Annotated in this window: 52 protein-coding genes and 2 tRNA genes (1 of these 54 running past the window's edge); 20 read left to right on the top strand and 34 right to left on the bottom strand. The window is 37.1% G+C overall.

The genetic code is table 11. From position 1 onward, the window contains the following. Positions 1-1084 carry the 3' portion of a succinate CoA transferase gene (locus D0T53_RS10710; RefSeq protein ID WP_163267721.1) on the top strand. The gene continues 398 nt to the left of window position 1, outside the view, so only the last 1084 of its 1482 coding nucleotides appear in the window; its start codon lies off the left edge, out of view; its stop codon occupies positions 1082-1084. A gap of 181 nt (positions 1085-1265) precedes the next feature. On the opposite strand, the gene D0T53_RS10705 is transcribed toward D0T53_RS10710, so the two are convergent. From D0T53_RS10705 to D0T53_RS10615, 19 genes are all read right to left on the bottom strand, one after another. After that, a complete protein-coding gene (locus tag D0T53_RS10705) occupies positions 1266-2585 on the bottom strand; it encodes a glycoside hydrolase family 57 protein (protein WP_163267719.1) in 1320 nt (439 codons plus the stop codon). A 35-nt stretch (positions 2586-2620) separates the two neighbouring features. Then, positions 2621-3877, bottom strand: coding sequence for a glycosyltransferase family 4 protein (locus tag D0T53_RS10700; RefSeq protein WP_163267717.1), 1257 nt, complete (start codon positions 3875-3877; stop codon positions 2621-2623). A gap of 12 nt (positions 3878-3889) precedes the next feature. Beyond that, entirely contained in the window at positions 3890-5836 is a 1947-nt protein-coding gene (locus tag D0T53_RS10695) for a glycogen debranching enzyme N-terminal domain-containing protein (protein ID WP_163267715.1), read from the bottom strand. A gap of 224 nt (positions 5837-6060) precedes the next feature. Beyond that, the gene (locus tag D0T53_RS10690; protein ID WP_163267713.1) at positions 6061-6561 is read right to left on the bottom strand and encodes a GNAT family N-acetyltransferase; all 501 of its coding nucleotides are present in this window, start codon (positions 6559-6561) and stop codon (positions 6061-6063) included. 325 nt (positions 6562-6886) lie between these two features. Further along, the gene (locus D0T53_RS10685) at positions 6887-7777 is read right to left on the bottom strand and encodes a F0F1 ATP synthase subunit gamma (RefSeq protein WP_163267711.1); all 891 of its coding nucleotides are present in this window, start codon (positions 7775-7777) and stop codon (positions 6887-6889) included. Between the two features lie 10 nt (positions 7778-7787). Next, complete coding sequence (atpA, locus tag D0T53_RS10680) at positions 7788-9374, bottom strand: F0F1 ATP synthase subunit alpha (RefSeq protein WP_163267709.1); 1587 nt, start codon at positions 9372-9374, stop codon at positions 7788-7790. A 73-nt stretch (positions 9375-9447) separates the two neighbouring features. Beyond that, positions 9448-10002 (bottom strand): F0F1 ATP synthase subunit delta, encoded by a 555-nt coding sequence (locus tag D0T53_RS10675; protein WP_163267707.1) that lies wholly within the window; start codon positions 10000-10002, stop codon positions 9448-9450. 5 nt (positions 10003-10007) lie between these two features. After that, positions 10008-10508 carry a F0F1 ATP synthase subunit B gene (gene atpF, locus D0T53_RS10670; RefSeq protein ID WP_163267705.1) on the bottom strand — a complete coding sequence of 167 codons (501 nt, stop codon included), beginning with the start codon at positions 10506-10508 and terminating at the stop codon, positions 10008-10010. Positions 10509-10528: 20 nt separating this feature from the next. Further along, positions 10529-10771 carry an ATP synthase F0 subunit C gene (gene atpE / locus D0T53_RS10665; RefSeq protein WP_163267703.1) on the bottom strand — a complete coding sequence of 81 codons (243 nt, stop codon included), beginning with the start codon at positions 10769-10771 and terminating at the stop codon, positions 10529-10531. 47 nt (positions 10772-10818) lie between these two features. Further along, entirely contained in the window at positions 10819-11910 is a 1092-nt protein-coding gene (gene atpB, locus D0T53_RS10660; RefSeq protein WP_163267701.1) for a F0F1 ATP synthase subunit A, read from the bottom strand. Further along, complete coding sequence (locus D0T53_RS10655; RefSeq protein WP_163267699.1) at positions 11907-12317, bottom strand: hypothetical protein; 411 nt, start codon at positions 12315-12317, stop codon at positions 11907-11909. Before D0T53_RS10655 ends, atpB begins: the two co-directional genes overlap by 4 nt. Before the next feature lie 3 nt (positions 12318-12320). Further along, positions 12321-12569, bottom strand: a complete 249-nt coding sequence (gene atpC / locus D0T53_RS10650; protein ID WP_163267697.1) for an ATP synthase F1 subunit epsilon — start codon at positions 12567-12569, stop codon at positions 12321-12323. Between the two features lie 10 nt (positions 12570-12579). Further along, complete coding sequence (gene atpD / locus D0T53_RS10645; RefSeq protein ID WP_163267695.1) at positions 12580-14094, bottom strand: F0F1 ATP synthase subunit beta; 1515 nt, start codon at positions 14092-14094, stop codon at positions 12580-12582. 329 nt (positions 14095-14423) lie between these two features. Then, positions 14424-15278 carry an ATP phosphoribosyltransferase gene (gene hisG, locus D0T53_RS10640; protein ID WP_163267693.1) on the bottom strand — a complete coding sequence of 285 codons (855 nt, stop codon included), beginning with the start codon at positions 15276-15278 and terminating at the stop codon, positions 14424-14426. Between the two features lie 242 nt (positions 15279-15520). After that, positions 15521-15991, bottom strand: a complete 471-nt coding sequence (locus D0T53_RS10635) for a hypothetical protein (RefSeq protein ID WP_163267691.1) — start codon at positions 15989-15991, stop codon at positions 15521-15523. A 31-nt stretch (positions 15992-16022) separates the two neighbouring features. After that, positions 16023-16382 (bottom strand): hypothetical protein, encoded by a 360-nt coding sequence (locus tag D0T53_RS10630; protein ID WP_163267689.1) that lies wholly within the window; start codon positions 16380-16382, stop codon positions 16023-16025. 58 nt (positions 16383-16440) lie between these two features. Next, complete coding sequence (locus tag D0T53_RS10625; protein ID WP_163267687.1) at positions 16441-16998, bottom strand: RNA polymerase sigma factor; 558 nt, start codon at positions 16996-16998, stop codon at positions 16441-16443. A gap of 7 nt (positions 16999-17005) precedes the next feature. Next, the gene (locus tag D0T53_RS10620; protein WP_163267685.1) at positions 17006-18046 is read right to left on the bottom strand and encodes a tetratricopeptide repeat protein; all 1041 of its coding nucleotides are present in this window, start codon (positions 18044-18046) and stop codon (positions 17006-17008) included. A gap of 184 nt (positions 18047-18230) precedes the next feature. Beyond that, positions 18231-19733: a chitobiase/beta-hexosaminidase C-terminal domain-containing protein gene (locus D0T53_RS10615; RefSeq protein ID WP_255489434.1), complete on the bottom strand. Its 1503-nt coding sequence runs from the start codon at positions 19731-19733 to the stop codon at positions 18231-18233. Between the two features lie 287 nt (positions 19734-20020). On the opposite strand from D0T53_RS10615, the gene kdsA reads away from it, so the two are divergent. The 4 genes from kdsA to D0T53_RS10595 all read left to right on the top strand — a co-directional run bounded on the left by kdsA (position 20021) and on the right by D0T53_RS10595 (position 23306). Further along, complete coding sequence (gene kdsA / locus D0T53_RS10610) at positions 20021-20818, top strand: 3-deoxy-8-phosphooctulonate synthase (RefSeq protein ID WP_163267681.1); 798 nt, start codon at positions 20021-20023, stop codon at positions 20816-20818. Beyond that, on the top strand, positions 20815-21387 hold the full coding sequence (locus D0T53_RS10605; protein ID WP_163267679.1) for a Maf-like protein: 573 nt from the start codon (positions 20815-20817) through the stop codon (positions 21385-21387). The genes kdsA and D0T53_RS10605 overlap by 4 nt, the downstream gene beginning before the upstream one ends. Positions 21388-21416: 29 nt before the next feature. Further along, entirely contained in the window at positions 21417-22652 is a 1236-nt protein-coding gene (locus D0T53_RS10600; protein ID WP_163267677.1) for a CinA family nicotinamide mononucleotide deamidase-related protein, read from the top strand. Between the two features lie 93 nt (positions 22653-22745). Beyond that, positions 22746-23306 carry a hypothetical protein gene (locus D0T53_RS10595; RefSeq protein WP_163267675.1) on the top strand — a complete coding sequence of 187 codons (561 nt, stop codon included), beginning with the start codon at positions 22746-22748 and terminating at the stop codon, positions 23304-23306. 64 nt (positions 23307-23370) lie between these two features. Here D0T53_RS10595 and D0T53_RS10590 read toward each other — a convergent pair whose 3' ends face one another. After that, a complete protein-coding gene (locus D0T53_RS10590) occupies positions 23371-25632 on the bottom strand; it encodes a TonB-dependent receptor (protein ID WP_163267673.1) in 2262 nt (753 codons plus the stop codon). Between the two features lie 171 nt (positions 25633-25803). Further along, the gene (locus tag D0T53_RS10585; RefSeq protein ID WP_221411531.1) at positions 25804-26346 is read right to left on the bottom strand and encodes an O-acetyl-ADP-ribose deacetylase; all 543 of its coding nucleotides are present in this window, start codon (positions 26344-26346) and stop codon (positions 25804-25806) included. Positions 26347-26538: 192 nt separating this feature from the next. Between D0T53_RS10585 and D0T53_RS10580 the strand changes: the two genes are divergently transcribed. Then, positions 26539-27027, top strand: a complete 489-nt coding sequence (locus tag D0T53_RS10580; protein WP_163267671.1) for a GAF domain-containing protein — start codon at positions 26539-26541, stop codon at positions 27025-27027. Between the two features lie 6 nt (positions 27028-27033). Beyond that, entirely contained in the window at positions 27034-27831 is a 798-nt protein-coding gene (gene zupT / locus D0T53_RS10575; protein ID WP_163267669.1) for a zinc transporter ZupT, read from the top strand. Between the two features lie 6 nt (positions 27832-27837). Here zupT and D0T53_RS10570 read toward each other — a convergent pair whose 3' ends face one another. Then, positions 27838-28731: a hypothetical protein gene (locus tag D0T53_RS10570; protein WP_221411530.1), complete on the bottom strand. Its 894-nt coding sequence runs from the start codon at positions 28729-28731 to the stop codon at positions 27838-27840. A 2-nt stretch (positions 28732-28733) separates the two neighbouring features. Further along, positions 28734-30776, bottom strand: a complete 2043-nt coding sequence (gene ppk1, locus D0T53_RS10565; RefSeq protein WP_163267667.1) for a polyphosphate kinase 1 — start codon at positions 30774-30776, stop codon at positions 28734-28736. 576 nt (positions 30777-31352) lie between these two features. Between ppk1 and D0T53_RS10560 the strand changes: the two genes are divergently transcribed. Beyond that, positions 31353-31940 (top strand): TetR/AcrR family transcriptional regulator, encoded by a 588-nt coding sequence (locus D0T53_RS10560; protein ID WP_163267665.1) that lies wholly within the window; start codon positions 31353-31355, stop codon positions 31938-31940. 45 nt (positions 31941-31985) lie between these two features. After that, positions 31986-32732 (top strand): 3-oxoacyl-[acyl-carrier-protein] reductase, encoded by a 747-nt coding sequence (fabG, locus tag D0T53_RS10555; RefSeq protein WP_163267663.1) that lies wholly within the window; start codon positions 31986-31988, stop codon positions 32730-32732. A gap of 85 nt (positions 32733-32817) precedes the next feature. On the opposite strand, the gene D0T53_RS10550 is transcribed toward fabG, so the two are convergent. The 5 genes from D0T53_RS10550 to aspS all read right to left on the bottom strand — a co-directional run bounded on the left by D0T53_RS10550 (position 32818) and on the right by aspS (position 38715). Further along, a complete protein-coding gene (locus D0T53_RS10550; protein ID WP_163267661.1) occupies positions 32818-34263 on the bottom strand; it encodes a DUF5723 family protein in 1446 nt (481 codons plus the stop codon). A gap of 24 nt (positions 34264-34287) precedes the next feature. Continuing rightward, a complete protein-coding gene (locus tag D0T53_RS10545; RefSeq protein WP_163267659.1) occupies positions 34288-34896 on the bottom strand; it encodes a hypothetical protein in 609 nt (202 codons plus the stop codon). A gap of 347 nt (positions 34897-35243) precedes the next feature. Beyond that, positions 35244-35317, bottom strand: a tRNA-Arg gene (locus tag D0T53_RS10540). Positions 35318-35381: 64 nt separating this feature from the next. Continuing rightward, complete coding sequence (locus D0T53_RS10535; RefSeq protein ID WP_163267657.1) at positions 35382-36857, bottom strand: ATP-binding cassette domain-containing protein; 1476 nt, start codon at positions 36855-36857, stop codon at positions 35382-35384. A gap of 100 nt (positions 36858-36957) precedes the next feature. Continuing rightward, the gene (gene aspS / locus D0T53_RS10530) at positions 36958-38715 is read right to left on the bottom strand and encodes an aspartate--tRNA ligase (protein ID WP_163267768.1); all 1758 of its coding nucleotides are present in this window, start codon (positions 38713-38715) and stop codon (positions 36958-36960) included. A 165-nt stretch (positions 38716-38880) separates the two neighbouring features. Here aspS and D0T53_RS10525 point away from each other — a divergent pair. From D0T53_RS10525 to D0T53_RS10505, 5 genes are all read left to right on the top strand, one after another. Beyond that, a tRNA-Pro gene (locus D0T53_RS10525) sits at positions 38881-38955 on the top strand. Positions 38956-39169: 214 nt separating this feature from the next. Continuing rightward, positions 39170-39484: a metal-sulfur cluster assembly factor gene (locus tag D0T53_RS10520; protein WP_221411529.1), complete on the top strand. Its 315-nt coding sequence runs from the start codon at positions 39170-39172 to the stop codon at positions 39482-39484. Positions 39485-39488: 4 nt separating this feature from the next. Beyond that, complete coding sequence (locus tag D0T53_RS10515) at positions 39489-40304, top strand: UDP-2,3-diacylglucosamine diphosphatase (protein ID WP_163267766.1); 816 nt, start codon at positions 39489-39491, stop codon at positions 40302-40304. Positions 40305-40337: 33 nt separating this feature from the next. Next, on the top strand, positions 40338-40676 hold the full coding sequence (locus tag D0T53_RS10510; protein WP_185152996.1) for a CidA/LrgA family protein: 339 nt from the start codon (positions 40338-40340) through the stop codon (positions 40674-40676). Beyond that, positions 40673-41365: an LrgB family protein gene (locus tag D0T53_RS10505; RefSeq protein WP_163267653.1), complete on the top strand. Its 693-nt coding sequence runs from the start codon at positions 40673-40675 to the stop codon at positions 41363-41365. Before D0T53_RS10510 ends, D0T53_RS10505 begins: the two co-directional genes overlap by 4 nt. On the opposite strand, the gene D0T53_RS10500 is transcribed toward D0T53_RS10505, so the two are convergent. From D0T53_RS10500 to D0T53_RS10475, 6 genes are all read right to left on the bottom strand, one after another. Then, positions 41347-42519, bottom strand: a complete 1173-nt coding sequence (locus D0T53_RS10500; protein WP_163267651.1) for a glycosyltransferase — start codon at positions 42517-42519, stop codon at positions 41347-41349. The two genes, D0T53_RS10505 and D0T53_RS10500, sit on opposite strands and share 19 nt — an antisense overlap. 81 nt (positions 42520-42600) lie before the next feature. Then, positions 42601-43770: a diaminopimelate decarboxylase gene (gene lysA, locus D0T53_RS10495; protein ID WP_163267649.1), complete on the bottom strand. Its 1170-nt coding sequence runs from the start codon at positions 43768-43770 to the stop codon at positions 42601-42603. A 33-nt stretch (positions 43771-43803) separates the two neighbouring features. Continuing rightward, the gene (locus tag D0T53_RS10490; RefSeq protein ID WP_163267647.1) at positions 43804-45111 is read right to left on the bottom strand and encodes an aspartate kinase; all 1308 of its coding nucleotides are present in this window, start codon (positions 45109-45111) and stop codon (positions 43804-43806) included. A gap of 95 nt (positions 45112-45206) precedes the next feature. Next, the gene (locus D0T53_RS10485) at positions 45207-46589 is read right to left on the bottom strand and encodes an efflux transporter outer membrane subunit (RefSeq protein ID WP_163267645.1); all 1383 of its coding nucleotides are present in this window, start codon (positions 46587-46589) and stop codon (positions 45207-45209) included. Next, positions 46586-49723: an efflux RND transporter permease subunit gene (locus tag D0T53_RS10480; protein ID WP_163267643.1), complete on the bottom strand. Its 3138-nt coding sequence runs from the start codon at positions 49721-49723 to the stop codon at positions 46586-46588. Before D0T53_RS10480 ends, D0T53_RS10485 begins: the two co-directional genes overlap by 4 nt. Next, positions 49720-50889 carry an efflux RND transporter periplasmic adaptor subunit gene (locus tag D0T53_RS10475; RefSeq protein WP_163267641.1) on the bottom strand — a complete coding sequence of 390 codons (1170 nt, stop codon included), beginning with the start codon at positions 50887-50889 and terminating at the stop codon, positions 49720-49722. The genes D0T53_RS10480 and D0T53_RS10475 overlap by 4 nt, the downstream gene beginning before the upstream one ends. A 212-nt stretch (positions 50890-51101) precedes the next feature. Between D0T53_RS10475 and D0T53_RS10470 the strand changes: the two genes are divergently transcribed. From D0T53_RS10470 to D0T53_RS10445, 6 genes are all read left to right on the top strand, one after another. Then, a complete protein-coding gene (locus tag D0T53_RS10470; RefSeq protein WP_185152995.1) occupies positions 51102-53381 on the top strand; it encodes a TonB-dependent receptor in 2280 nt (759 codons plus the stop codon). Positions 53382-53623: 242 nt separating this feature from the next. Beyond that, positions 53624-54589, top strand: coding sequence for a polyprenyl synthetase family protein (locus D0T53_RS10465; protein WP_370457820.1), 966 nt, complete (start codon positions 53624-53626; stop codon positions 54587-54589). Between the two features lie 6 nt (positions 54590-54595). After that, positions 54596-55372: a TatD family hydrolase gene (locus D0T53_RS10460; protein ID WP_163267637.1), complete on the top strand. Its 777-nt coding sequence runs from the start codon at positions 54596-54598 to the stop codon at positions 55370-55372. A 24-nt stretch (positions 55373-55396) separates the two neighbouring features. After that, positions 55397-56689, top strand: coding sequence for an O-acetylhomoserine aminocarboxypropyltransferase/cysteine synthase family protein (locus D0T53_RS10455; RefSeq protein ID WP_163267635.1), 1293 nt, complete (start codon positions 55397-55399; stop codon positions 56687-56689). Between the two features lie 135 nt (positions 56690-56824). Further along, on the top strand, positions 56825-57001 hold the full coding sequence (locus D0T53_RS10450; protein WP_163267633.1) for a histone H1: 177 nt from the start codon (positions 56825-56827) through the stop codon (positions 56999-57001). A gap of 81 nt (positions 57002-57082) precedes the next feature. Beyond that, a complete protein-coding gene (locus tag D0T53_RS10445) occupies positions 57083-57523 on the top strand; it encodes a GNAT family N-acetyltransferase (RefSeq protein ID WP_163267631.1) in 441 nt (146 codons plus the stop codon). The last annotated feature ends 148 nt before the right edge of the window (positions 57524-57671 follow it).

Below are 57671 nucleotides of genomic sequence, written 5' to 3'. Positions count from 1 at the left end.
CGGAAAAATAGTACCCACCTGTGGTGTAGGAATTACCCCTACTATTATAAAGATGGCTAAACTTGTTATTGTGGAACTAAACAGATGGCACCCTAAAGAATTAAGGGGAATACACGACTTATTGGATATGCAAGATCCACCGCATCGAACCGAAATTGCTATTACTACCGTAAAATCACGTATCGGAAAAGAATATGTAGAAGTAGACCCTTCTAAAATTGTGGTAGTAGAAACAAATATACCAAATGACGGGAGTTGTTTTGCTCCTGTTGATGAAACAACAGCAAGAATTGGAGAAAACGCAGCAAATTTTCTTGTCAATGAAATGATTAAAGGAACTATACCAAAGTCTTTTCTTCCAATTCAATCCGGAGTAGGAAACATTGCCAATGCTGTTTTAGCTGCAATTGGCAAAAACAAAAACATACCAGACTTTGAGGTTTACACAGAAGTTATTCAGGACGCAATTATCGATTTAATGGAAGAAGGGCGTATTACTTTTGCCAGTGGAGGTACGCTTACTGTAAGCAATGCGTGCATCGAACGTATTTACAAAAACCTACCCTTCTTTAAAGAAAGAATGGTATTGCGAACATCTGAAATATCAAATAATCCCGAAGTAATACGCCGTCTGGGAATTATTTCGATGAATACTGCTATAGAGGCTGATATTTTCGGGAACATAAATTCAACCCATATTACAGGTAATAAAATAATGAACGGATTAGGCGGTTCCGGCGACTTTACCCGTAATGCATACATATCGATATTCTTAACTCCGTCAACAGCAAAAGGAGGAAATATAAGTGCATTTGTGCCAATGGTTTCGCATGTCGATCACAACGAACACTCTGTTAAGGTTATTGTTTCGGAATATGGAGTAGCCGACCTGAGAGGAAAATCGCCAAAAGAACGAGCCATTGCTATAATAGAAAATTGTACTCACCCCAATTATCGCCCTCTATTATATAAATACCTCGAAAAAGGGTTTATGGGTCAAACTCCTGTTAATTTATACAATGCATTCGCTTTTCATAAAGCATTTATAGAAACCGGAAATATGCAAAATGCAATTATCGACTAACAATTATTTTTCTTTTGCCGGAATTCTAGCAGACCGAAATTTTCCGTACCCGTTAAGATGCAAAGTGTAAGACGACACACTTGTTATTTACTGTAATTAGATTAGTGATCTGATGTAGACAAAAAAACACCCTAAAAATCATATAAAACTTTCAGGGTGTTTATCTATAAAATGAAGAGTATTAATTTAAATTGGCTTTGCCTGTAGCTTTAGCCCGTACTGTAAGCGCTTTCTTTTTCTGTTTATCTAATTCACTTTCAAGTTTCTCTATTTCGTCAGCCTGATTGTGTATAGTTTGCAACAAAGAGTTAAGCTCCTCATTATCAATAGAACTTGGGTACTCAGAGTTAACTCGTTCTATAAAATCGCTTAACACATTCATATAGTTGCTAAATGCCTCGTACGGAGACGGATATGGACTATATGGCAGTTGCATTTTAGTGCTCATATAATAAAAATGGTCGCTAGCCTGTAAGTACATCCAGTCTTGTTTCAAGCGGCGTACATCGCTAAATCTTATACGTTCTTTCAGTTCATATAACTTGTTGAATGCTTCTTGTTGCAAAATATTACCCAACCATGGCGAAACATCTTTCTCTTCACCTGCCCACGAGATTGCATGAGTTGACGATAAACTATCTACAGGTTTTAGTGTGCTTAACACTTCCGATGGCGTAGAAAAGTTTATTTGCCTTTCTGCTGCATATTTAGGTAACACTTTGGTAAAATCGAAAATACCCGATCCCCGAGGGTTGTTAAGCCCTAACGATTCGTATGGCATAAACATGTTGATAATCTGCTCTTCGGGTGGAGTTTGTGCAATCCAATTCATAAATTTTTCAGCAGTTAACGGATATTCGTTCCATGTGTAATCAGAGAAACGATAAGCCATATCTGTACTAAATTTCGGATTTCTCAACAGAAGTTTCAATTTGGGTTGTATCGCCGATTGATACACATAATTTGGACTTTTCCAACCAAGGGTGCGCTTAGCACCTTCAATAATCATCCCTCTATAACCCATATCATAAACATCCATAGCTATATCGTCCGAAAATATCAATTCAGAATTGCGTAGAACTTTCGGTCTCTTATCAAATAATTCTTCAATCCTATCAGAATGGGCAATAACCTGTTGCTTAAAGCCTTCCGGATCGATTAAAGAAGCTAACGAATGAGCAAAGGGTTCTGCCAAAAACTCAACACATCCAGTCTTTGCCAATTCGCGTAATCCGTCTACCACTTCCGGAACATATATAATAAGTTGTTCCAGAGCCAATCCCGATATAGAAAATGTAACTTTAAACTTCCCTCCCGATTCATTTATCATATCCAGCAATAGCCTGTTAGCCGGAATATAAGATGTCTCGGCAATGCGCTGTATTATATCTTCGTTAGCGAAATCGTCATAGTAATAATGGTCGCCACCAATATTAAAGAATCTGTAACGCTTCAACCTGAAAGGCTGATGTATTTGAAAATATAGACAAATTGTTTTCATTCTTATAATATTTTTATTATTTACAAATCAAGACCTTAACCTATTAGTCGGTCATATATATCCCGGACTTTTTGTCCTGCATATTCCCACTTTATCTCATCAACTTCTTTTTTGCCTTCATCTTTCAAAAAGTCGGCGAGAATCTGATGGGCACATATAGAATAGATTGAATCGGCCATACTTTCGATATCCCAATAGTCTACCTTTATGGCTTTATCCAAAATCTCGGCACACCCCGATTGTTTTGATATTATAGTCGGGATTCCACACTGCATTGCTTCGAGAGGAGAAATACCAAATGGTTCGGACACAGATGGCATTACGTAAACATCGCTTCGTTTCAACATTTCATACACCTGCTTCCCTTTCAAAAAACCGGTAAAATGAAATCTGTCCGAAATACCATGTCCGGCAGCTAAATATATCATTTTCTCCATCATATCGCCGCTTCCCGCCATTACAAATCTTACGTCTTTTGTTTTTTGCAGCACGCGCGCAGCAGCTTCAACAAAATACTCAGGTCCTTTCTGCATTGTTATACGTCCTAAAAACGTTACAATTTTATCTTTCGGTTTCGACGGTTTTATGGCTTGTATCTCTGGGCTCAGTGGCTCTACTGCATTATGAACAGTTGTTACTTTACGTGGATCCTGATGATATTTCTCAATAACAATGCGGCGTGTTAGGTTACTCACACAAATTATGTGATCGGCATAATCCATACCATTTTTTTCAATAGCATACACCTGAGGATTAACACTTCCCCTGCTCCGGTCAAAATCGGTAGCATGAACATGTATTACCAGTGGTTTTCCCGAAACGTTTTTTGCGTGTATTCCCGCTGGATAGGTTAACCAATCGTGCGAATGAATTATATCATAATCCAATGTGCGGGCAATAACTCCTGCTGCTATAGAATAGTTATTAATCTCTTCCAACAAATTATCAGGATAACGCCCCGAAAACTCAAGACAACCCAAATCGTTTGTATTCATATAACTAAAATCGGCATATATATGGCTCCTCAAGTCGAAATATAAATTAGGATCCATATACTTAGACAATTTAGAATTCACGTAATCCCATTGAACATCACGCCACACAACAGGTGTATTTCCTACTCCTATAATCTTAAGGAAACTCTGATCTTCATCTCCCCAAGGTTTTGGGATAACAAACGTTATATCCATATCGTGCTGTTGAGACATGCCACGTGTTAAACCATAACTGGCAGTACCTAATCCTCCTAATATATGAGGAGGAAATTCCCAACCAAACATCAGCGCTTTCATATATGCAAATATTTAATATTCATTTTCCAGAGATCTTAAAAGATCAAGAACAAACAATACACCCGAAACATTGAGCGAATATGATGGAGCTCCATTACCATCGTAAGGCGGATTACCATCGTATACCTGCGAGAATGTACCAATACAATTATTCGCCATTTCTTCCTCCAGACCTACAAGCAACCTATCTATCGCAAATATTCCACTTTTCTGAAATATTTTATAGTATGCATCGGCATACGAAGCTAGTAATCCGGGCCATGCAGCACCATTAAATGCTGCATAATCTTTTTCGAATTGCGTACCCTGATAGTATGGACTATATCCCTCACTTTTAGGGCTTAATGTACGAAGACCTTTAGGCGTTAATAACTCTTTTGTTGCAATATCGAGCATCGAACGGCTTATTTTTTTATCCAACGGAGTATAATCTACCGATATAGCAGTCAACATATTGGGCCTTACACTCCAATTCACATAGTTCCCATCCACATAGTCGAACAAATAACCCGCATCATTTACAAAAGTCTCATTGAAAGCATCCTTTACCTTTACAGTCAAAGCCGATAACCTATCCTCCAATTCAACATCACCAATCTCTTTAGCTACATCCAAAGTAAACATCAAAGCATTATACCACAGTGCATTTGTATCAACAATACATCCTGTACGCATAACAATCGGGTGCCCATCACTCATGCCATTCATCCATGTTGCAGCTTGTTGTTTCCCATCAGTATACAACAGACCATTCTCTAATACTTTATTCTTGGGATGGGAATTTTTCAGCAAGTATCTTATTATATCAACAGTTAAAGAGGCATACTTGTTGAGATAAATATCCTTATGTTTACTGTTAAACTTACATAACGACCATATTACCCATAACAAAACATCGGGTGCTTCTATATTGTGAAGATGTCCTGAAACCTGCTCTCCATTCATAAATTTTCGTAAATATGGAATGGCGGTATCCATAACCTCTTCGAACGATTCATCTTTGCCAATTAACATTGTAAGCCCCGGAAGAGTCATAAACTGAATTCGGGCATCAACCTTAAACCAAGGATAACCTTCGAGCAAAAACAACTCGTTTTTATTTGGACGGAAATAAAACTGATGTGCCGAATTTACTAAACAGTTAAGCAACGAAGAACGAGGCGTTCTGACTTTTATTCCATCTTCAAACAACTTTAATAATGTCTGAGGTTTTATTTCTTTATCTCCTGCGCAAAAAACAATGGTTTCGCCTTTTTTAATTGGGAGTTCAAAATATCCGGGAACATATAAGTCTTCTTTATAAGGAAAGCCCTGCTCCATATCGGTTTTATATTCAATCCCTTTATACCATGTCGGATCAAAAATAAATTTAACCTTCTTGCTAAATTGCATATGTAAATTCGGATAATCGATGTACATACAAGTCGATATTCCATTGGTAACTTCCTTATACCCTTTGTTTACCCTATCATTCTCCGATGTTAAACTATTTATCTCCCTAAACGCCAAAAAGGGTTTAAAACGAAGTATTGTTGGCGAATGGGCATCAAGCAATGTATAACGAATGTATATACTATTATCGATTAACGAAAACATCTTTTCTTTCGAGAGAACAACCCCTCCTACCCTGTATATTGTTCGGGGTAACGATTCGCAGTCAAATTCCCTGATATACTTATGCCCCATCGGGCTATAATTATCTCCATCGTATTTATGAACACCAAGATTAAACTCGGCACCATGTTGTATTACTGTTTCATCAAACGAAGAAAGAATCACATGATTAGAGTCGTCTATTGCCGGAACCGGCATTACAAGCAAACCATGCTGTTTCCGCGTATTACATTCAACCAAAGTCGTTAAATGATATGCTCCACGCCTATTTGTCCTTAATATGGCTCTATTAAGAGAATATTCAAGATTAACCATTCGATTTTTATCGAATTTTAAATAACTCATAGATAAATCATCTTTTTAATTTAACAAAAAGCAAGCATCCAAAGCAGTTCTTTTTGCTCTTACAACAATCTACAAACTCAACAAATTTACAGATGGTAATTTATTGTAGAACAATGTGTGCAAAACAAGTGACGCTACCGATTTAAAGATAAGAAAAATATGATTGTCTTATGTATTTTTCATAGCTGTTTTATAACAAGTATTTTTCTTAAATTTAACAAACGTCAGATATCTAAGTTTTTTTCCAGAACATAATCGTCCATTACATATCCATTACCAATATCATTAACTTCTTCTTTTACAATATCAAATCCCATTTTCCGATAAAAATGGACTGCATTGTTTTGTTTATTCATGTTTAAAACTAGAGTACGATTATTATTATCCTTAGCTATACGCTCAACCCTATCTATCAATATACGGCCTGCTCCTTTCTTTTGCATATTAGGCAGTATATATATTTTATGGATCTTAGTTTTGGATTCGTTTTTATAATTTACTTCGTACGAAATAAAGCCTATAAACAGACTCTCATCTTTTAACAATAAATATTTATGTCCCTGATTTTGTGTTTGATCCTTAATAGAGTCAACGCTATACATCCATTCTAGCATATACTCGATCTGATCAACTGACAATAAGTTAGCATATACATTGTACCAAGACTCTCTTGCTATCTTACCTATTTCGAAGAATTGATTACCTTGTGCTTCTATTATTTCCATTATCTTTTTTTTGAATATCACAAATATATATCAAAAAACAAACAGAAAACATAATTTCCCCACCAAAATAATCATTTAGCAAGAAATCTCTTTTATCTCACTATCATATAGAAATAAGCTATAACAAAGTAGCTGTTTTTCTTTTAATAAAACAATTTAAACATCTTCTTTATTCGAAACTACACTCCCCAAAAAACTCTTTATTCAGCATCCTTATCCGGTTATTTTCATTTTTTGATACAATTAAAAGCTTTATTCTATAAAACGAACAAAGCATCCGGAAACATGCCCGAATGCTTTATTTCTGTATTTAAATAATGCGAATTTATTCTAAAGCCGAAGCACCGCCAATAATATCCAACAACTCATTAGTAATTGCATATTGACGTGTTTTATTATACTGAATTGTTAATTCCTGAATCAGGTCATTAGCATTATCCGTAGCCGTTTGCATAGCTATTGTTCGGGCGGCATGTTCCGAAGCCACAGAATCGAGCAAAGCCGCAAATAATCTGGATGCTAAAACCTTAGGAATCAAACTTGTCAATATTTCATCATGAGAAGGCTCATAGATATAATCAAATTGCAAACCTTTGCTGTGCCCCTCGGCCTCTTGCTGCACAACCGATATGTCAAATGGCAAATATGTTTTATTCTCTATAACTTGCGATGATGTAGATTTAAAATGGTGATAAATAAGAATAATCCTATCAAAATCGCCAATAATAAATTTGTTAATCAAGCTTTTTGCTAAATCCGATATAGGCTGATAAGCCGGCACATTTAACATTTCCTGATAATCGCCATCATCTGTATTCCATTTGTTTTTTTGAGCAGCATCCGCTATTTTCTTCCCAATAGGGTATAGCAATACATTTCCGGCGCCAAATTCCGTAACTAATTTATCATAGGTTAATGAAGTCTCTTTTATTACATTAGCATTAAAAGCTCCACATAAGCTGGAATTTGAAGAGAATGAAACTATTGCAACTTTCGTCACTTCTCTTTTCTGCGAAAAAGGAGAATCGTATCCCAAATCAGAAGACAACAAATTGAGTAATATAGAATCAAGTTTCTGTGAATAGGGTAAAAAATTAGTTATGGCAGCTTGTGCCTTATGCAATTTAGACGAAGCGATCATCTTCATTGCCGAAGTAATTTTTCTCGTACTATTTACCGAACTTATTCTATCTTTAACCTCTCTTAATGATGCCATAATTCAAAAATTAAATTTTATACTGAGATGCAGTATCTTCAGCAACCTTTCTTATTATATTGGTTACTTCATCATTAATGACTCCTTTTTTAAGAACATCCAAAACATCAGACTGATGTTTCATCTGTAATATACTGAGAAATTCCTTTTCGAAGTCATGTACTTTATCCAATGGTATATTACGCAACAATCCATTTGTTCCACAATACAATATAGCAACCTGTTGTTCTGTCGACATTGGCGTATATTGTGGCTGAATCAGCAACTCCGAATTTTTACGGCCTTTATCAATTGTCAGTGCCGTCACAGGATCTAAATCGCCACCAAACTTGGTAAAAGCTTCTAGTTCGCGATACTGAGCCTGATCTATTTTCAGAGTTCCGGCAACTTTTTTCATCGCTTTAGTTTGAGCGCTACCTCCTACACGCGAAACCGAAATACCAACATCAACAGCCGGACGATTACCTGAGTTAAACAAGTTCACATCTAAGAATATCTGTCCGTCGGTAATCGAAATCACATTAGTCGGAATATATGCCGATACGTCTCCTGCCTGAGTTTCGATAATAGGCAATGCGGTTAACGACCCGCCTCCTTTTATTTTATTTTTCAGGGCATCGGGCAAATCGTTCATTTTTTCAGCAACTTCCTGTTGTTCTATTATTTTTGCAGCACGTTCTAACAAACGGGAGTGCAAATAGAATATATCTCCCGGATAAGCCTCACGCCCCGGAGGACGACGAAGAATAAGCGATACCTCGCGATAAGCTACAGCTTGTTTCGATAAGTCATCATAAACAACCAAGGCATGACGACCTGTATCGCGAAAGTATTCACCGATAGCAGCCCCTGCGAATGCCGCAAAATATTGTACAGCCGCGGGCTCTGCCGCAGTAGCAGAAACAACTATAGTATAATCCAAAGCGCCTTTTGTTTTCAATGTTTCGACAATATTTGCTACTGTCGATGCTTTTTGACCAATGGCAACATAGATACAATAAACAGGATCTCCCGCCTCATAACTACTTCTTTGGTTTATTATAGTATCAATAGCTATCGCAGTTTTTCCGGTCTGACGGTCACCAATTATCAATTCGCGTTGTCCTCGTCCAATCGGAATCATTGCATCAATAGCTTTCAATCCGGTTTGTAAAGGTTGAGTTACAGGCTGGCGAAACACAACTCCCGGAGCTTTTCGCTCTAATGGCATTTCGTAAAGCTCTCCCTTAATATCGCCCCTCCCGTCTATTGGTTCCCCTAACGGTGTTATTACACGTCCCAAAAGGCCTTCACCTACATTTATCGAGGCTATTCGTCCTGTACGTTTTACAGTAAAACCTTCTTTTATCTGATTGCTTGGCCCTAACAATACAGCTCCAACATTATCTTCTTCCAAATTCATAACAACGGCTTTTATTCCATTATCGAATTCCAAAAGTTCATTTGCTTCTGCATTTCTAAGCCCATATATACGGACAACCCCGTCTCCTACTGTAAGAACAGTTCCTACTTCATCAAACTGGATGCGGTTTTCAATACCTTCCAGCTGCATTTTCAAAACCTCAGATATCTCACTGGCTTTTATATTTTCAGACATATATTTTCTTTAGTATATTTTACTTAATCAGTCCCTTACCGAAGACTTATTTCATCTTATATTCTCTCCCCTATCACACACCTTTATTATTCTTGTTTATCAGTTGCCTTTTTATATTTCGCAACTGAGTAGCAACACTTGCATCTAAGCGGAAAGTATCTATGTATAAAATAAATCCTCCATCAATATCAGGATCAATAACAGATTCAAATTCCAATATATCCGATTTACCCGTACTTAAAAAATTCTTCATTTTACTAATAACCTCATCGTTGACAGGATATGCCGTAACAAGTTTACCTAATCGGATATTTTTATGTTTACGATATAAATCAAGATAAATAAGACTTATCGTTTGCAGATGATTTTCTCTTCTTTGGTGCAGTAGCAGTTGTATAAAACGAATATATACATCGCTTGGATTATTACCCGCTATCGATTTCATTAAATCGAATTTGGTTTTGAAATCCAACACAGGATTATCTAAAGCAACCCGTAATTTTTTCGTTTTTGAAAAAGCCAGAGATACGCTCTTCATTTCATTAAAGACCACATCCTCTGATTTTTTATCCAACGCAAACTCAAAAAGAGCCCGGGCGTAGCGCATTGATATTATTCCTGAATTCATAATTGTTAAGATTTAGAAACCAATGTTTCGTCAAGCATACGATCAATCATATCCATTTGTTCTTTCGAATTATCAAGCTTGTTGCGTAAAACTTTCTCGGCAATATCAACCGAAAGAATTGCAACCTGACGACGAATGTCTTTTATTGCCTCATCTTTCTCTGCCTGTATTTGTTTTCTTATTTCTTCAAGCTCTTTTCTACCTTCAACTCTGGCTTGTTCGCGTGCTTCATTTATTATACGATCGCGTGTACTTGCTGCTTCTGCTAAGATTTTCACCTGCTCCCTTTGGGCCTCGGCCAGTATGGCCTCGCTTTTTGTTTTTATTTCAGCCAATTGTTTATTAGCCTCTTTTGCCGCATCCAACGATTGCTCTATGTAGTTTTTCCTTTCTTCAACCATTTTGGTGATAACAGGAAAACCCCATTTAGCCAGTATAAAAAATACTATACCAAAGGATAACAACATCCAAAACAATAACCCAAAATCAGGTGTCAACAAATTCATAGCTTAATTTTTTGTTTTTATTACAGGATGAATCCGCAAACAACAACAGCGAATAAAGCAACCCCTTCAACCAAAGCTGCAGCAATAATCATAGACATACGGATATCTCCGGCAGCTTCGGGCTGACGAGCAATACCTTCCATTGCCGAACCACCAATCTTACCGATACCGATACCGGCACCAATAGCTGCTAAACCTGCTCCTAATGCAGCGCCTAAACCTGTTAGACTTCCTGCTGCTTGTAATAAAACTTCTAGTAACATAATCTTCTATTTTTTAATTGTTAATTTATAATTTAATCTTGTTTATATTAATGTTCCTTCGAATGATGTGGTTCGACCCTTGCCAAACCGATAAATACTGCCGATAGCATTGTGAACACGTAAGCCTGAATATAGGCTACCAACAACTCAACCAAGTTGATAAATATAGACAACAACACCGACACAAACGACATTGAATAATTAATAGCCGTACCCAATCCCACGGTTACAAATATCAAGCATGTTAACCCTAAAACAATGGAGTGTCCTGCTAAAATATTGGCAAAAAGACGAATCATTAATGCAAATGGTTTTGTAAAAACCCCTACCAACTCAATAACAGGCATTATAGGTAGTGGTACTTTCAACCAAGTAGGAACTTCGGGCCAAAATATTTCTTTCCAATATTCCTTAGTCCCCGAAACATTTACAATAATAAATGTAAACAATGCCAAAACAAATGTTACGGCAATATTTCCCGTCAGATTTGCCCCTCCCGGAAACAGAGGTATCAATCCTAATAAATTATTCAGAAAAATAAAGAAAAAGGCTGTTAATAAATATGGGGCAAACCGTTTGTAATCTTTTCCCACACAAGGCTTTATAATATCGTCATTCACGTTCATTATAAACATTTCCATGAAACCTACAAAGCCTTTAGGAGCCTCCATTTCGCCTTTTGCTGCCCGTTTCTTATACCATCGGGCAACACTTAATACAATAATAACCAATAGCACAGATGCCATAAGAAGCGATGCTACATTTTTTGTTATCGATATATCCCAAGGACGAACCTCTTCGCCTGCACTATTTTTCTCTACAATTTTTCCCTTATATTTTTCTTCCTGCGATATGTAAAACCCTTTGTGCGCTTCAGTTCCATGATGAAAATGAGAGGATAGGAATATATTCCAACCACTGTTTTCTCCTTTTACAATCACAGGCAAGGGCACCGATATATGCTTTCCATTCAATGTTGTGATATGCCATTCATAAGCATCCCCAATATGTTCAAGAATTAGTTCCTTTACATCTAGCTCGCTTTCCCCACTTGCAGCATTACCGCCTGCCATTACTTGCGGTACAGAGCAAAATACAAGCAGACACATGCAAACAATTATATTTTTTATATAATTCATAATAATTGGTTATTACTTTCTTTGAGCCTTTTCTCGATTTTCGAAAATAAGAATGTTTCCATTACTATACTTAACACATAAAAAATGATGAATGTAAGTACAAAATTTTTAATATTTTCTTTTACCACCAAAACATATATAGTAATAAATATAAGCGATAATAACATTTTAACAACCTTAGTCAGCATATACATATTAACCATCTTTCTCGAAGTTGTTTTTCGGCTAACTGATTCGATAAAACTAATTAAAGCAGTCTCCAATATTAAAAAGAAGAATACTATTTCGAAATACCAGCCCGGATAAAATTGCGGGAATACATAGAAAAGCAAAGCACCTAAAATAGCAGCACATACAAACGTAAAGGCTACCAACAAGGTTATTAATTTAGCTTTAAACATATCCATAAATTATTCTACACAAACTGTTACAACATTCTGTTTCACTTCCACAAAGCCTCCTTTTATTTCAACCTCTTTAACCGAACCTTCGGTTTCGTAACTAACAATTCCCGAGTTTAGAGTAGAAACTAAAGGCGCATGCTCTGGCAATACACTAAACTTACCTCCAACACCGGGAAGCGTTACTATCGAAACTCTTCCACTGAATATTGACTTTTCGGCCGATATTATATTTAGTTGCAATACTGTATTGTCCATTATATGATTTTTATTTAGAATCGGCTTGTTTCAATAATTTATTACCTTTTTCTATCGCATCTTCAATTGTACCCACATTTAAGAATGCTTGCTCAGGCAAGTTGTCCACTTCTCCATCCAAAATCATCTTAAATCCTTTAATAGTATCTTCTATTGGCACAATTACACCCGGAACTCCGGTAAACTGAACGGCAACATTAAACGGCTGAGATAAGAAACGCTGTACACGGCGCGCCCTGTTCACAGTCATACGGTCTTCGTCCGAAAGTTCTTCCATTCCAAGAATCGAGATAATATCCTGAAGTTCTTTATTGCGCTGCAAAATTTGTTTCACACGTTGTGCTATATCGTAATGCTCTTGTCCCACAACATTAGGATCGAGACTACGAGATGTAGATTCGAGCGGATCTACTGCCGGATATATTCCTAACTCCGTAATTTTACGGCTTAACACAGTAGTTGCGTCCAAATGGCTGAAAGTGGTTGCTGGTGCAGGGTCGGTTAAGTCGTCGGCTGGTACATACACTGCCTGAACAGAAGTTATCGAACCTTTTTTGGTTGATGTTATACGTTCCTGCATAGTACCCATTTCTGTAGCTAATGTAGGCTGATAGCCCACAGCAGAAGGCATACGTCCTAACAATGCTGAAACTTCGGACCCTGCTTGCGTAAAACGGAATATGTTATCGATAAAAAATAAAATATCTTTAGTTCCATCTCCTGAATCGCGAAAAGATTCGGCTACAGTTAATCCTGTAAGAGCAACCGACGAACGTGCTCCGGGTGGCTCATTCATCTGTCCGAATACTAAAGATAATTGAGATTTTTCTAATTCGGCAGGATCAACATCCGACAAATCCCAATTTCCTTTTTCCATACCTTCTTTAAATTTTTCGCCATAACGTATAACGTTGGCCTCTATCATTTCCCGAAGCAAATCGTTACCCTCGCGTGTACGTTCTCCAACACCGGCAAAAACCGAGTAGCCATCGTGTTGTTTTGCCATATTGTTAATAAGCTCCAGTATCAACACGGTTTTACCAACTCCGGCTCCCCCGAATAACCCTACTTTACCTCCTTTTGCGTAAGGGGCTAACAAGTCTATAACTTTTATTCCCGTAAACAAAACATCGCGGGTTGTTACTAAATCTTCAAATTTAGGAGGTTCACGATGTATAGGCAGCATGTCTGTTTTTTCGAGGGCAAAAATGCCATCTATCGATTGCCCTACAACATTCAACAAACGCCCCTTAACCTGAGTTCCGGTTGGTATTGATATTGGTGCGCCTGTTGCCACAACTTCAAGCCCCCGGCTTAAACCGTCGGTACTATCCATTGCAACAGTTCTCACTGTATCTTCACCAATGTGTTGTTGAACTTCTATTACAAGTATACGCCCATCTGCTCTTTTAATTTCAAGCGCATCATGTATTCTAGGCAATTTAGATGCATCGTTATCGGTATCAAAATAAACATCCACTACAGGACCTATTATTTGCGATACCCGACCAATTATCTGTGACATAAGCGATTTATTTATTATATTTTTTTGATACTTTCTGAAAAATAAAAACAAGCTACAAGATAAGACTAAAGTCTTTCATGTCAAAAAAAAAGATTACCCTTTTCTTTTATAACAATTAATATCTTCCTTCATTTTTTACAAAAGCAAATATAAAAATTTATTTATTCCTTTGTCACAAATACAGAATCAAAATATAAGTATACTTATCATTTTTTAATCTTTACTTAACATTGCCCATCTTGTTAGTTAAAAAAGATTAGCTATGTCTATCTTTTGGAGAGAAGTAGGCTTAATAAAAAAAATCGAGCTTCAACCCGATTTTTTTTTATCTATAGTATCATTTTTTCGATGGGTAACACCAATATGCCTTCTGCCCCCAATGCCTTTAGTTTACTTATTATTTCCCAAAAACGCTTTTCGTCAACAACGGACTGAACCGAACACCAACCAGTGGTTGCCAAAGGTGTTACTGTTGGGCTACGCATACCCGGAAGCACATCAAATATATCCTGAACTTTATCTTCGGGGGCATTTAGCACAATATATTTCTTATTCTGTGCTGCCTGAATAGCCTCTATACGAAAAAGAAGTTCATTTAAAACATTCTTCTTTTCTTCATCTAATTCCGAATTAGAAATCAACAAAGCTTCCGATTTCATTACAACCTCAACTTCTGTCAACCTGTTGCTAACAAGCGTGCCTCCCGAGCTAACAATATCGAAAATAGCATCGGCAAGCCCAATGCTTGGCGATATCTCTACAGAGCCTGTTATCACATGTATTTCGGCATTCAAATTATTAGACTCCAAATACTGTTTTAATATATGGGGATATGATGTTGCAATCTTTTTATTATTAAACCATTTGTTCCCTTCGTATTTTTCATCCTTTGGTATAGCTAATGACAAACGGCATTTACTAAATCCTAATCGCTTTACGATAGAAGCTTTTTCATTCTTTTCTACAAATTCGTTTTCTCCAACAATCCCTATATCGGCTACGCCTGTAGCAACTGCTTGGGGAATATCATCGTCTCTTAAAAACAATATTTCTATAGGGAAATCAGTGGCAGGAACCAGCAATGTCCGTTTTTTATTATTAAGCTTAATACCCGACTCTTGCAACAATTCCATTGTCTCTTCAAAAAGCCTTCCTTTCGATTGAACAGCGATACGTAATGTCATTTTATATTATAATTTAAAGATTAATCAAAAAAACAAAAGCTTACCATCATTAAAGTGGTAAGCTTTTTATCTCTTTATACATCTACATACAAAATCATACTTACCTTTCTTTATTAAGCAGCAAATGATGTGTATGATGTATATGTTTCTTCATTTAGATATTTTATTGCAACAAAAATACAGAAATAAAACAGAAAAGCAAACAAATTGTTTGCTTTTCTACGTATTTAGTTTAAATCTCATTATTTAGGATTTCCACTGCCTCTAACTGTGCTTCGCGTAAATCGAGATTCTGCCTTCTGATATTTGTAAAGTTTATCAATAGGTAAAACCTTTTTAAACTTCAAAAAGTACTCTTTCTCAAGCTGGGCTTCTTTCATTCTGACGTCCAATAATTTATTTATTAGACTTTCGTATTCTTCCTTTGTTATATTGCCCCGCTCTATTAATGCACGCTCTTCACGCCTCACATCACGATTCAGTTCAAATTTCTTCCTCAACAGTTCATTTGTCAGGGGTATAAACTCTTTTTTCTCTTCGCTAGTTAGCCCAACTTCTTTTATAATAAAGTCGACACGTTCTTTCTGATATTCCTCAAAATTAAAACGCTTATGCCTATCCTGATTTCCTCTTCTTTCATTCTGACTTTGCCCCTGTACCATAAACAAGCTTAGGAAGAAACACATTATCACAACAAAAAATCTAATTTTCATTTTCTACTTGTTTAATTAAAACTCTGTATTACTAGTAATTAACAACATCGGTATAAATAGCCTGACGTGTAGCTTCATCTTCCAAGAACAAATAAAAATCTTCGTCATCTGCCGAAGCGTACACCGATTGGTCTCCCAATACTTTTTGATTTAATCCAACATTTGTTAATTGTAAATTAACCTCCGAATCGTTATCCTGAATATTGGCATAAAATATTATACCACCCATCACTGCTGCTACAGCTACCCATGGCATTATCTTTTTCCATAAAGGTACTATAACTTTACTCCTTCTTTCTTTTGGAATTTTATCCAAAAGCTCCTTTTGAAAATTATCAAAATAATTTTCAGGGACCTTAAAAGGCGCTTTTTTATTTACATTTTCCAACATATCAATATTCCTTCTATATCGTATTCTAAACTAATAGACTATAGTTTTGCAAAAAGGTTTAATTTGATGAAATTAAAAATTCCTCTATCTTTTTCACTGCATGATGGTACGAAGCTTTTAACGCTCCTACCGATGTTTCTAAGATATCGGACATTTCCTCGTATTTCATATCATCAAAATATTTCATATTAAAAACAATACGTTGCTTTTCGGGCAAAGTTAAGATTGCTTTTTGCAATTTCTTCTGGGCTTCGTCACCATCAAAATAAGGATCGCTTTCTAATTTCGAGTACATGAAATTCTCTTCGTCATCTAACGGTATATTATTTTGTGTTCGTTGTTTATTTAAAAAAGTTATTGATTCATTTGTCGCAATTTTATACAGCCACGTCAACAACTTCGATTCGCCTCTAAAGCTTCCGATATTATTCCACACCTTAATAAAGGTATTTTGTAATACATCGTTAGCATCATCATGCGATAAAACTATTTTTCGAATCTGCCAATATAATTGTTCACTATACTCTTTTACCAGCAAAGAAAACGCGTTATGCTGCATATCTTCTTTATGCAACATAACAATCAACTCTTCTTCTTTTATTTCTGATAGCTTCATTTAATCGTTATTCTTCATCCAAGTCGTCTCCGAACTCCAATTCCGAGTCCATTTCAGTATTTTGACCTCCTTCAAACCACGAAATAAAGGTTTCGACCGATTCACTATTATTATTCCACCAGTCTAACGATGTTGGAAAATAAGATACACTTACATACCTACAATATACATCAATATATCCTGACGCAAAAATTTCGCTGTAAGTTGGCACAAAAAAATCCCACAACAGCCCTCTACGCGAATCATCTTGTAACTGGTTCAATGTCAGTATTATTTTTTTTGTAACATTCTCGAAAAATTTAAATTGCTCTTCCGAGTCATTTGTTTGCGGTTTGTTCTTCTGTATAAACTCGTATATCTTACGCCTATCTATTCCTTCTTCCGACAACAAACGAGGAGAATTATCGGGTTGTACGACTGTTATCATATCATACATTTCGTTAAAAGCATCTTTCGAACGATCGGTATTCGGTTCTAACAACAGAAAAAAATGGAAGGCTAAAAAACTTTGCACCCAACGATCGGAATCGCTCAAAGCATAAGCATATAAAAGATACGAACTAGGATGAGTGGTATCTATTTCTATAGCCTTTCGCAAATGTAATATGGCCGAGCTCATATTTTTTTTCTTAAAATAACTAAGCCCCAAATTATAATGCAATATATACTCGTCGCCACAACGCATCAATGCTTCATTTAACAATTTAATTGCATCGTCAATACGGTTCAACTCGGCTAATGCCGAACTTTTCACACTATAGGCATCGACCAATAAAGGCTGAAAATTTGCATTAATAACCTTTGTACTATATTTAAGAGCATTATTATAATCTTCTAACTGTAAGTAAGACAACGACATTTCGTACGTCGCCGACATTGATGTGGGATTTACTTTCAATGCCTGTTCATAATAGTTTATCGCATCTTTATACCGGCCTTTATCATGAAGACTAACCCCCCTGCGTATTAGTTTTTCCGAAGAGACTTGCGAATACGTGTTAAGATTAACAGACAACAGTATGATTATTAATATAATATATTTTTGCATTCCAATTTCCTTATTAATAGTGGCTATAAAATTATAAAAAAATCCAAGCAGTTGTAGTATTACAGGCTTATGGTTTCATTATTTTTATATTTTCGGAGCAAAACACCTCCTCTTTTTCATTTTATTAGACTAAAGCTAAAGGTTTTTGTTTAATGTTGTAAATATACTATATAATATGAGTAATTTAAAGAATAATTTTGCGGGTTTCCTTATAATATTTATTAGACATTTTAATAATGTAAACCCCTTTTTTGAATAGCGAAATCAACTCTGTTTTATGACTTGTCTTTATATCTCTAATCAATCTCCCCGACATTAAAACATTATAGGCTTCTATATCTCCAACTTTCAGTTCTGTCCAGTTTTCAATCATATCAATATTTTCCAGTTCTTTGTAATTACCATATACAAAATCTTCCTCCGATCGTTCCCTTATATTTATAATTCCCCAATATTCTCCATTAACAAAAATCACAGTAGGCTGATAGGCCTGATAATCAATATCAACTTTACCTGCCATCATCGATTGTACCCATGCATCATTTAAATACCCTGCCGAAAAGTCATTCCCTGCATTTCTTAACATAAATGACTTTATTATAACATCTCTTTTATCATCATTCTGAAAAAAAGGATATGAAAAATGTTTTGTTCCAAATCTTTTGTTAGAATACACAATAAATGTTTTTATAGAGTTACTCCTAGAGCAATTTCCTCCAATACGTAATTCTCCTAATTGAGATAAAACTTTTTCCGATTCTTGATTTGGAAAATACTCAAAAAACACAGGCCTTCTCCAATCCTGAAAATAATTGAACTTTTCATCACTACCACATCCAGCTCTTCCATTATGCCCTTCTGTATATATGCCAATCATATCATCCCATAAATACTTATTATCTAACGACAACGATACTATTGGGAGAGCTATATCCCTATCGGATATTATATATGTATTTATTGTTGCCCGAGGTATTAAATAACCATCCGCAATAATTTTAGCTCTAACTACTGTACTTTTTTCTATTATTAAGGGAGTCGTATAAATATCTGACTCACTATTAGGCTCCGACCCGTCCAAAGTGTAATATATCTTCGAATTTGGTACAGATTGTTCGTCCGCCAATTCAAGTTCAATTGCTGAATTATAAACTCCTGCTTTTTTCGAAAACTTAGGTGCTTGCGTTAACTTAGTCGCAGCACATTCCGAATTTTCCTTTCCCGGCGTACTATAAATAAAATATTTTAACGAGTTATCCGATGTTATCCCCATAGATATATTCGGATTTGGCTGTTCGGGTATACCTTCAACTTTATCAACCAACGCACCTTGTTCGTTAAATAAATATATGTTTGATTCTTTAGTTGTCTCTAATCTGAAATTGGTATGTAGCCCCTTCCCTACCTTATCGCAATATATAAGTAAATATCCTTTTGCCGGAATATTTGTATTGCCCGACAGTCGCCAACCTTTTGTATAATTTTTTTTTAACGAAATATGCCATCCATCAATATTTATGTCTTGATCGGATTGATTATACAACTCCACCCAACTATCAGGAAACTCATACAAATCATCCATAATACAGTCAATGTTACTTTGCATGAACTCATTAATCCTGACTTGCCCATAAGAATATAAAATGTTTAGATAAAAACAAAAACATAAAAGAATCTTCCGAAACATAAAAATCAAATATCCTATTTGTAGTAAACATATTAAGTTATCAGACACAATCACAGAGGAAAAGGATAAACCCTGTCACTTTGTACAATCGTTAATGTAAAGATAATCTCTTTATTATATCAAAGTCTATTTTGGGTTGCTTTTTATCTCAATAAACTTATATAAGCATAAGTGATTATAGTGTTAATAAAGATTTTCGGCTTTTAGTTTATCACAATTACAATTTTATGTAACTTGCAATGTTTTTCAGAAACAAGGATAATTAACTGTATAACGAAATAACCAATATGAATATTTCCGACTTAAAAAATGACAATTTTTTCCTGCTGGCAGGTCCATGCGTAATAGAAGGTGAAGATATGGCACTTGATATTGCAGAAAAGATAATGAATATAACTTCTAAACTGAATATCCCCTATGTATTTAAAGGTTCGTATCGCAAAGCAAACCGTTCGCGCATCGATTCTTTCACTGGAATTGGAGACGAAAAAGCCTTAAAAATACTGCAAAAGGTTGGTAAAACGTTCGGAATACCTACTGTTACCGATATTCACGAAACACATGAAGCTGCATATGCCGCTGAGTTTGTTGATGTATTGCAGATTCCTGCTTTTTTAAGCCGACAAACAGACCTGCTTATTGCTGCTGCTAAAACAGGAAAAGCTGTAAACATAAAAAAAGGTCAGTTTATGGCATCCGGAGCAATGAAATTTGCGGCTCAAAAGGTTGTAGATGCAGGCAATAACAATGTTATGCTTACCGAACGAGGAAACTCTTTTGGTTATGGTGATCTGATTGTCGATTTCAGGGGTATTCCCGAAATGCAAGAATACGGATTTCCTGTGATTTTAGATGCAACACATAGCCTTCAAAAGCCAAATCAAGCATCAGGCGTTACAGGAGGACAACCCCAGATGATAGAAACAATATGTAAAGCAGGAATTGCTGTTGGTGTAGACGGATTATTCATCGAAACCCACCCCAACCCGGCTGTTGCAAAATCCGATGGTGCTAACATGCTTCCGCTCGATCAGCTCGAAGGCTTGTTGCAAAAACTATCGCGAATAAAAGAAGCATTAAAATGATAACCGATTATCAACTGATATTAGCCTCAAACTCGCCCCGAAGGAAGCAACTCCTCTCGGGGCTTGATGTGAAATATGAAGTAAAAACATTACCTGATATAGATGAATCGTACCCCGATAATATTGCCAGCGAAGATGTGGCTCAATATTTAGCCTGCAAAAAAGCTGAAGCCTACCAAAAAGACATTTCGGGCAATATGTTAGTTATAACAGCAGATACGGTTGTCATTCTGGATAATATTATATACGGCAAGCCAAATAACGAAACTGAAGCTAAACAAATGCTTCGCAACTTGTCGGGGAAGACTCACAAGGTAATAACCGGTGTTTGCCTGACCTCTGCCAACAAGCAAAAAGCCTTCAGTGTACACTCAGATGTTCGGTTCAGCGAGCTGGAAGACGACGAAATCGATTATTATGTATCGAAATACAAGCCTTTTGACAAAGCCGGCGCTTATGGTATTCAGGAATGGATAGGATACATATCGGTCGAGTATATTTCGGGTTCGTATTTCAACATTATGGGGCTACCGATACAACGGCTTTATAAAGAATTGAAACAATTTTAAGTGTTATCAACTAAATTTTAACTGACAAAATGAAGACTGCAATTATAACAATTGGAGACGAAATATTAATAGGACAGATAGTTGACTCCAATTCGGCATGGATAGCCAACAAGATGACAGCATCGGGTTTCGAAATAGAAGAAATGTCGTCGATTGGAGATAATTCTCAACAAATAAAAGATACAATAACCGATATATTTCAACGTGTTGACGTTATTCTCACTACAGGAGGACTAGGTCCTACAAAGGACGACATAACGAAACATACACTATGTGAGTACTTCGGAACCGAACTGATATTCGATCAATCGGTACTCGACAATATAGAAGAAATGTTCCGAAACAGGCTACCTGTAAACGAACTTACCCGTAATCAGGCATACGTTCCTAAAGATTGTACTGTTATACAAAACAAAGTTGGAACCGCCCCTATTACATGGTTCGAACGTAACGGTAAGGTATTAGTATCAATGCCCGGAGTTCCTTACGAAATGAAGTACAACATGGAGAACGAAGTTGTTCCCCGTTTACTCAAAAAATATAAGAATGAGGCTTATGTAAGCAAGGTTTTTATTGTCGAAGGATATTCCGAATCGGCATTAGCCATGTACCTGACCGATTTCGAAAACAACCTTCCTGAAGGATTCGGACTAGCATATTTGCCCGACTTCCGGATGATGAAACTGCGCCTATACGTTAAGGGAGAACATCGCAGAACTGAATTTAACGAACAGGTTGATATACTCGAAAACTTATTAGGCGAATCAATAATATCGGAAGAAGATGAGCCTGTACAAAAATTGTTGGGCAAAATACTTCTCGAAAACAACCTGACTTTAGGTACTGCCGAGAGCTGTACGGGAGGCAATATAGCCCATCTGATAACAAGCATACCCGGAGCTTCGCAATATTTTAAAGGAAGTATTGTTTCGTATTCAAACAGCGTAAAAAGCAACATCCTGAAAGTTTCTACGTCTAATATAGAAAAAGATGGCGCTGTTAGCGAATCGGTTGTAACCGAAATGGCTATTGGAGCCCAAAAGACATTAGAAACTAATTGTGCCATAGCCGTATCGGGTATTGCCGGCCCTGACGGAGGGACTGATGAAAAGCCTGTTGGTACAGTATGGATAGCAACAACTGTAAATAGTAAAACTATTGCGAAAAGATACCAATTAGGGCGTTATCGCGAAGCTAATATTATGGGGGCTTCAAATATTGCAATGTTTCAGCTTATAAATATGATTGTAGATCAAAAAAAATAATTTATTTTGTTCTATCATACGTAAGTCTAAAGAGGAAACAGCCTCTTGTTACAGATAAAACTTAACGAAGAAAAACTATTTTATATGAAAATTATGAGAAAGATTTTAGGTTTATTAGTACTAGCAACATTAGTATTTACATCGTGCGGAGATGATGACGATTCTCCCGACTATACACTGAAAGATAAATCGGAAATTATAGGGAACCATCAGGGTAAATTAAAGATTACCGTTAATCTGATGAACGCTCCGACAAAAACTATGGAAACAGATGTCAGATTTCAAAAAACAACAACCAACGACAACCAGCTGAACCTGTTTACCAACGAGTTAGGCGGGCCTATTATTGCTTCCGACTTCAAGAAAAGTAAAGATTACGACTTCTATACATTTAATTTGGCAAACATAGCTAAAAGCGTGTTTATAGGAAACGAGATTCCTGATTTTTACCACGAGTGGTATTCTATTTATGATATAAGTAAAATTGAACTTATAGGGCTTACACTCGATAGCCGGGCAAAATATGTAAGAGCCTCAAATACTATGTCTTTTACTTATAAAGGAATGGTATATATTTATCAGAAAGTTGATGGTATCGACAAAAAAGTTTCAGATAGCAATATAACTTTAGAATATTACGACCTGAAAAAGTAAATACAACTTTTATCAATAACATCAAAACGGGTATCTCCTTGCGGAAATACCCGTTTTGATTATATTACAACATCTTTAACCTTAAGGTTACCCCCCACTGTGCCGGTTTTCCTTTCTGAAAAAATGAATTGCCCATCGATTCGAAATAAAAAGCCTGATAATCTCTATCTAAAATATTCTTTCCCCAAAACTCAAGTCCAAACATTTTGGTTTCAAACATTAGACGGGCATTTGCCGTACCGTAAAATCCTTGGGATAAATCATTTTCTTCTGTCCAATATATTTTACCTGCTCCTGCATAATTAACGTCCAGCAAAATACGGTCAATTATAGGGCAACGTTTCAGATTATAAGTTACACTCGACCCTAAACTTACTGTTTGACGCGGAGCAAAAGGAATATAATTGTTCATATTATACTCGTGACTCTTGAATTTGGCATCCGAGAATCCATAATTACCATAAAGGTAGAATCCCGAACATGGGCGAGCTTTCAGTCCTATTTCAAAACCCTTACTTACGGCCTTACCCGCATTAGTAGTCATACGCCCCTGCCCTGTTTTGGCAAACTGCGAAATCTGTACATCCTTCACATCGGTATAATAAACTGCAAAGTTAGTAGATAAAGCATCCTTTATTATATCTATTTTACCGCCTATTTCGGCAGTCCAGCTATATTCAGGATCGAAAGTTATCATATCTTCAACAGGTTCGGTACTTGGTCTATTAATTCCCATGTTTTGGATCGAAGACTGCAAAGCACTGCTAAGTAATTCTGCAAAAATCTGCACATTATGCCCACCTGTTTTATAGCCTCGCGACCCTGACACATAAACATACGACTGCTGATCGATATCGTATTTAAGCGCAAAACGAGGTAACAACTCAAAATAATCTTTCGAAGCCGTTCCTTTTATTATCGAATCCACCCTCATCGGAATTATTGGCGCTCCGCTTACCTGACGTTGTATTGTAAGGTTAGTACCTGTATTTCCATCATAATCGAGGCGAGCCTTCTCGTAATCCAAACGCAAGCCCACCGTAAACGATAAACCTTCGGTATCAAATATATTATTAAAAGTAGACTGATGAAATACAGCCCCGCCATATATAGGCTTTCGGTATATACCATCAAAATTAATCCGATCGTCTGTTATCTTTATAAAAGGCATATTAGGGTTATTTGCTGCAGCATTATCCAGCTGGCTTTGAAGCATGCGCACTATACCATCCTCCAATAATAAAACAGGCGATGTTATTTTCTGATAATCATAGAAACCAAAGACTCCGTTCAACCATTGGTAATCGGACTTGGTATTCGATTTTATTGTAATTTCCTGACTCAGCGAGTGCTGATTCTGTTTTTGGTTTATTTTGAATATCGAAGCAGGTGTATAATCCTGATCCATAAACATATCGTCGTTAAGATATTGATAACCGGTTGTCGAATTTATCAGGTATTTTTCTCCCTTATACTGCAAAGTAATGCCATTGGTCAGCAGCCTTCGCGTATAACTTCCATCGCCATCGTAATTAACCTTATCTTCCCCTACCTTTATATAAGGGAAAGCACCCTGATCGCTATAATCGAAATTTCCCGAATACTGAAACAATAAGCGAGGATTTATTTGCCAACTATACTTTATACGCCCTCCTGCACTTTCCGAATCATCTGCATTTTTTCCGGTATAGGCATTTTCAAAAAAGCCATCATCTTTTTTATAATAGCCCGAAACAGCGATACCTGCATTATTGGTCAGTAATCTGTAATGCGACGCATTAGCCGATAGATAACCATAATTTCCCCCACTAACAGCAGCAGTTGTTCCCTGATAATTTAAAGGAGAAAATGTATATATATTAATAATCCCCCCCATTGAGTTCCGCCCATAAAGCGTACCTTGCGATCCCCTCAAAAGTTCGACACGCTGAATATCAAACAATTCGGAATCAAATACACATGGATTGAAATATGGAACATTATCAATATATAAACTCACGGTTTGCGCTCCTGTACGTGCACCTATTCCACGTATATAAAGAGGAGTTGTCATTTTAGAGCCGTAGTTCGGTATAAAAAAGTTTGGCACAACCGCACTTATATCTTTTATAGACGAAACCTGCAAACCCTCCAGATTTTTAGGCGAAAATACAGAAACCGCCGCAGGTTGCGATTTTAAACTATTTGTCTCTTTGGTAGATGACAGAACCACAATATCATACTTCAGTTCGGTATATATTGTATCGTTCTCATTTACTCTGTCTTTTTCCTCCGCAAAAGCATAAAATGGCAGGATACAAACAAGTAGAAAAAGTACCTTTTTCATTTTTTATGTTTTAGTTTATCATTCAGTACAAGTTAACCTAAAATACCGCTGCAAAGGAATACTTTTATGAACAACCAGTCAATCACTAATTGTAGTGAATTTTAATAAAAACTTACAGAAGAATATTTATTAATAAATAGGATGCAATAAACAATAAATACGAAGTATGCCTTATTTATTACCCAAAATAAGGTCTTTATAACAAATATAGTTTGCGTCGTCGAAACAAATGAAAACAACTTTATTTACAACTTTATTTTCATTCTCCATGAAATTCTTTACAGCTTCGTAAGCAACTAATGCAGCTTCCTTTTTAGGATAATGATAAATTCCGGTACTAATATTCGGGAACGCAATACTCGAAACCTCCAATTCGTTAGCAATCCGTAACGAGTTTGTATAGCAAGCAGCCAAGAGTTCAGGTTCGTTAAGTGTTCCCGCTGCCCATATAGGACCAACCGTATGAATTACAAATTTCGAAGGTAACAGCCCAGCAGAAGTATAAACCGCTTGTCCTGTTTTACATTTACCCTGTTTACAACGGATAGCAATACATTCCGATAAAATCTGCCGCCCTCCTTTGCGGTGAATTGCGCCATCGACCCCGCCGCCACCCATAAGAGACGAATTTGCCGCATTCACAATTGCATCAACCCTCAAAGAGGTTATATCACCCTTAGTAAGCTCAATTTCATACGGAATTTTATCTGTCATAAAAGAATTGAGGAATGTTGTTTCAATTTCACACAAAGGTAAAAATATTAAAACAATACAGATAAATGAGTTGCATCTTATTTTTTATGAAAGGTAGTTTTAACAATCATAGATTATTGCTAACTTTAAAAACTAAAAAAGGAATCAACATTTTTCTATGTTATAAACCTATATTTCTAGATAAAACAGGACATGGCAGAAAAAATAGATATACTTCAGAATGCATCGAAAGAACAGGTATACAAACATTTATTACCACAAATAGAATCTTTGATAAAAACCGAATCGGATACAATTGCAAATATGGCTAATATATCGGCTGTGTTAAAACATGCTTTCGATTTTTTATGGGCTGGATTTTATCTGGTAAAACGCGAACAATTGGTTCTGGGGCCTTTTCAGGGAAATGTTGCGTGTACACGAATAAATTTTGGAAAAGGAGTTTGCGGTACAGCTTGGAAAGAGAAAAAGATTGTTTGTGTGCCAAATGTCAATTTTTTCGATGGTCATATTGCATGCGACAGTTCATCAATGTCGGAAATAGTTGTCCCTGTTTTCTTTCGGGATGAAGTTATAGCTGTATTGGATATTGATAGCCAATTCGAAAATCATTTTGACGAAACAGATATTACATATCTTGAGAAGATTATAAAAATATTTGAACAAACTTTAATGAACTGATAATACATGGAAAGTTCACAAATCGTACTTGCGTTCATCTTAACTGCTATTGCCGGATTATCAACAGGTATTGGTAGTTTAATAGCATTAATAGCCAAACATACAAATACTAAATTTCTGTGTGCTTCGCTCGGGTTCTCGGCCGGAGTAATGATTTATGTATCATTTATGGAAATGATACCTCAGGCTAAGATAGAACTGGTTTCGGTATTCGACGAAAAGCTAGGCACATTGTACCTTATTCTCGCCTTTTTTGGCGGAATGCTACTTATAAACCTTATCGACTTCCTTATACCCGATACAGCAGTAAATCCTCACGAAATACAAGGAGTTGAGGACATGAATAAAAAAGGGAAATTGAAACGCACAGGCTTAATGGTTGCTTTATCCATAGCCATACATAACTTTCCTGAGGGTATTGCGACTTTTACTTCTGCTTTAGGGTCTCTGGATGTTGCTATACCTATAACAGTGGCAATTGCTATACACAATATCCCCGAAGGTATTGCTGTTGCAGTACCTATATACCACTCGACCGGAAGCCGACGAAAAGCATTTTGGTATTCGTTTTTTTCGGGATTGGCAGAACCTTTCGGTGCATTAATCGCCTATTTTTTCCTTCTTCAATTCTGGACTCCAATGATGAACGGAATTATATTGGCAGCAGTTTCGGGCATTATGATATTCATATCGTTAGACGAATTGTTACCCAGTGCCGAGAAATATGGTAAACACCATATTTCCATAATGGGGCTTGTAAGTGGAATGTTGCTTATGGCCTTTAGTTTGTATTTGTTTATTTAGCCGAATTCAAGAAATTTTATTTGCCAAGTGATGAATAATACCGTCGGCTAATCCCACTTTAGGCACAAATATTTCTTCAACATTACATACTTCGCCAAGAGTAAGGAATATCTTTAATGCAGGAATTATAACATCGGCACGATATTCGTTCAGTTTAAACCGATGCATACGTTCTTCAAAACTAAGGCTTGTCATTACACTGTTAAGCCATATCAGATCGGAATGGTTAAGAGTTTCTTTTGCTTTCTTTCCCAGCAGTTTATGCATTTTATTAATATTCCCACCCGATGCAATAACACTAACCCTACTGTACTTCTCGTTTATATTACCAAGCCACCCCCTGAAAGTATTAAGCTCATCATCGGTTACTTTTCCGGCAAGCATCCTGACCGTCCCTATCAGAAACGAACCGGAACTAATTTTCTGCCCATTACTATACAATACCACCTCGGTGCTACCTCCTCCCACATCTACAAATAAGTAGTGTTTCGATTTATCCGAAGCAGAGTCCGCCCCTCCTGCTTCGAAAACCAGAGCTGCCTCGTCGTTCCCCGATATTATGTTTATATTTATTCCGCTACTTCTTAGTATTTTTTCTATTATCTGTTCTCCGTTCCATGCATCGCGCATGGCACTTGTTGCGCAAGCCATGTAGTTGGAAACGCCATAAGCTTTCATTATATACGAAATACCAATCATAGCTTCATTCAATCGGTTAAATTTGTCTTCGCCTATAAAACCCTGAGTAAAAACATCTTCGCCTAAGCGAATAGGGATTCGCATATATGCCACCTTCTTAAACTCTGTTACGTTTTCGGCATCAGTTTCGACATTGTTGATCAGGAAACGCATGGCATTAGAGCCAATATCTATTGCCGCAAAAGTTTTTACATTCACCATTGTCATAGTTTTTTCTTATAATACTCATACAAAGCTTTTTGAGACCGGACTTTATTCTCGACATTATGTATTACGTACTGATTATCGTCGGGGGTTATAAATTCCCTTGCCTTCACATTATCGCTCCACTGAAGATTAAAGATATCTTTAATAACTTTTTGTATGCTTTTATCGTAAATAGGAACGGCAACCTCTACCCGTGCATCTAAATTCCGGGTCATCCAATCGGCACTCGATATATATATCTGCTCGTTTCCTTCGTTACAAAATATTATCGTGCGCGCATGCTCCAAAAGCGTATCAACAATGCTTATCACCCTGATATTTTCGCTCTGCCCTTTTATTTGCGGAACCAAACAGCACGCACCTCTTATTATCAACCTTATTTCAACTCCCGCCTGGCTGGCCTTATATAATAGTTTTATAATTTTGGAATCGGTCAACGAATTTAGTTTCGCGTATATATAAGCCTCTTTCCCTTTTTGTTTATTTTTTATCTCTTTTTCGATAAGGCTTTCAAACTCCATCCGCATTGTATAAGGAGATACCATAAGCGATTTATAATTGTAACGCTTATGCATATTGAGTAGAAAATCAAATACAGCTTTTGTGTCAAGAAGTATTCGTTGATTTGCTGTAAGCAAACCAAAATCGCCATAAATACGAGCTGTTGTTTCGTTAAAGTTACCTGTGCCTATATATACATATCCTTTGTTCCCTTTTTTTTCATTCCGCTCTATGTATATAAGTTTACAATGCACTTTAAGATTTTTAAAACCATGAATAACTCTTACGCCCGCTTTTTGAAGCCGGTCGGAATTTTCAACATTCTGTTCTTCGTCGAAACGAGCCATCAGCTCTTCTAAAACAATAACTTCCTTTCCATTTTTTGCCGCATTAATTAAAGCATTAATGATTCGCGACTGTTCGGCTGTACGATATAATGTAATATATATCTTTTTCACTTTAGGGTCTATTGCCGCCTCCCGCAAGAAGTTTATTACATGATTAAAAGAATGATAGGGAAAGTTGAGAAATACATCTTTCTTTTTAATGACATCAACAATGCTGGAAAAATGTTTTATATCGGGATGATTTAGCGGTGCAGGCAGAATACTTTCCAAATCGGGACGCACCGAAGGAAACTTCATCAAATCTTTCATCATATGATAACGACCGCCGCCCAACACTTCGTCGCTTTTTAGTTTAAGCTTGCTTATTATAATTTGTAATAAATCGTCGGGCATTTCCCTGTCATAAACAAGGCGTACAGGTTCGCCATGCAAGCGCTCTTCCAAACCCTGTTCCATTTTTTCAATAACGCTTTTCGAAATATCGTCGTCAACCGTTAATTGCCCATCGCGAATAAATTTAAAGGTATATGCCGAAATAGACTCGTAATTAAACATAAAGAATATTTCATCGAGACATAAGCGAACAATGTCGTCAAGAAAAATTATATCTTTTCTGTCTTCCTCCGATGGTAGTTCCACAAAACGCGGTGTTGTTCGGTTGACAGGTATCTGTATGATCGAATAACGGATGTTTTTTCCATTGGCTGACACCATTTTAGCAGCAAGATATATTTTATTATCGCTAAGAAACGGCATTTTAGTTGTCTTACGGATAATAAGAGGAACTAACCACTGACTAATATCGGATAAAAAATATTCGCGACAAAACTGCTTCTGAGGTTCAGACAACTGCGTTTCATTTATAACATATATTCCATGCTTTTCCATTTCGGATAGCACTCCGATATAAGTATCGGTAAATGTATGCTGAAGATCGTCAATTCTCTGATTTATTAAGTTAAGCAGGTCTTTAGCAGTATATCCATCAATTGTTTTATCGGTTTTCTTCTGTTTTCTTCGGGTAATCCTTATCAAATTTGCCACACGAACTTTTACAAACTCGTCCTGATTATTCGAATATATACCTAAAAAGCGTAATCGCTGCATTAGAGGTACGCTTTTATCTTGCGCCTCTTGTAATACCCTTTCGTTAAAAGCTAACCAACTTAACTCCCTGTTAATAATTTTCATACAGAATTTATTATACTAATCGATATCATCATATTTTCATAAACAAATATACAGACATTTAGTTGAAAAAAACCGACCGCCTCCTTCTTTATAAATAATGCAAATCGGTAACCGAAATTTATCTATATATCGACTGCTGTTCGTAACGAGTTTTGGTTTGTAATAAACGACAAACAATATTTACACAAAACAGTCAGGTATGTCAGGTTTTGTAATTTATAAACCTTTTGATATATTGCGAATGGCATAAAATTCTATTAACATAGAATTTATAGTGTGTATACGTATAGGGCTACGAAGTTAAGATCGTTTTCAAGAAATGCTTTGCGAAAAAGTTACCCTACCAAGGAGATACAGAGGGGCTGGCAATGTATAATTTCAAAAAATGTAAAAACTGTCAGATGTGTCAGGTTTTAGGCAAAATGTACAATGCATGGTATCGAAGTTACAACTTAATTCTATTTTGATAGAATATATGTGTGAGCTTATGGATAAAAAACGCTGATTACTTATTGTACTTAGTTATATTTGTATTATTTTTGCACACTAATTAAAACAATGTGCAATATCTAACATATGGCTATCTCCAAGACCCGAAACATGCTTATTGAAGTTGCCCGCCAACTTTTTGCTAAACTTGGGGTAGAAAACACTACCATGAACGATATTGCGATAGCTTCTCATAAGGGTCGACGCACATTATATACTTATTTTAACAATAAAAACGAGGTTTATCAGGCTGTAATCGAGTCGGAACTCGAGAATATGTATAAAGATTTGCAGACCGTGCTTTCTAAAAAATTACCGGCCGACGAAAAGCTTATGCTTTTTTTCTATATCCGTCTCGATGCCGTAAAAAAAGTAGTATTCAGAAACGGAACCCTTAGAGCCGATTTTTTTAGAGATATATGGAGGGTACAAACGGCACGTAAAGCCTTTGATAAAAAAGAAATAGAAGTTTTGAAGCAAATACTTCAGGATGGAGTTAACGAAGGTATACTGGAAATGCCTGATATAGGCCTTACGGCAGAAATACTCCATCATGCTTTGCGTGGTCTCGAAATTCCCTATATCAGGGGGCAAATAGATCCATTAAATTCGGATAGTAGGAGGTACGAGAATATTTCGTCTCTTATATTTCATGGTATTAAAGTAAAAAGATAGATTAAACAATATCAGAAAGTTAATTAATCATTTAAAAGACAGATTATGAAATTACTTGAAGGCAAAACTGCCATCGTTACAGGAGCCGCTCGCGGTATAGGTAAAGCTATTGCTTTGAAATTTGCAGAACAAGGAGCAAATATTGCTTTTACCGATTTAGCTATTGACGATAACGCAAAACAAACAGAAAAAGAATTAGCTGCTTTGGGTGTAAAGGTTAAAGGATATGCATCTAATGCTGCTGATTTTGAAGATACACATAAGGTTGTTGACGAAATTATTAAAGATTTCGAAAGAGTAGATATATTAGTTAATAATGCCGGAATTACCCGCGATGGCCTTATGGCACGTATGAGCGAACAACAATGGGATATGGTTATTAATGTAAATTTAAAATCGGCATTTAACTTTATTCATGCTCTAACTCCTGTGATGATGAGACAAAAATCGGGAAACATTATAAATATGAGTTCGGTTGTTGGTCTTACAGGAAATGCTAGTCAGGCAAATTATTCAGCATCGAAAGCTGGAATGATTGGTCTTGCAAAATCAATAGCAAAAGAATTAGGATCGAGAGGTGTACGTGCAAACTGCATTTGCCCCGGGTTTATAATCACAGAAATGACAGGCGTTTTGTCTGACGAAGTTAAAAAGAAATGGGCAGAACAAATTCCATTGAAACGTGGTGGTACTCCCGAAGATGTTGCAAACGCAGCTCTTTTCCTTGCTTCTGATTTATCTTCTTATATTTCGGGCGAAGTTATTTCGGTAACAGGCGGAATGAATATGTAATAAAATCGAGACACATATATAATAATAAACAGAGGCTGCTTTGTAAAAAGCAGCCTCTGTTTTATCTACCATAGATATTCCTTATTTACATAGGAACACTAAATCCAAACTGCACGTTCATTGCTTTTGTTGTTGTTGGTATCCATTCGGGCGAAACATTTGGTATAATGTAGTCTCCTGCCACGAAAAAATTCACACCCTTCGATGGTGTCAGGTACATTGCAAATCCAACAGTGTTAAAGTCACTATGTAAGAACGAATAGCTTAATGTTGTTGCTAACCACGATTTAGGACGATAATTTCCCGATATTGTAAGTTCGCTAACATTATAGTAATTGCCAAATCTTAAAGAATAAAGTAATCCGGCCGACAGGCGATTATCAAAAAACGAGTATTCGGCACCCATATTCATTGTCGTTCTTAACGATGTTGAACGTCCTTTTCTTTTACCTTCCTCCAAATTTATGGCTTGTTCTAAGTCATCCATTACATCATCAAAAACGTCTTCTAACGATGAAGATCCGTCTGTATGTATTGTATAGTCTCCGGGCTCAATAACAACTTCTTCTCCTGTCGAGGCTAAATGTGTAGAGTTTTTCTTGGTCCACGATATAAAGCCCATATCGGTAAAAGCTAACGACACTTTCAGGTTGCTTAATACATTACCCATGGTTCCGTCAATTGTCCCGGCTAATTTACCGAAGTCGTAAACTCCTCCTATATCGAATCCGAGACCGTAACCAGAGAACGAAGTCCAATCATCGAAATCAAATCCGTCTATTTGGTTTATAGGCTCGCGACCTTCCCTCTCTTTTTCTTTAAATTTAGGTTTTACACCCGGAGCCGATCCTTGCAGCTTTACATTTGATCTGGCTCTCCAAATATCACTACCTGCTGTTAATTCAACCTTTTCAGCATTTAAATCAAAATTGGCAATACCACCAAGAAGTTTTGTCCGTAACCCTAACATCAAGCTATTGTCGAGAAAAGGACGTGAATACGAGACCCCAAGTTCTAAATATGAGTTTGCCGTAGCATTCAAATCTTCAATAACATAGGTTTGTTCTATATCCTGAGCAAAACCTTCTTTCATCAATCTAAAGAAAGATTTAGGTATATTGACATCGGTTTGAACTTTTACCCCTAAGTTTATGTTCCAAAAAGCATCTTTTTTGTAAAAACCCATCGAAAATATATCGTAACCAACGTTTGTCGACAGGTAGTTTTTGTCTGATACATTTTTCATAAACTCGCCATTTGTTACATCAGAATGCATGAAAGTAACACGTTCGCCATTCTTCTTGAATGTGAGATTCTCGAGATTAAAAGTGTTTGTCTTATAATCGACACCTATACCCGACAAAAAAGGAACCCCTATATAACTGCTGTTTGGCCTTAATGCAGGATTTAGATTTGTTCGTACATGAGACGACTCGATAAAATAATTATTACTAGCAGTTTGGGCTTGAGCAACTGTTATCGAAAATGCACCAATACCTAAACATGCTATGATAAAATATATAGATTTCATATTGTTAATCGTTGAATTAAAGGTTTAGAAGTCGAAATGTATTCCACCCGATTTTAGTTTAATATCTTTGATGAAAACAAAGTCGTTATAAGTTAAATGGATTCTTTCGGCACTCAATATAAATATGATATTTATATCTTTTGCATTTTGCATCAACCCGAAATATTGACGAGGAAATATCATTTTAAAACCCTGATCTTTGCCATACTCCAGATATTGATTCGGAATTTTCACAGCATCAATAACATAACCACTTTCGTCTACAACTTCAAATTTTACCTCAATATTCAATCCTGAGTCTTCAGTTAATATTTTAACATCAGCTGTTCCTTCAAACACTACATTTTCTTTAGCATTTTCATTAAAGAATTTATCTATAATATCCTTGGTGAAGATATTGGGTAGAATTTCTTTTTTAGCTACCTTCATCTCCTCAAGAGGTATTTCTATTGGAGGAATAGGTATTTCAGGTAGTGTTTCTATCCAAATAGTGTCGATGTTTCCAAAAGGAACAGTCGGAATCTTAAAATGGGAATCAGTGTTTATGTCGTCAATATCATAATCGCTATCGATACATGACAACATAATAATTCCAGCCAGTGCACAGAGTGCATACTTGAAATGTTTTCGCATAAATTATTACTTTTTGATATAAACTAATTTGATTTTCTAAATATGAGTGCTTCTCTATTGGTTCTTGACATCTAAAGGCAACTGTCTCAAAAAAACGTCTCATTATATTGTGCAAAAATATATAATATTTTACATATATTAATATTTGTAGTGCATTAATCGCACAACACAAGTTTTTATATTGCTAATAATCTTAGTATTTAATTTACTAATGAGTTGAGCCATAATTGCGGATCAGTGAAAAACCTTCTAAAAATTCGTAAATTTTTCGTTGATCCAAGGAGGTTTTTGATTCTAAAACATAAGAAAAGCGACTACATTTAAAGTAATCGCTTTTCTTAATCTTGTGATCCCGACAGGATTCAAACCTGTAACCTTCTGATCCGTAGTCAGATGCTCTATTCAGTTGAGCTACGGAACCTCGCTTTTGCGTGTGCAAAGATAAGTCACTTTTCTTTTTTATGCAAGAGTTTTCTGATATAAATTTAGTTTTTTTTATCGTTATTTTGGTACTTATTCAAAACCAGCCGTTTATCTACCACGCTTGGTATCTCGTTTTCGTAATGGGTTACGTATATTAGCGATTTTGTTTCGTTACAGAACTCTTCGATTATCTGTTTTACCCTTATTTTATTACCAACATCTAAACCGTGCAGAGGTTCGTCAAGAATTAAAAGGCTTGGATTTTTCACAAACACACGAGCTAATAAAACCAATCGTTGCTCCCCTGTAGATACATTCAGAAAAGAAGTGTTTTTAAGATAGCTTATCCCGAATATATCCATCCATTTTTCAGCTTCAAATATCTGTTCGGAATTGCATTTTCGGTACAGTCCAATTGTATCGAAAAAGCCCGAAGCAACGATCTCAATACACCGCACATTCTTTAAATAATACAGGTGCATTTCAGGCGAAATATATCCTATATGTTTTTTTATATCCCAAATGCTTTCGCCCGAACCTCGTTTTCTGTCAAACAATGTAATGTCGTTGGCATAGGCTTGTGGGTTGTCTCCTGAAACAAGGCTGAGTAATGTTGACTTTCCCGACCCGTTTTCGCCAAGTAGGGCCCACTTTTCTCCTCGTTTTACAGTCCAGTTCACATCGTTTAAAATAGTTCGGTTACCATATTTTATATGGATTTTCTTGAACATCAAAGCATTTTCGAATATTGAATTATTAGTATCCGCTTCTGCTAGTCCGTTTATATTTAGATTGCTGATTGATGGAAAAATCTCGGATACTTGTTGTTCATTGCTGAAGAATTCATTTTTAGTACAGGCTTTTCCTATGCGCTTCTCTTTGATTGGCAATACATGTGTTATTAAATCAGGAATATCGTTTGGGTTGGATAAAACCAATACAAGTTGGAGGTCTTCGAATTCGACAAGGTTTTTAAATATCGCATTAAGTACTGCTCGCGATTTATTGTCAAGCCCGATAAAAGGATTGTCGAGAATAAGTATCTTGGGACGGTTTATTAAAGCCCGTACGATTAAAAACTTGCGTAGTTCGCCACTCGACAAAAGGTTTATTTCTTTATCCAACAGGTCTTCAATCGAGAACGATTCTATCAGTAAATCAAGTCGGCTTTTATCAATGCCTTTCCCAAACATATCCCTCACTAAGGGAACTTGGTGTACATCTCCCGCATTCCATCGTTGCTGATAGTAACTATTTTGTAGGTCAGACATACTGTATATGTCTCGGAAAGCCATACTTTTCACAACAGTAGAAATACTTTGATTGTGCCCTGTTTCATCCTTACAATTAATAATTCCCGATTTTAAAGCATATTTACCTGTTAGCAAATCGATAAGAAGTGTTTTCCCTGCCCCATTAGGCCCTATTATAGCCCAATGCTCATCCTTCTTTATTGTCCAGTTTACAGCCTTTGCAAATGCGATATCGTTTAGTCTGGGAATAGCATTTTCTATCTGTATTATGTAAGAGTCTTCCATTGTAATCAGAATTGCAATCGATTAATTGTGTGTAAAAACTAAAGACGCCTTCCAAATATAATGGATGACGTCTTTCTCTGTATTATTTATATAAAAAAGGTCAGTCCTTCTTTATATCTATTTTCAAACATAATTCGTCCAACTGTTCCTGTTCTATTACTGAAGGTGCATCTGTCATAACATCTCTTCCCGAATTGTTTTTAGGAAACGCTATGCAATCGCGAATAGAGTCGAGTCCTGCGAAAAGCGAAACAAGTCGATCGAGTCCAAAAGCAAGACCGGCATGAGGAGGTGCTCCATATTTGAAAGCATTCATTAGGAAACCAAACTGGGCTTGCGCTTTTTCTTCGGTAAAGCCAAGAACTTTAAACATTTTTTTCTGAAGGTCGCTGTTGTATATACGTAGCGACCCGCCACCTACTTCTACGCCATTTATAACCATGTCGTATGCGCTGGCTCTGACTGTTTCGGGTGCGGTTTCTAGTTTTTCAATATCTTCGGGCACAGGACTGGTGAACGGGTGGTGTTTGGCAAAGAAACGACCCAATTCTTCGTCTTTTTCCAACAGCGGGAAGTCGACTACCCAAAGACAACTAAATACATTTTTATCTTTCAGGTTTAAACGTTCGCCCATTTCCAAACGTAATTCGCATAACTGTTTCTGAGCTTTTTCGGTTTCGCCACATATAATAAGTATAAGGTCGCCTTCTTTTGCATCACAACGTTCAGCCCATTTAGCCAGATCTTCCTGGTTGTAAAATTTGTCGACCGAAGATTTATATACTCCTCCATTTTCGCATTTTACATATACTAATCCTTTCGCTCCGATTTGAGGACGTTTTACAAAATTAGTAAGTTCGTCCAGTTGCTTGCGGGTGTATTCGGCACAGCCTTTTGCACAGATAGCTCCAACATATTCCGAACTGTCGAATACAACGAAATCTTTATTGGTAGTCAGGTCTTTTATTTCAACCAGTTTCATTTCGAAGCGAGTATCGGGTTTATCAGAACCATAATACTTCATAGCATCGGCATAGGTCATACGGGGAAAATCCGAAACTTCGATGCCTTTTATATTTTTGAAAAGGTATTTCGTCAAGCCTTCAAAAGTTTGCAGTACGTCCTCCTGATTAACAAAAGACATTTCGCAGTCTATTTGCGTAAATTCGGGTTGTCTGTCGGCTCTCAAATCTTCGTCCCTAAAGCATTTTACGATCTGGAAGTAACGGTCGAATCCCGAAACCATAAGTAATTGCTTAAATAATTGTGGCGATTGCGGCAAAGCATAAAATTCGCCGGGATTCATGCGCGACGGTACAACAAAATCGCGTGCTCCTTCGGGTGTAGAACCAACAAGAATAGGGGTTTCAACCTCAAGAAAATTAAGTTTGTCTAAATAGCTTCGGGTTTCGAATGCTATTTTGTGGCGTAATTCAAGGTTGCTGCGTACTGAATTTCTGCGCAAATCGAGATAACGGTATTTCATGCGAATGTCGTCGCCTCCGTCAGTTTCATCTTCAATAGTAAAAGGCGGAACTTCCGAAGTATTGAGGACTTTTATAGCAGAAGGTACTATCTCTATATCGCCCGTAGGTATATTTTTATTTTTACTCGAACGCTCCTGAACCATACCTGTTATCTGGATAACCCACTCACGTCCAAGTTTATTTCCTTCTTCGTACAAATCGGCGTTTTGGTCTTTATAAAAAGCAAGTTGGGTAATTCCATAACGGTCGCGTATATCGACAAAAGTTATTCCACCTCCCAGCTTGCGGGATTTTTGTACCCAGCCGGCCAACGTTACTTCTTTTCCTGCATCGGCAATTGTTAGTTCGCCACAAGTATGATCTCTAAACATATTATTTGGTTCTAGTATAGTTTCAATCATGATTTATCGGATACAAAAGTATTGATTTTATTGTATGGTTGCAGGTTATATTGATAAAATATTTATTTTTTTGCAGAAAAATTTTGTTCGTAAAAAAATAGTCGTACCTTTGCATCGCATTTGAGAAATCAAGCACGGGATGTAGCGCAGTCCGGTTAGCGCACCTGCTTTGGGAGCAGGGGGTCCCAGGTTCGAATCCTGGTATCCCGACAATTGAAAAAGAGACACTTACAGAGATGTAAGTGTTTTTTGTTTTTATATATATTTGAATGTAAAATGCAATGGTTTTTTTAGTAAATTTGTACAAACTTTTACTCGGAACGAACTTGGATGTTTACACATTGTTTACATTCTAAGTTTAAACAGATAAATGCTTAGACATTTGTATGAGTTAAAAGTTTTTCAAAGTAATATACGTTGTATTATGGCTGATTTATTGAAAATTGAAGAAGATATAGTACGTATGCTGAAAACGGTATACGACCCTGAGATCCCCGTAAATATATACGACTTGGGACTGATTTACAATGTAGATGTTAACGAAGATCAGAATGTAGAGATAACAATGACCTTAACAGCTCCTAATTGTCCCGCTGCTGATTTTATTCTCGAAGATGTAAGGTTAAAGGTTGAATCCATTGAGGATGTAAAAAATGTAATCGTTCATCTCACATTCGAACCCGAATGGAGTAAGGATATGATGAGCGAAGAAGCAAAACTGGAGTTAGGTTTTTTATAAGAAAATTGTGACAAAAAAGAAAGTTTATTTTTTATCCGATACCCATTTAGGTTCGGTTTCGCATAAAAAAGAAGAAGAAGGGTTGCATCTCACAGCATCGGCCCCCTCCTCCCCTAAAAACAATTTGTTTTTCGAACACGAAATTGAACGTAAGTTGTGCCGTTGGTTTGACTCTATCAAACACGATGCTTCAGCAATATATATGTTGGGCGACATATTCGATTACTGGTTCGAATATAAAAATGTAGTTCCCCGTGGATTTACCCGTTTTTTAGGTAAAATAAGCGAACTAACAGATATGGGAATCGAAGTGCATTTTTTTATAGGAAACCACGATATATGGGTAACCGATTACCTCAGTTCGGAGTGTGGAATGATAGTTCATACCGAACCTTTGGTGCGCGAAATATACGGTAAAAAATTCTTTATGGCTCACGGCGATGGCTTGGGCGACGATTCAAAATCGTTCAAAATACTTCGTAAGATATTCCACAGCAAACTATGCCGAAAGTTATTTGCAAACATCCACCCCAGATGGGCTGTTGGTTTTGCACACAAGTGGTCTAACCATAGTAGGGAAACAGGAGGAGTTATAGACTACCAGGGCGAAGACAAAGAACATCTTATACAATTCTCAAAAAAACATTTACAAGTAGCACCTAATATAAATTTCTTCATATTCGGACACAGGCACATTTTACTCGACCTGATGTTAAGCCAAACCGCAAGAATACTTATTCTAGGAGATTGGATCACATTATTTTCGTATGCCGTATTCGATGGCAAAGAAATGAGGTTAGAGTTATTTGAACAAGAATAATATCAATAATATTTAGGCTATTGGGCTATGAAAATGGTAAAAGGCATTTTTATCATCCTCCTTTTTTATTTTATCGGAGAATGTGTAAGCTATCTGATAGAAGGATTTGTTCCGGGCAGCATTATTGGCATGCTCCTACTATTTGCTTCGTTATATTTAAAAGTCGTATCGCCTATAAATGTTGAAGGTGTAGCAAATGCCTTTACAAAAAACATGGCTATATTCTTTATTCCTGCCGGAGCCGGACTTATATCTTCATTCGGAATACTGAGCAAATTCTGGACTGCAATTATTGTTGTATGTTCGGTCAGTACAGTATTAGTTATAGCCGTGGTTGCCCTTGTTCAACAAAAAATGGAACATAAAAAATGAAGGCATTATTCGAAAGGCAAGAATTTATACTACTTCTTATATTCGGCAGCTATTTGTTCGGTCAATGGATATTCAAGAAAACCCGTATTGGCTTGCTTCATCCTCTTGTTATAGCAATCGCTATTATTATAGGTTTTCTGAAGATTAGCGGAGTAAGTTACGAAACGTTTGAACAAGGCAGTCAGTTTGTTTCGTTCATGTTAGGACCTTCCGTTGTAGCTTTAGGGTACGTGTTATACGAACAAATGTCGTATCTGAAAGGGAATGTAATTTCCATCCTTACCTCAATATTCGTAGGAAGCTTAACAGGTATCATAAGCGTTATAACACTAGCCAAATTAATGGGAGCCGACGAAGCCCTTATTCTTTCTCTGGAACCAAAATCGGTAACAACTCCAATAGCCATGAGCATTGCCGAGCAATCGGGAGGAATTCCTTCTTTAACAGCTATAATTGTTGTATTCTGTGGTATATTTGGCGGTATAGTGGGGCCTTATATACTAAAACTGTTAAGGATAGAAAGTCAGGTAGCCAAAGGCTTGGCTATGGGAGCATCGGCCCACGGAGTAGGTACAGCCAAAGCTATGGAAATGGGAATGATAGAAGGCGCATTAAGCGGTTTAGCCATCGGTTTGATGGGGGTAATGACTGCCTTGCTTATTCCGTTCGTTCACCGGATATTATCCTGACTACCTTTCGACAGCCTGAACTTCAGATTGTATAAAGGCTGCAATATATCGACTATAATAAAAGAGAAAATAAACCTGCCTGCACGAAAATACCTAGCCGGTTTGTTTAACAATATTATTTTAAGCATTAGTTGCAGAACGAAAATAAAGCAACAAATGCCTAAAACTCCCCAATTTTCGGTGTATACCGTATATGCAACCGACAACGGAAACAACAGATACGATAGTAAACGGGTAGCTGTTTCAATTGAAAATACCTTAGGAGCAAACTTAAAGTTTCTGAACGATCGTTTTACCTTAGCCTGAAACAACCTCAACCTTTCCCAATGCGATACACTAACCAGTTGTGTTGTTACAAAACTATCTTCCGATAAAGCCACCACAGTATTATCAGCAGTCATTATATGATTAAGGAATACACCTTCGCTATGCTCGTAATTCAGGAAATTTGAAAAACCTTTATTATTAAAAAACAACTCGCGCCTAAATGCTACGTTCTGAGAAACACCTGTATAAGGTTTACGCCGTATGGCTAACGATAAATACTGCAAACTAAAAAGTAAATGATCGAAGCGTGCTATACGTTCGAAAAAACGTTTTGTCTTTTCGAAAAAGCAATATCCCAATACCACCTGTTTATCTTCGGTCATATCTTGCATCATGCTTTTTATCCACTTATCGCCTACCGGAACCGAATTAGCCTCAGTAAACAACAGTACATCCTTTTTTGCTGCCTTAATACCTATAGTTAATGCCATTTTTTTTCGTAACGAATCTTTTTCAGCCCGTTGTGGTAAAAATGTATGGTACAAATGTTTATAACTATTCTGTAAATATTTAAGTAAAGTATCGGTTTCTTCCGTAAACCCGTTATTAACTACAATAACCTCATAATCGGGGTAATCTTGATTTAATACAACAGGCAACAAAACCTCTAATTTATCCGACTCCTCTTTCGCTGTTATAATAACAGATACCGATGGATATTTTCTATTCGCATCGTCTAACGCATCAGCACCCTTCAAGCTCTGTTTCAACGGTTTACGATAGTAGAAGATATAGAAAAACAGCTGTATGAGTAAAAACAGGAATAATAGCGAGATTATTACAAATTCTATCGGTCCGAACTTAAAAAATAAGATAAATTGTTCCATTATATTCTTTATATTATAACAACATGAAAGTCAAGAACTTTCAGGTTCCTGACTTTCTACGATATACTTTTCGTCAGAAGTTTATTCTTCTGCCTGCAATTTGTTCGAGAAATAAGCTTTTGGTATATCCCTCAAATTATATTGCGATGCCATTATTTCGCCATATGCACCAGCCGAACGTAAAGCAATTAAATCTCCACGTTTACATTCGTTTAAAGAATAATCTTTTACAAACGTATCCGACGACTCGCAAATAGGACCAACAACATCGTATTTTTGCTCAGGTAAATTTGATGAAATATTTTCAACTTTATGATACGCCTGATATAAAGCAGGACGAATAAGATCGGTCATTCCTGTATCAAGAATAGCAAATTGCTTGCTCTCGCCATGCTTAATATAAGTAACCCTTGCTATAAGCGAACCACATTGAGCAACGATAGAACGACCTAACTCGAAATGGAGCTTTTGCTTATTTTTAAGTTGCAGATTCTGATTGAAAATTGCAAAATATCCGGCAAAATCGGGAATCGGATTTGCATTAGGGTCGTCATAATCAATCCCTAATCCGCCACCAACATTAATATCGGTAAGGTCAAAACCTTCTTTCTCGAAAAAGGTTTGCAATTCGTTTACTTTTTCACAAAGTGGTTTAAAAGTTTCCACCTCGGTTATTTGCGAACCTATATGGAAATGTATCCCGATAAGGTCTACATATTGAAGCTCCTTAAGTACCTTTACTACATTCGGTAACGACGATAAACTAAACCCGAACTTATTTTCGTTCAATCCCGTTGTTATATATTCGTGGGTGTGTGCATCTACATTAGGATTTATTCGTAATGCTACTTTTGTGCGCTTATTCTTTTTCCCCGATAGTTCGTTTATTACTTCCAGCTCGGGCAACGATTCTACATTGAAGCAGAAAATATCGTAATCCAGAGCAAGGTTTATTTCTTTATCGGTTTTTCCTACACCTGCAAAAACAACTTTACTTGCCGGAAAACCTGCGTTTATAGCAGCTTTTACTTCATTTCCGCTAACACAATCGGCCCCAAATCCGGCTGCTGCTATAGTTGCTAATATTGTACGATTAGCGTTTGCTTTTACTGCATAATGTTGGCTGTAACCATATTTTGATGTTTCGGTTTTTACTATATCGAGTGTTTTTTTCAATAATTCGATATCGTAATAATAAAACGGTGTTTCAATTTTATCTAGTTTATCTACCGGAAAAATTCCTTTAGTCATAAAAATTTATTGTTTGTTATAATATTTGGTTGATTAAAATAAATTATCGTTCAATGTTTTAAGCGTCTTGGTCTTATCATCTTTTTTGATAAGAAAAGAAAAGTTGTAATCACTTCCCCCATACGAAATCATACATACCGGAAGATCTTTTATTGCATTCATTACCTTCGTTTTGGTTTGTGTATTCTTCCACTCCATGTCTCCGATAACGCTTACCAATGTCATATTGGTATTTACCGATACCGATCCGTATTTTTTCAAATCGTCAATAATATTTCCCAGATTCCGCGAATTATCAATTGTAATAGAAATTCCAACCTCCGAACTGGTTAACATATCGATAGAGGTTTCGTGATGTTCGAACACCTCAAAAACACGACGTAAAAAGCCATGGGCAAGAAGCATTCTCCCCGATTTTATTGTTATGGCAGTAATATCATCTTTTGCGGCAACAGCTTTTATTATACCTTTCTCGGCATCGAACGAAATAAGAGTGCCATCCGATTCGGGTGTCATCACACTAAGAATCCTTACCGGAATATTAGCTAATTTTGCAGGAAGAATACTTGTTGGATGTAATATTTTATCGCCAAAGTAAGCCAATTCTGCAGCCTCGTCGAAGCTTAAATCTTTTATGGTTTTAGCCTTACTTACTACCGACGAGTCAATATTCTTCAACTCTTCAACATCTGTCCAAATCTGAATTTCATCGGCATCAATAGCTGCACCGGTCAGAGTTGCCGAATAATCGTTTCCCCCTTTTCTGAAATCATCTATCTCGCCATAAATATTTTTACAAATATATCCCTGAGTAATATATAAATCGGCAGCCTTGTCTTTAACCAAAGCTGTTAGTTTTTCTTTTATAAAATCGGTATCAGGTTCATGATTTTTATCAATCAGCATAAAATCGAGTGCTGACAACTCTACCGAATTCAACCCTCTTTCCTGTGTATATAAATAAAACAAATGACTGCTTATAAGCTCTCCTTGAGCTAAAATTATTTTTTCCTCGAACAGTGTGAAAAGATTTTTACCGAAGGAGCGTATATAATCTATTTTCGAATTAATAAGTTCAATTGCCGCAACAACCGACTTTTCATTTGCAAACAAACTGTTTACTATAGCCATCAGTTCTTTTTGCAATTTGGTTATAGTTTCGTTTGCAGCTTCCTGATTCTTTTTGTACAAATAATCCGAAATATCTTCAAGCAACACAGTTATGCCGGGCATAGCAGGAACAATAACAATATTTTTTTTGTTTTGTGCAGCAATATTAGCTACAAACTTCAATCGCTCGGTAGTTGCGATCGACTTTCCGCCAAACTTTAATACTTTCATGTTATAAAGATATTAATGGATATGTAATGTTTACAAAATTACAATTTTTTGTCGTACCTGATTATAATTTAATCAATAATATTAGGCGAATTACTTCATTTCTCTAAACCTCCGCCTAAAGCTTTGTAAAGAGCAACCATCGACAGCAGTTCGTTCAAAACCGCGTTATTCAACGATACCTGTGCATCAAACAACTGTCGTTGAGCATCGAGCACGTCCAAGTAACTGATAAATCCATTTACATATTGTATCCTTGCCAAATTCTGATACGATTTAGCAGACCTATAAACAGCCTCTTGAGAATGGTGTATCTCCTTTGCTTTTCGAAAAGCAATAATTGCCCCATTCACTTCTCCGAAAACATTCAAAATTGTTTTCTCATAATTATATACCTCCTGTTCGTAAGCAGCTTTTGCAGCATTATGCTTTGCTTTATTTTTTCCCATATTGAAAATAGGTCCTGTAACCGCACCCGAAACCAACCATGCAGGACTTTTCAGTAAATCTGTCAGTTCCGAATTTTCCACACCATATTCTCCTGTCAGTTTTATCGACGGAAACATTTCGGTAAAAGCAACTCCTACATTCGCATTCGCCTGAATTAATTGCTGTTCGGCCTGACGCACATCGGGACGACGTTCGAGCAAAGCCGAAGGAAGATCTACCGGCAAATATTCGGGAATATATTGCCTGCTTAATACTTCACCCCTCCTAATATAACGGGGAAACTCGCCCAGCAAAACAGACAGGTCATTCTCTTTAAGTTTAATACTCTGTTCCAATTCCGGAACATGAGTTTCGGCCTTAGCCAGCTCAAGAAGGCTTTGACGATAAGGTATTTCAGATGTCATACCTCCATCGTACCTGATTTTTGCAAAATGAACTTCTTCCTTTCGCGAATCGAGTGTTTGCCGTACTATCTCCAACTCCTGATCTAGAGCTTTTAATTCGAAATACGTTTGAGCAACTTGCGCTATTATAGTTAATCGTAAAGCCTTGCGAGCCTCTACCGACTGCATATAAGCAGCAATTCCCGCATCGTTAGCCCACCTTAACTTTCCCCAAATATCAAGTTCCCAACCTACCGACAATTTACCATGTATCTCTGTTGTATACGAATCGCTGTTCCCTCCATAATTAGTATACTCTCTTTCGTATGGCAACACATCCAACCCAAGCTCGGGAAACATTCCGGCAAATGTAATGCGCTTATTTGCTATCATTTCCTTTATGCGGGCAGTAGCAATAAGTACGTCTTTATTGTGTTCCAAGGCTTTGTCTATTAAACTACACAATACTGTATCGCCATACAAAGTACTCCACCCTATATCGGCTACCGAAGCCGTATCGGCAGATAATTCGTCAAAAGTATGAGGCATATTAACTTCGGGGCGATGGTACTTACTTCCCACTTTACAAGAAGACACCCCCATAATGCAAAGCAAGCACACTGCCAATATATATTTGAGTTTTATCATTTTCTCCTCCTTGTTTTTTTCAGTATATCCTTAAAACTAAAATCGGGTATACGAAATCTGTTTTTTACTTTATATATCATTACAAAAAAGAACGGAACCATTATAATCCCTATAGAAGTAGCGGCAATCATCCCGAAAAATACTCCTGTACCTATCGAATGACGACTTACGGCACCGGGTCCCGAAGCTAAAACCATAGGCAACATACCCAATATAAATGCTAAAGAAGTCATCAAAATAGGGCGAAAACGCAACTTTGCCGCATTAATTGCTGCATTCACAGGATCGGCACCTTCATCAACCTGAATTTTAGCAAATTCTACTATCAATATACCATTTTTAGCTGCCAAACCGATAAGCGTAACCAAGCCTATCTGAAAATAAATATCATTATCGAGCCCCAGAACAAAAATGCCTAAATATGCTCCTAAAGCAGCCACGGGTAACGATAGCAATACAGCTATAGGAACAGTCCAGCTTTCGTACTGGGCGGCAAGAAACAGGAAGACAAACAACAATACAAGAGTAAATATCAAGCCTGTTTGTCCGCTGGCTGTTTTTTCCTGATACGATAATCCACTCCATGCAATATCTATATTCTCAGGCATATACTTATTTTTCAAACTCTCAACCGCAGACATTACCTGCCCCGAACTATATCCGTGAGAAGGAGATGCCTGCATAGAGGCAGATGTGTACATGTTAAACCTCGCTATATTTCCGGGGCCCGTAGTGTAGCTGGCTTCGCCTAACGACGAAAGAGGGACCATAGCTCCGCTCGAAGTTTTCACGTAAAACAGATTTATGTCGTCAGCCGATGTTCTGTATTGTTCATCGGCCTGAATATATACTTTATATATGCGGTTAAACATATTGAAATCGTTCACATAAACCGAACCCAGATAAGCCTTCATTGTTGAGAATATATCGGTCATAGGTACACCCAGCAACATAGCCTTATCTCTGTCTACATCGAAATAAAGTTGGGGTATCTCCGATTGCAAAGATGTTGACACACTTGCTATGCTTTTTTCCTGAGAGGCATAATACATAAAAGTATCAACGGCCGTAACCAAATCGTCCCATGTGGCTGTTGAACGGGCTTGAAGTTTAAACTCAACACCACCCGCCGAACCAAGCCCCGGAACGGCTGACGGACGGCTTATATATGCTTTTATCTGAGGATAGTTATAAAATTCGTTCTGAGCATCCCTTATTATTTCATCAACACTTTTACTTCTTTTATTCCAAGGCTTTAATATAACTGTTAACGTAGCGCGACTCTGATTACTCCCTACCCTTGGGCTCGATCCTGTTACATTTTGTACATATTCTACAGCTTCTTGTTTATTAAAATAGGCAATCGCCCGTTCTGTCGCAGGTCGGATGCGTTCAAGCGTAGTTCCTTCGGGCATTTCCAATTCTACCGTGAAATAACCCTGATCTTCCTGAGGAATAAATGCAGTCGGCACAACTCTGTTTAGCACAAATATAAATACCAGTACCATACCAAACCCAGCCAAAATACGACGAGGATTGCGTATAGCTTTTTGTAATACGCCTGTGTACTTCTGATTTCCTTTAGCGAGCCACGAATTTATTTTTGTAAAAACCTTGCCCTTCTTTTCGTCGGAAGGACGAAGCAACAAAGCGCACATTGCCGGACTCAGCGTTATTGCCACAATAGCCGAAATTATAACAGAAACAGCTATTGTTATCGAAAACTGTCTGTACAAAGACCCTGTAATTCCGGGTAATAAACTCACAGGAATAAATACTGCAACCAATACCAGAGCTGTAGCTATAAGAGCTCCTACAAGCTCCTTCATTGCCAGATGTGTTGCCGAACGTGCTCCCATGTTTTTCTCACGCATAATACGTTCTACATTCTCTACCACAACAATAGCATCGTCAACCACAATACCAATAGCCAGAACCAACCCTAGAAGAGTCAGCATATTAAGGGAGAATCCCATAATAAGCATAAAGCCAAAAGTTCCGATCAACGATATAGGTACAGCAATTATAGGAATAATGGCGGCTCTCCAGTTTTGCAGCGAAAAAAACACAACCAATATCACTAAGATCAATGCTTCGAACAATGTTTTGTATACCTCGTGAATCGATTCATTTATATAATTTGTAGAGTCGAACGGAATTAAAAAGCTAACACCTTCGGGAAAATCACGCTCTATTTCGTTCATAGCCGCTTTCACTTCGTCGGCCACCGCAATGGCATTAGCTCCGGGCAAAAGATAAACGCTCAATACGGTTGCGTTTCCTCCATCCAAACCACTTTCGGTATTATACGACGAAGCCTCTAACGATACACGCGCAACATCGCGTATACGGATAAAAGACCCGTCGTTATTTGCCCTTACTACTATATCTTCAAATTCGTCGACAGTAGATAACCGCCCTCTGGTTATAATGGGTACAGTTATATCAACATTATCCATCGGCTGCTTACCTAGCTCTCCTGCTGCCGACTCCCTGTTCTGATCCTTAAGAGCATTCTGCAAGTCCTTCACTGTAAGGCCAAAACTTGCCATCCTGTCAGGATATACCCAAATTTGCATACCATAATAACGGCTGCCTATGTTCGACACACGCCCAATACCGGGAATACGGCGAATAACATCCATTACATTTATTGTAGCGTAATTACTCAAATATATTTCATCGAATTTAGGATCGTCCGACACCAACGCTATTGTCATCAACTGACCCGGTGTTTGCTTCTCGACCGATATACCATTCTGCACAACTTCGACAGGCAAACGGGATTCGGCTAATTTTACCCGGTTTTGTATTTCTACCGCTGCAAAATCGGGATTAGTGTTTACATCGAAAGTGACGGTAATAGACAATCCACCCGAATTTGAGCTGGTCGACTCCATATATATCATTCCGGGAGTACCATTCAATTCCTGTTCAATTGGCGTTGCCACAGCCTGCGAAACCGTAGTAGCACTTGCTCCGGAATAAGATGCACTGATTTTCACAACAGGTGGTGTTATTTGCGGATATTGTTCTATCGGGAGTAAAAACAAACCTATTACCCCAACTATAACAATAACTAACGACAAGACTGTGGAGAAAACAGGCCTATCTATAAAAAAAGCTGTTTTCATTTTTGTCCCTCCTTTTTTTGATTCTCTTTTTCCTGAGCCTCTACTTTCAGTTCTTCATCCCGTGTGCGAGGTATAACTTTCTGACCTTGTGTAAGCTTCTGAAACCCTTCGGTTACAATTTTTTCGGCAACCGATAGTCCTCTTACTACAACTATATTGTTGTTATGCTCTGCTCCTACTTCAACAAAACGTTTTTCGGCAATACTATCGGGACGTATTACATATATAAAAGCTCCGCCTTTTTCTATCGATATTGCTTTACGGGGAACTATTATTACATTCTCCATCATATCGAGCATTAATTTAACCCGTGTGTACTGACCGGGGAGCAAAATCTGATTCGGATTCGGGATAGTAGCACTAACACCAAAAGTTCCTGTATGTGGGTCGACTTGCGGGTCGGCGAAATCAACTATACCCTTCTCGGCATATACCGAGTTGTCGGCTAGTGTTATAGTTACCGTTGGTTGCCACGACCGTGTAGTATCAAGTTCTCCTAAATGTACATTCCGTCGTTGGCTTCGCAAATAATCGAGAGCTGAAAGTTTAAAGCTAACGCCCACCGTATCGCTTTTTACTACTGTTGCCAATAACGAAGAACCCGAACCTCCTACCAAAGTTCCGATATCGCCATAATTAGCACTGATATATCCCGATAAAGGAGAACTTACAACCGTATAGCTCAATTGCAACTCGGTTTGTGCCAAGTCGGCTTTACTCATCGACACTGTTGCTTTAGCTACGTTTAAGGCGGCCTCTGCATTGTCTAAATCCAAACGGCTCACAGCATTTTGCTCATACAAGGGGCGTAATCTTTCCAAATCGCGCCTTGCTTTTGTTTCTACAGCCTCGTCTTTCAATAACTGAGCCTTTGCTTTCTCTACCCTTGCTTTATAAGGTGCATTGTTTATATAAAAGAGCGGTTGTCCGGCTGCAATTCTTTTTCCATTCTGAAATGTCACCTTTTCTAAAAAGCCCTCTACACGCGCATGTATTTCTACCTTCCCCGACGGTTCTATTAAACCTACATAATTGCTATATATTTCAAAATCGCCTGTTGCTACATTTTCGACTTCTACAATAGGCAATGCAGCTTCATGTTTTTCACATGAGCTTAAAAGAAAAACACACAAGTAAAGTATAAATATAAATCTGTATTTCTTCATATTAGAAAATATATAATAATTGCGTAAGACATTATCTATACTAAAAATAACACATTTGTTAAATAAATGTTCTGGATTAATCTTTCTAAAAAGAATTTAAAATTCCGATACCTACATTTAGGTATTATTTGAGAAACATTTACCCTGTTTTAGCGATTTCAGCTTTAACTCATTACACATATTTTTGTGCCTGCTAAAAAAAACTACTAATAATGATTCACAAATTATTTCTATCACTAATGCTTTTACTGCCACTGTCGGTATCAGCCAACAGCCTTGTTATAAAAGGGCATATTATAGATTCCAAAACAGGCGAACACCTGCCTTATGTTTCGGTTGGTATAAAAAACACTACAATTGGGGCGTCGAGCGACGAAACAGGGCATTTTCTCATCAAGAACCTAAAACCGGGTACTTATGTGTTACGTTTCAATACTGTAGGGTATAATTCGCAGGAAGAAACCATCGAATTAAACAGTAATAACACATCGGAGTTTCACTTTATGATGAAACCTTCTAATCTCGACTTAAACGAAGTTGTAGTTACTGCTAACCGTAACGAAACATTAAGACGCGAAGCTTCAGTTATTGTAGGAATTGTTGACCAGAAAATGTTCGAGACAACAAACTCGGTTAATCTGGCACAGGGATTAAATTTTCAGTCGGGATTACGTGTCGAAAATAACTGTCAGAACTGCGGGTTTCAGCAAGTACGTATAAACGGACTAGAAGGCCCTTACTCTCAGATACTAATAGACAGCAAACCAATATTCAGCTCGCTAGCAGGAGTTTACGGCATAGAACAAATACCTGCAAACATGATAGACAGAGTTGAAGTTGTACGAGGCGGAGGTTCGGCTCTGTTCGGGTCGAACGCTATTGGCGGAACAATTAATATTATAACCAAAGAAGCACAGCAAAACTCGTTTTCCGTATCAAATACCTTCTCGTTAATAGATGGCGATACACCCGATAATGTTGTAAATATGAATACCAGCCTGATTACTAAAGACCAAAAGGCGGGTATATATATGTTCGGAATGATTCGCGACCGCAAAGAGTGGGATGCCAATGGCGACGACTTCTCCGAACTTGGACGCTTAAATACCGAAACTTTTGGATTTCGCAGTTATTTTAAACCCGACAATTTCAGCAAGATAACTTTAGAATATCATCGAATAAACGAATACCGTCGTGGAGGCGATAGCATAGATAAACCACCACATCAGGTTGAAGTTGCCGAAATGGCACGCCATAATATAAATGGCGGAGGCGTCAGCTATCAGAAATTTAGCCGCGATTACAAACATAGCTTCAATATATATACTTCGCTCCAAAATGTAAAGCGTGATACATATTATGGCGCCGGTTATAATGACGATGCTTACGGAAATACCGACAATATAACAGTATCAAGCGGTACTCAATATTCATACCGTTTCGATAAACTTTGGTTTATGCCATCTCAAATTACTACAGGATTCGAATTTAATTACGACAACCTGCACGACGAGATGTTAGGCTACGGTAGAAATTTAAAACAAATTACCCGTATATATGGAGGATACATTCAAAACGAATGGAAAAACGAAATGTTTACTATTCTATTAGGAGCCCGTTTAGACAAACATAACCTGATTGACGATGCTATATTCAGTCCTCGCGTAAATTTTCGTTATGCACCAATAGATGGACTTAACCTTCGGACAAGTTATGCAGCAGGATATCGTGCCCCTCAAACATTCGACGAAGATTTGCACATTACAGCAGTAAACGGAGGAGTTACTTTTATTGAAAATGCCAAAGGTTTGAAACCTGAATATTCGCACAGTGTGAATTTAAGTGCCGATTACACATTTCAAGTAGGTAGCTGGGGATTTAATATTCTGGCCGACGGATTCTATACGCTTCTCGACGATGTATTTGTTTTAGACAAAATTGGAACTGATAGCGAAGGAAACCTGATAAAAGAACGACGGAATGGCGACGGAGCCACTGTAAAAGGCATAAACCTTGAGTTAAAGGTAATTCCTGCCAATTGGATACAACTTCAGTCGGGTTTCACAGTTCAAAGCAGCAAATACAAAGTTGAAGAAAGTTGGGATGAAGAAAACGATGAAGCTACTACACGAAAAATGCTGCGCACACCCGATTATTACGGTTATTTTACATCTACAATCAAACCCGTTAAACCATTCTCAATATCTTTATCGGGAACATATACAGGAAAAATGTACGTTCCACACTTTGCCGGATATATTGAGGAAAGCGTGTTGAAACATACTCCCGATTTCTTCGACCTCTCAGCTAAATTTGCTTACGATTTCAAATTATATAATAGTATAAACATGCAAGTTTATGCCGGTATGCAAAATATATTCAATAGTTTTCAGGACGATTTTGACAGAGGGATGGATCGTGATGCCGGATATGTGTATGGTCCCGGATTACCCCGTACTTTTTATGTAGGAATAAAACTCGGACAATTTTAATAGCCAATTACATCTGAATATTTTATAGTTTAAGCGGGCATTTTCTGTACAAAAACAGAGATGTCCGCTTTCAACTTATAAAGCATTTATTTATCTATACAATAAAGTAAATAGCCAAAAAGCCATTAACAATAAACATATATCCGAAAAATGTAAATTTCTGTCAGGTTTGTCAGGTTTTTTGATATATAAAATACTTACCTTTGCTAACGAGTCTAACAAAAAGAAATAAACGCAAAATGTTGTACAAATTTCAAGAAACTCTCGATATTATAAATCGAAGAATAGAAGAACTAGTTTTTACGGAAAAGCCTAAATCGTTATTCGACCCTATTACTTACATTTTAGATTTAGGAGGTAAAAGAGTGCGTCCTGCATTAAGTCTGATGGCGTATAACCTGTATAAAAGCAATTTTGAAGAAGTTCTGCCTGCTGCTATCGCAATAGAAGTATATCATAACTTTACTTTGCTTCATGACGATTTGATGGACAAGGCCGATATGCGAAGAGGTAAAGACACTGTTCATATAAAATGGGACGATAACACAGCTATACTATCGGGCGACGCAATGCTTATCGAGTCGTATAAAGAATTAGCGAAGGTAGACAAAAAAGTTTTACCCGAAGTATTGAATTTGTTTACTCAAACAACATTAGAGGTTTGTTGTGGCCAGCAATACGATATGGAATTCGAAAAACGAATTGATGTATCGGTTGACGAATATATAGAAATGATCCGCCTGAAAACGGCAGTTCTGTTGGCTTGCTCGTTAAAAGAAGGCGCTATTATAGCCGGAGCTTCGGACAAAGATGCACAATATTTATACGATTTTGGTATAAATATAGGTTTGGCATTTCAATTAATGGACGATTTGCTCGACGTATATGGTAATCCTGAAACTTTCGGGAAAAAGATAGGAGGCGATATTTTGTGCAATAAAAAAACATTCCTGTCAATCAATGTACTTTTAAGCGACAAAAAAGAAGAGCTGTTGAGTTGGTTCGACAAAGGCAGAGAAAACCCTCAGGAAAAAATTCAGGCTGTCAGATCTATTTATAACGGCTTAAACTTGAAAGAGATTTCCGAAAAACTTATTCACGAATATTATCGGAAAGGAATCGAATGCTTAGACAAAGTAGGCGTAGAAGATTCGAGAAAAGTTGAACTAAAAGCATTAGCCGAAAGTTTGCTATACCGCCAATCGTAAAAAGAAATGAAAATTATAGATACCCACACCCATATATTCCAACCCGATTTTGACGACGATATAAGTAATGTTATTGCCAGAGCCGGAGAAAAAGGTATCGTAAAAATTATTTTGCCCAATATTGATGTCGAAACAATAGAGCGCGTTAACGTTCTGGCAACAGAATATCCCGAAGTATGTTTACCTATGATGGGATTACACCCTACAAGCGTTACTTTGGACTGGAAAAAAGATTTGGAAAAGATAAAACAGCAGTTTTCGCAAAATAGTTATATCGGAGTTGGGGAAATAGGTCTCGATTTATATTGGGATAAATCGCTGATAGAAGAACAAAAAAAAGCTTTTGAAGAACAACTCAGGTGGAGTATCGAGTATAATTTACCTGTGTCTATTCACTCAAGAGACGCAATATCCGAAGTTATCAACTGTATAAATAACGTTGGCGCATCGAACCTTAGAGGCGTATTCCATAGCTTTGGAGGAAACGAAGGCGATTTGGCAGAGGTATTGAAACTCCACAACTTCTATATTGGAGTTAATGGTGTTGTTACGTTTAAGAACTCCGGACTATCTGCAATATTAAAATCTACCGATTTATCGCGTATTGTAGTAGAAACCGATGCACCTTATCTAGCTCCGGTTCCTAATCGGGGTAAACGCAACGAACCTTCTTATACAACATACGTTATAGATAAGTTGGCTGAAATTTATGAAATGCCACCCGAATATGTTGCTGATAAAACAACCCAAAATGCAAAAGAATTATTTAAAATAACAGATTGATAAACCATTAAAGAACATAAAACGGTGAAAAAAGATAAAAAGCATTTAGAAACAATATGCGTTCAGGCTGGCTGGACGCCTAAAAAAGGAGAACCACGAGTACTGCCCATTTACCAAAGTACAACATTTAAGTATGAAACCAGCGAGCAAATGGGGCGTCTTTTCGACCTCGAAGACAGTGGTTACTTCTACACACGTTTACAGAACCCAACAAACGATGCTGTTGCATCTAAAATAGCTCAATTAGAGGGTGGAGTTGCTGCAATGCTAACATCGTCGGGACAGGCGGCTACTTTTTATGCACTATTTAATATTTGTTCGGCAGGCGATCATTTTGTAAGCGCTTCGGCCATTTATGGCGGTACATACAATTTATTTGCCGTAACATTAAAAAAGCTGGGTATTGACGTTACTTTTGTCAATCAGGATGCTTCGGACGAAGAAATAGCTAAAGCATTTCAACCAAATACAAAGGCTTTGTTTGCCGAATCAATTTCGAATCCGGCAATGAATGTACTTGATATAGAAAAATTTGCCCGTATTGCACACAATCAGGGAGTTCCTTTAATAGTAGATAATACATTCCCTACCCCAATAAATTGTAACCCTTTCGATTGGGGCGCCGATATTATTATTCATTCCACTACCAAATATATGGACGGACACGCAACCAGTGTTGGAGGCGCTATTGTAGATAGTGGTAATTTCGATTGGGATGCTCAATCCGATAAATTCCCGGGATTAACCCAGCCCGATGAATCGTATCACGGATTAACATATACTAAATCATTCGGGAAAAACGCATATATAACAAAAGCAACAGTACAGTTGATGCGCGATTTAGGTTCCATACCCTCGCCTATGAATGCCTTTTTGCTGAATATAGGTCTCGAAACCCTACACCTGCGAGTTCCGCGCCATTGTGAAAATGCTCTGAAAGTTGCAGAATATTTACAATCGAGACCCGAAATAGCTTGGGTTAATTATCCCAAACTAAAAGGAAATAAATACTACGAACTTGCCGAAAAATATATGCCCAACGGCACATGCGGAGTTATGACCTTCGGGCTTAAAGGCGGGCGCGATGTTTCTGTACAGTTTATGGATAATCTTAAGCTGGTTGCCATAGTAACACATGTTGCCGATGCCCGTACATGCGTTTTACATCCGGCAAGCCATACGCATCGCCAATTGACCGACGAACAACTGGTAAGTGCCGGTGTTGCCCCCGATCTTATTCGTCTGTCGGTAGGAATCGAAAATGTAGACGATATCATTAAAGATATAGAGCAAGCAATCGATAATATGGCTATATAAGATAGTTTTTAGCTATAAAAGCGACTCAGATATAAAAAAAGTCACTATTTCGTTAAAATAAATCCAAAAAATTGTGGTATTATTAAAATCAAATTTATCTTTGTCAAAAATTATTTTCACTAAATACTTACAACTATGAAAGAATTATTAGCAAACTTGAACCAATTGATTACAGAATTTACTAAAGACGCAACTGCACAAGCTGAAAACGGAAACAAAGCTGCTGGAACTCGTGCCAGAAAAGCATCTTTAGCTATCGAAAAATCTTTGAAAGAATTCCGTAAAGTATCTATCGAAGATTCAAAAAAATAAATACAAATTTTTGTATTTGAAAGAGCGGAGTTGTTATAAACAGCCCCGCTTTTTTCGTCTATAACATTAGATATCAAATATATGTTAATAAAAAGCTATCGGAAGGAGTATAAAGAAACATTAGTGGGCATTCTGGAACAAAACATACCACAATTTTTTGACGAATCCGAAGTCAAAGATTTCGAATACTATCTCGATAATGAAATTGAGCAATATTTTGTTATTGAATATGAAAATAATATTATAGGTAGCGGAGGTATTAATTTCGAGAACGAGTATAAAACAGCCAAAATAAGTTGGGATTTTATCTCTCCAATATATCAGGGACAAGGATTCGGAAAGATGCTTTTGGATTACAGATTAAATATTCTAAAATCGATGAGTACTGTTGAGAATATTCTAGTTCGTACATCACAACATGCTTATTTGTTTTACGAAAAAAACGGATTTGTATTAATTGAAATTCAGAAAGACTATTGGGCACAAGGATTTGATATGTACAAAATGAAATATTCTCTTTAAACCTAATTTATAGACCTTATCCGCCTCTCAGTATGTCTTTCATTCATTGATTCAATTAGGTAACTATTAAACAGAACAAAGCCCCGTATTAAATAAATAATACGAGGCTTTATTATATAAGTGGCGGCTACCTACTCTCCCACCCAAA

It is taken from the genome of Dysgonomonas sp. 216, from assembly GCF_010501065.1.
Taxonomy (GTDB): Bacteria; Bacteroidota; Bacteroidia; order Bacteroidales; family Dysgonomonadaceae; genus QVMM01.
This window is presented reverse-complemented; position numbering and strand designations above follow the sequence as displayed.

Excerpts from the sequence above, each read along its gene's own strand:
- D0T53_RS10705 (WP_163267719.1), bottom strand. The coding sequence starts at position 2,585 with ATGAAAACAATTTGTCTATATTTTCAAATACATCAGCCTTTCAGGTTG.
- ppk1 (WP_163267667.1), bottom strand. The coding sequence starts at position 30,776 with ATGAAAATTATTAACAGGGAGTTAAGTTGGTTAGCTTTTAACGAAAGG.
- D0T53_RS10480 (WP_163267643.1), bottom strand. The coding sequence starts at position 49,723 with ATGAAAACAGCTTTTTTTATAGATAGGCCTGTTTTCTCCACAGTCTTG.
- D0T53_RS10505 (WP_163267653.1), top strand. The coding sequence starts at position 40,673 with ATGAAGGCATTATTCGAAAGGCAAGAATTTATACTACTTCTTATATTC.
- atpA (WP_163267709.1), bottom strand. The coding sequence starts at position 9,374 with ATGTCTGAAAATATAAAAGCCAGTGAGATATCTGAGGTTTTGAAAATG.
- D0T53_RS10550 (WP_163267661.1), bottom strand. The coding sequence starts at position 34,263 with ATGAAATCTATATATTTTATCATAGCATGTTTAGGTATTGGTGCATTT.
- D0T53_RS10535 (WP_163267657.1), bottom strand. The coding sequence starts at position 36,857 with ATGGAAGACTCTTACATAATACAGATAGAAAATGCTATTCCCAGACTA.
- D0T53_RS10630 (WP_163267689.1), bottom strand. The coding sequence starts at position 16,382 with ATGTTGGAAAATGTAAATAAAAAAGCGCCTTTTAAGGTCCCTGAAAAT.
- fabG (WP_163267663.1), top strand. The coding sequence starts at position 31,986 with ATGAAATTACTTGAAGGCAAAACTGCCATCGTTACAGGAGCCGCTCGC.
- D0T53_RS10675 (WP_163267707.1), bottom strand. The coding sequence starts at position 10,002 with ATGAATTCAGGAATAATATCAATGCGCTACGCCCGGGCTCTTTTTGAG.
- D0T53_RS10500 (WP_163267651.1), bottom strand. The coding sequence starts at position 42,519 with ATGGAACAATTTATCTTATTTTTTAAGTTCGGACCGATAGAATTTGTA.
- D0T53_RS10605 (WP_163267679.1), top strand. The coding sequence starts at position 20,815 with ATGATAACCGATTATCAACTGATATTAGCCTCAAACTCGCCCCGAAGG.
- D0T53_RS10510 (WP_185152996.1), top strand. The coding sequence starts at position 40,338 with ATGGTAAAAGGCATTTTTATCATCCTCCTTTTTTATTTTATCGGAGAA.
- D0T53_RS10615 (WP_255489434.1), bottom strand. The coding sequence starts at position 19,733 with ATGTTTCGGAAGATTCTTTTATGTTTTTGTTTTTATCTAAACATTTTA.
- D0T53_RS10620 (WP_163267685.1), bottom strand. The coding sequence starts at position 18,046 with ATGCAAAAATATATTATATTAATAATCATACTGTTGTCTGTTAATCTT.
- D0T53_RS10695 (WP_163267715.1), bottom strand. The coding sequence starts at position 5,836 with ATGAGTTATTTAAAATTCGATAAAAATCGAATGGTTAATCTTGAATAT.
- D0T53_RS10625 (WP_163267687.1), bottom strand. The coding sequence starts at position 16,998 with ATGAAGCTATCAGAAATAAAAGAAGAAGAGTTGATTGTTATGTTGCAT.
- atpB (WP_163267701.1), bottom strand. The coding sequence starts at position 11,910 with ATGAATTATATAAAAAATATAATTGTTTGCATGTGTCTGCTTGTATTT.
- D0T53_RS10570 (WP_221411530.1), bottom strand. The coding sequence starts at position 28,731 with ATGGTGAATGTAAAAACTTTTGCGGCAATAGATATTGGCTCTAATGCC.
- D0T53_RS10600 (WP_163267677.1), top strand. The coding sequence starts at position 21,417 with ATGAAGACTGCAATTATAACAATTGGAGACGAAATATTAATAGGACAG.
- D0T53_RS10655 (WP_163267699.1), bottom strand. The coding sequence starts at position 12,317 with ATGGATATGTTTAAAGCTAAATTAATAACCTTGTTGGTAGCCTTTACG.
- D0T53_RS10450 (WP_163267633.1), top strand. The coding sequence starts at position 56,825 with ATGAAAGAATTATTAGCAAACTTGAACCAATTGATTACAGAATTTACT.
- D0T53_RS10690 (WP_163267713.1), bottom strand. The coding sequence starts at position 6,561 with ATGGAAATAATAGAAGCACAAGGTAATCAATTCTTCGAAATAGGTAAG.
- D0T53_RS10590 (WP_163267673.1), bottom strand. The coding sequence starts at position 25,632 with ATGAAAAAGGTACTTTTTCTACTTGTTTGTATCCTGCCATTTTATGCT.
- zupT (WP_163267669.1), top strand. The coding sequence starts at position 27,034 with ATGGAAAGTTCACAAATCGTACTTGCGTTCATCTTAACTGCTATTGCC.
- D0T53_RS10685 (WP_163267711.1), bottom strand. The coding sequence starts at position 7,777 with ATGGCATCATTAAGAGAGGTTAAAGATAGAATAAGTTCGGTAAATAGT.
- atpC (WP_163267697.1), bottom strand. The coding sequence starts at position 12,569 with ATGGACAATACAGTATTGCAACTAAATATAATATCGGCCGAAAAGTCA.
- lysA (WP_163267649.1), bottom strand. The coding sequence starts at position 43,770 with ATGACTAAAGGAATTTTTCCGGTAGATAAACTAGATAAAATTGAAACA.
- D0T53_RS10580 (WP_163267671.1), top strand. The coding sequence starts at position 26,539 with ATGGCAGAAAAAATAGATATACTTCAGAATGCATCGAAAGAACAGGTA.
- atpF (WP_163267705.1), bottom strand. The coding sequence starts at position 10,508 with ATGAATTTGTTGACACCTGATTTTGGGTTATTGTTTTGGATGTTGTTA.
- D0T53_RS10545 (WP_163267659.1), bottom strand. The coding sequence starts at position 34,896 with ATGCGAAAACATTTCAAGTATGCACTCTGTGCACTGGCTGGAATTATT.
- D0T53_RS10635 (WP_163267691.1), bottom strand. The coding sequence starts at position 15,991 with ATGAAAATTAGATTTTTTGTTGTGATAATGTGTTTCTTCCTAAGCTTG.
- kdsA (WP_163267681.1), top strand. The coding sequence starts at position 20,021 with ATGAATATTTCCGACTTAAAAAATGACAATTTTTTCCTGCTGGCAGGT.
- D0T53_RS10485 (WP_163267645.1), bottom strand. The coding sequence starts at position 46,589 with ATGATAAAACTCAAATATATATTGGCAGTGTGCTTGCTTTGCATTATG.
- D0T53_RS10700 (WP_163267717.1), bottom strand. The coding sequence starts at position 3,877 with ATGAAAGCGCTGATGTTTGGTTGGGAATTTCCTCCTCATATATTAGGA.
- D0T53_RS10585 (WP_221411531.1), bottom strand. The coding sequence starts at position 26,346 with ATGACAGATAAAATTCCGTATGAAATTGAGCTTACTAAGGGTGATATA.
- D0T53_RS10470 (WP_185152995.1), top strand. The coding sequence starts at position 51,102 with ATGATTCACAAATTATTTCTATCACTAATGCTTTTACTGCCACTGTCG.
- D0T53_RS10460 (WP_163267637.1), top strand. The coding sequence starts at position 54,596 with ATGAAAATTATAGATACCCACACCCATATATTCCAACCCGATTTTGAC.
- D0T53_RS10520 (WP_221411529.1), top strand. The coding sequence starts at position 39,170 with ATGGCTGATTTATTGAAAATTGAAGAAGATATAGTACGTATGCTGAAA.
- D0T53_RS10595 (WP_163267675.1), top strand. The coding sequence starts at position 22,746 with ATGAGAAAGATTTTAGGTTTATTAGTACTAGCAACATTAGTATTTACA.
- D0T53_RS10560 (WP_163267665.1), top strand. The coding sequence starts at position 31,353 with ATGGCTATCTCCAAGACCCGAAACATGCTTATTGAAGTTGCCCGCCAA.
- hisG (WP_163267693.1), bottom strand. The coding sequence starts at position 15,278 with ATGACATTACGTATCGCTGTTCAATCGAAAGGAAGGCTTTTTGAAGAG.
- D0T53_RS10490 (WP_163267647.1), bottom strand. The coding sequence starts at position 45,111 with ATGAAAGTATTAAAGTTTGGCGGAAAGTCGATCGCAACTACCGAGCGA.
- D0T53_RS10475 (WP_163267641.1), bottom strand. The coding sequence starts at position 50,889 with ATGAAGAAATACAGATTTATATTTATACTTTACTTGTGTGTTTTTCTT.
- D0T53_RS10445 (WP_163267631.1), top strand. The coding sequence starts at position 57,083 with ATGTTAATAAAAAGCTATCGGAAGGAGTATAAAGAAACATTAGTGGGC.
- atpD (WP_163267695.1), bottom strand. The coding sequence starts at position 14,094 with ATGTCACAGATAATTGGTCGGGTATCGCAAATAATAGGTCCTGTAGTG.
- aspS (WP_163267768.1), bottom strand. The coding sequence starts at position 38,715 with ATGTTTAGAGATCATACTTGTGGCGAACTAACAATTGCCGATGCAGGA.
- atpE (WP_163267703.1), bottom strand. The coding sequence starts at position 10,771 with ATGTTACTAGAAGTTTTATTACAAGCAGCAGGAAGTCTAACAGGTTTA.